This is a genomic window from Paenibacillus sp. J5C2022 (assembly GCF_025567625.1).
In the GTDB taxonomy this organism is placed as follows: Bacteria; Bacillota; Bacilli; order Paenibacillales; family Paenibacillaceae; genus Pristimantibacillus.
The window spans coordinates 1-50,073 of the sequence record NZ_JAOQJC010000054.1 but is presented as its reverse complement, the minus strand read 5'-3'; the positions used below and the strand labels follow the sequence as shown (position 1 = coordinate 50,073).

At 53.6% G+C, this 50,073-nt stretch carries 38 protein-coding genes and 1 rRNA gene; 6 read left to right on the top strand and 33 right to left on the bottom strand.

Annotated elements, in window-relative coordinates:
- Together M6D81_RS28430 and M6D81_RS28425 are read right to left on the bottom strand one after the other, a co-directional pair.
- A 16S ribosomal RNA gene (locus M6D81_RS28430) occupies window positions 1–143 on the bottom strand; the annotation flags it as partial.
- A 420-nt stretch (window positions 144–563) separates the two neighbouring features.
- On the bottom strand, window positions 564–1,439 hold the full coding sequence (locus M6D81_RS28425; RefSeq protein WP_262680682.1) for a nucleotidyltransferase-like protein: 876 nt from the start codon (window positions 1,437–1,439) through the stop codon (window positions 564–566).
- 174 nt (window positions 1,440–1,613) lie between these two features.
- Between M6D81_RS28425 and M6D81_RS28420 the strand changes: the two genes are divergently transcribed.
- Window positions 1,614–1,982 carry a YgzB family protein gene (locus tag M6D81_RS28420; RefSeq protein ID WP_262680685.1) on the top strand — a complete coding sequence of 123 codons (369 nt, stop codon included), beginning with the start codon at window positions 1,614–1,616 and terminating at the stop codon, window positions 1,980–1,982.
- An 84-nt stretch (window positions 1,983–2,066) separates the two neighbouring features.
- Here the strand turns inward: M6D81_RS28420 and M6D81_RS28415 are convergent, their stop codons facing one another.
- The 11 genes from M6D81_RS28415 to M6D81_RS28365 all read right to left on the bottom strand — a co-directional run bounded on the left by M6D81_RS28415 (window position 2,067) and on the right by M6D81_RS28365 (window position 13,923).
- Window positions 2,067–3,800, bottom strand: coding sequence for a glycosyl hydrolase family 18 protein (locus tag M6D81_RS28415; protein WP_262680680.1), 1,734 nt, complete (start codon window positions 3,798–3,800; stop codon window positions 2,067–2,069).
- A 114-nt stretch (window positions 3,801–3,914) separates the two neighbouring features.
- Window positions 3,915–4,346, bottom strand: coding sequence for a peroxide-responsive transcriptional repressor PerR (gene perR / locus M6D81_RS28410; protein WP_262680678.1), 432 nt, complete (start codon window positions 4,344–4,346; stop codon window positions 3,915–3,917).
- Window positions 4,347–4,378: 32 nt separating this feature from the next.
- The gene (locus M6D81_RS28405; protein ID WP_262680676.1) at window positions 4,379–6,151 is read right to left on the bottom strand and encodes a DUF4097 domain-containing protein; all 1,773 of its coding nucleotides are present in this window, start codon (window positions 6,149–6,151) and stop codon (window positions 4,379–4,381) included.
- A 112-nt stretch (window positions 6,152–6,263) separates the two neighbouring features.
- The gene (gene gatB, locus M6D81_RS28400) at window positions 6,264–7,706 is read right to left on the bottom strand and encodes an Asp-tRNA(Asn)/Glu-tRNA(Gln) amidotransferase subunit GatB (RefSeq protein ID WP_262680674.1); all 1,443 of its coding nucleotides are present in this window, start codon (window positions 7,704–7,706) and stop codon (window positions 6,264–6,266) included.
- Between the two features lie 34 nt (window positions 7,707–7,740).
- On the bottom strand, window positions 7,741–9,198 hold the full coding sequence (gatA, locus tag M6D81_RS28395) for an Asp-tRNA(Asn)/Glu-tRNA(Gln) amidotransferase subunit GatA (RefSeq protein WP_262680673.1): 1,458 nt from the start codon (window positions 9,196–9,198) through the stop codon (window positions 7,741–7,743).
- Window positions 9,199–9,232: 34 nt separating this feature from the next.
- Window positions 9,233–9,520 (bottom strand): Asp-tRNA(Asn)/Glu-tRNA(Gln) amidotransferase subunit GatC, encoded by a 288-nt coding sequence (gatC, locus tag M6D81_RS28390; protein ID WP_317259172.1) that lies wholly within the window; start codon window positions 9,518–9,520, stop codon window positions 9,233–9,235.
- Window positions 9,521–9,646: 126 nt separating this feature from the next.
- Window positions 9,647–10,024: an ATPase gene (locus tag M6D81_RS28385; protein ID WP_262680671.1), complete on the bottom strand. Its 378-nt coding sequence runs from the start codon at window positions 10,022–10,024 to the stop codon at window positions 9,647–9,649.
- A 604-nt stretch (window positions 10,025–10,628) separates the two neighbouring features.
- Window positions 10,629–10,940, bottom strand: a complete 312-nt coding sequence (locus M6D81_RS28380; protein ID WP_262680669.1) for a nitroreductase family protein — start codon at window positions 10,938–10,940, stop codon at window positions 10,629–10,631.
- 81 nt (window positions 10,941–11,021) lie between these two features.
- Window positions 11,022–11,969 carry a DMT family transporter gene (locus M6D81_RS28375; protein ID WP_262680667.1) on the bottom strand — a complete coding sequence of 316 codons (948 nt, stop codon included), beginning with the start codon at window positions 11,967–11,969 and terminating at the stop codon, window positions 11,022–11,024.
- A 297-nt stretch (window positions 11,970–12,266) separates the two neighbouring features.
- Window positions 12,267–13,016, bottom strand: a complete 750-nt coding sequence (locus tag M6D81_RS28370) for a GTP pyrophosphokinase (protein WP_262680666.1) — start codon at window positions 13,014–13,016, stop codon at window positions 12,267–12,269.
- Between the two features lie 97 nt (window positions 13,017–13,113).
- The gene (locus tag M6D81_RS28365; protein WP_262680665.1) at window positions 13,114–13,923 is read right to left on the bottom strand and encodes a phytanoyl-CoA dioxygenase family protein; all 810 of its coding nucleotides are present in this window, start codon (window positions 13,921–13,923) and stop codon (window positions 13,114–13,116) included.
- A 220-nt stretch (window positions 13,924–14,143) separates the two neighbouring features.
- Between M6D81_RS28365 and M6D81_RS28360 the strand changes: the two genes are divergently transcribed.
- Entirely contained in the window at window positions 14,144–14,914 is a 771-nt protein-coding gene (locus tag M6D81_RS28360) for a helix-turn-helix domain-containing protein (protein ID WP_262680664.1), read from the top strand.
- A gap of 16 nt (window positions 14,915–14,930) precedes the next feature.
- On the opposite strand, the gene M6D81_RS28355 is transcribed toward M6D81_RS28360, so the two are convergent.
- From M6D81_RS28355 to M6D81_RS28345, 3 genes are read right to left on the bottom strand one after another with little or no spacing between them, the layout of a single operon-like run.
- Window positions 14,931–15,941: a Gfo/Idh/MocA family protein gene (locus M6D81_RS28355; protein WP_262680662.1), complete on the bottom strand. Its 1,011-nt coding sequence runs from the start codon at window positions 15,939–15,941 to the stop codon at window positions 14,931–14,933.
- A 58-nt stretch (window positions 15,942–15,999) separates the two neighbouring features.
- Window positions 16,000–16,848 carry a sugar phosphate isomerase/epimerase family protein gene (locus tag M6D81_RS28350; protein ID WP_262680661.1) on the bottom strand — a complete coding sequence of 283 codons (849 nt, stop codon included), beginning with the start codon at window positions 16,846–16,848 and terminating at the stop codon, window positions 16,000–16,002.
- A 49-nt stretch (window positions 16,849–16,897) separates the two neighbouring features.
- Entirely contained in the window at window positions 16,898–17,536 is a 639-nt protein-coding gene (locus M6D81_RS28345; protein ID WP_262680659.1) for a carbohydrate-binding family 9-like protein, read from the bottom strand.
- 193 nt (window positions 17,537–17,729) lie between these two features.
- Between M6D81_RS28345 and M6D81_RS28340 the strand changes: the two genes are divergently transcribed.
- From M6D81_RS28340 to M6D81_RS28330, 3 genes are all read left to right on the top strand, one after another.
- Window positions 17,730–18,635, top strand: a complete 906-nt coding sequence (locus M6D81_RS28340; protein ID WP_262680657.1) for an AraC family transcriptional regulator — start codon at window positions 17,730–17,732, stop codon at window positions 18,633–18,635.
- A 28-nt stretch (window positions 18,636–18,663) separates the two neighbouring features.
- Entirely contained in the window at window positions 18,664–20,265 is a 1,602-nt protein-coding gene (locus tag M6D81_RS28335) for a type 2 periplasmic-binding domain-containing protein (RefSeq protein WP_262680655.1), read from the top strand.
- Between the two features lie 72 nt (window positions 20,266–20,337).
- Window positions 20,338–21,054 carry a cupin domain-containing protein gene (locus M6D81_RS28330; protein ID WP_262680654.1) on the top strand — a complete coding sequence of 239 codons (717 nt, stop codon included), beginning with the start codon at window positions 20,338–20,340 and terminating at the stop codon, window positions 21,052–21,054.
- A gap of 13 nt (window positions 21,055–21,067) precedes the next feature.
- On the opposite strand, the gene M6D81_RS28325 is transcribed toward M6D81_RS28330, so the two are convergent.
- From M6D81_RS28325 to M6D81_RS28245, 17 genes are all read right to left on the bottom strand, one after another.
- On the bottom strand, window positions 21,068–22,030 hold the full coding sequence (locus tag M6D81_RS28325; RefSeq protein WP_262680652.1) for a carbohydrate ABC transporter permease: 963 nt from the start codon (window positions 22,028–22,030) through the stop codon (window positions 21,068–21,070).
- A gap of 16 nt (window positions 22,031–22,046) precedes the next feature.
- Window positions 22,047–22,943: a carbohydrate ABC transporter permease gene (locus M6D81_RS28320; RefSeq protein ID WP_262680649.1), complete on the bottom strand. Its 897-nt coding sequence runs from the start codon at window positions 22,941–22,943 to the stop codon at window positions 22,047–22,049.
- Window positions 22,940–25,573, bottom strand: a complete 2,634-nt coding sequence (locus M6D81_RS28315) for a DUF5696 domain-containing protein (protein WP_262680648.1) — start codon at window positions 25,571–25,573, stop codon at window positions 22,940–22,942. The genes M6D81_RS28320 and M6D81_RS28315 overlap by 4 nt, the downstream gene beginning before the upstream one ends.
- Before the next feature lie 11 nt (window positions 25,574–25,584).
- Window positions 25,585–27,678 (bottom strand): YIP1 family protein, encoded by a 2,094-nt coding sequence (locus M6D81_RS28310; protein WP_262680647.1) that lies wholly within the window; start codon window positions 27,676–27,678, stop codon window positions 25,585–25,587.
- Between the two features lie 11 nt (window positions 27,679–27,689).
- Window positions 27,690–28,571, bottom strand: coding sequence for a carbohydrate ABC transporter permease (locus tag M6D81_RS28305; RefSeq protein WP_262680646.1), 882 nt, complete (start codon window positions 28,569–28,571; stop codon window positions 27,690–27,692).
- A gap of 1 nt (window position 28,572) precedes the next feature.
- Window positions 28,573–29,547, bottom strand: a complete 975-nt coding sequence (locus M6D81_RS28300) for a carbohydrate ABC transporter permease (RefSeq protein WP_262680645.1) — start codon at window positions 29,545–29,547, stop codon at window positions 28,573–28,575.
- Window positions 29,548–29,583: 36 nt separating this feature from the next.
- Complete coding sequence (locus M6D81_RS28295; protein ID WP_262680644.1) at window positions 29,584–32,523, bottom strand: extracellular solute-binding protein; 2,940 nt, start codon at window positions 32,521–32,523, stop codon at window positions 29,584–29,586.
- Window positions 32,524–32,615: 92 nt separating this feature from the next.
- Window positions 32,616–33,938, bottom strand: a complete 1,323-nt coding sequence (locus tag M6D81_RS28290; protein WP_262680643.1) for an ABC transporter substrate-binding protein — start codon at window positions 33,936–33,938, stop codon at window positions 32,616–32,618.
- 174 nt (window positions 33,939–34,112) lie between these two features.
- On the bottom strand, window positions 34,113–35,552 hold the full coding sequence (locus M6D81_RS28285) for a response regulator transcription factor (RefSeq protein WP_262680642.1): 1,440 nt from the start codon (window positions 35,550–35,552) through the stop codon (window positions 34,113–34,115).
- Window positions 35,549–37,390 (bottom strand): sensor histidine kinase, encoded by a 1,842-nt coding sequence (locus M6D81_RS28280; RefSeq protein ID WP_262680641.1) that lies wholly within the window; start codon window positions 37,388–37,390, stop codon window positions 35,549–35,551. The genes M6D81_RS28285 and M6D81_RS28280 overlap by 4 nt, the downstream gene beginning before the upstream one ends.
- 63 nt (window positions 37,391–37,453) lie before the next feature.
- Window positions 37,454–39,154: a DUF4091 domain-containing protein gene (locus tag M6D81_RS28275; protein WP_262680640.1), complete on the bottom strand. Its 1,701-nt coding sequence runs from the start codon at window positions 39,152–39,154 to the stop codon at window positions 37,454–37,456.
- Window positions 39,155–39,289: 135 nt separating this feature from the next.
- Complete coding sequence (locus M6D81_RS28270) at window positions 39,290–40,174, bottom strand: carbohydrate ABC transporter permease (RefSeq protein WP_262680639.1); 885 nt, start codon at window positions 40,172–40,174, stop codon at window positions 39,290–39,292.
- A gap of 18 nt (window positions 40,175–40,192) precedes the next feature.
- Window positions 40,193–41,092 (bottom strand): ABC transporter permease, encoded by a 900-nt coding sequence (locus M6D81_RS28265; RefSeq protein WP_262680638.1) that lies wholly within the window; start codon window positions 41,090–41,092, stop codon window positions 40,193–40,195.
- Window positions 41,093–41,153: 61 nt separating this feature from the next.
- Complete coding sequence (locus tag M6D81_RS28260; protein WP_262680637.1) at window positions 41,154–42,845, bottom strand: extracellular solute-binding protein; 1,692 nt, start codon at window positions 42,843–42,845, stop codon at window positions 41,154–41,156.
- Window positions 42,846–42,956: 111 nt separating this feature from the next.
- Window positions 42,957–44,261, bottom strand: coding sequence for a response regulator transcription factor (locus tag M6D81_RS28255; protein ID WP_262680635.1), 1,305 nt, complete (start codon window positions 44,259–44,261; stop codon window positions 42,957–42,959).
- Window positions 44,262–44,278: 17 nt separating this feature from the next.
- Window positions 44,279–45,991: a sensor histidine kinase gene (locus M6D81_RS28250; RefSeq protein ID WP_262680634.1), complete on the bottom strand. Its 1,713-nt coding sequence runs from the start codon at window positions 45,989–45,991 to the stop codon at window positions 44,279–44,281.
- A 103-nt stretch (window positions 45,992–46,094) separates the two neighbouring features.
- Window positions 46,095–47,864: a glycoside hydrolase family 35 protein gene (locus M6D81_RS28245; RefSeq protein ID WP_262680633.1), complete on the bottom strand. Its 1,770-nt coding sequence runs from the start codon at window positions 47,862–47,864 to the stop codon at window positions 46,095–46,097.
- 1,118 nt (window positions 47,865–48,982) lie between these two features.
- Here M6D81_RS28245 and M6D81_RS28240 point away from each other — a divergent pair.
- A complete protein-coding gene (locus M6D81_RS28240; RefSeq protein ID WP_262680632.1) occupies window positions 48,983–49,879 on the top strand; it encodes an AraC family transcriptional regulator in 897 nt (298 codons plus the stop codon).
- The last annotated feature ends 194 nt before the right edge of the window (window positions 49,880–50,073 follow it).

Sequence of the window (50,073 nt, the reverse complement as noted above, 5' to 3'; positions counted from 1 at the left end):
CTTAGGGGCAGGTTACCTACGTGTTACTCACCCGTCCGCCGCTAACCTTCAGGAGTGCAAGCACCCCCGAAAGTCCGCTCGACTTGCATGTATTAGGCACGCCGCCAGCGTTCGTCCTGAGCCAGGATCAAACTCTCCATAAAGGGTTTTTCGCAATCGACGCTTGCCGATAAGAAAATACCCAGAAGTTTGACTTGCTCATTACTTATATTGCTTTTCCATTAATCCGTTAGGACCAACGGGGCAGTTTCGCTCGTTGTTCAGTTTTCAAGGAACAATCTCTTTTCTTTCGTGCCGCCCATGTCTCAGCGGCGACTTTTATAATATATCACAGGCGCCTATCCATTTGCAAGCACTTTTTTTCATCCTTCGACATTTTTCGTCGTGGTTCGAATGATTAGTCCTGCTCGAAGCGGCGAAAACTAATATAGCACATTTGTTTACATGCGGTCAATAAGTTTGATGATAACGACAACAAAAAAGCGCAAAAGCATTCATGCAGCTTCCGCGCGTCTGTATGTTTTCCGGTCAAGTGTCATATATGAAATGCCACGTTGATCTTTCTATTGTACCACTACATAACGAAGTTCCAATTCGCCGCTCGCGGAATTGTCATGCATAACAGCCACTTCCTTCAAATAAGAGCGCTTCACAAGCTTATGAATCACTAATGTGAGATCTACACCCAATCGTTCAATGTCAGGGCAAGCCTGAAGCTCCGCAATGCTCCACGGCTCTTCTTTCCCTTGCATAATTTTGAACAGCATGTTGCAGCACGACTTCATCTTGTTCATGACCGAGAACTCACATGCCAGCATGACTAGCTGCACACGCTGCTCCAGCGTCTCAGGACTTGCAGTCAATTCTTCGAATAGCTTGTATACACCAGGGTGTATACGCTTTATTTGTTTCCATACGGTCAGCTCCGGGTGTTTTCCCTCTTCGACCAGTACGATATGTGCCCAATGCTGAAGCGCAGTAAGCACATGACCATATGCATCCAGCAGATGCCCGTCAAGCAAGTCTTGCTTGGCATGCAAGTACGTTCTAAGAAATCCAATGAACTCCACCAGTTGTTTCTGCTCGCGCATGGATTCAGGAAATGACAGCAGCCGTTCACGAATGTCTGCCAAATAACCGTCGCGATCCAACACAATCTCCCCCCGGACCAACCACTCGATAATATTGCGGTTTTCCCCGCTGGCAATCCACCTCTGCAAATGCGCTTCGTGAATCGTTCGAATTAATGCTCTTTCACCATTATATTGAATGTGCTCTGTGCTTTCTTTCGCAGCCTCTCCCGTTGCTATGAGAAGAACCAGCAAATCAAGTCCGTCAATTAATGGATTGTAAGGATAAGGATTTTCGACAACGGTTAAAGCAAGCAAGTCGGACCGCTGCCCGAACATATCGATGAAATAAGAATTATGCTGTTCCACTGGCGCCTCCGTATAGCTAATAGCTCATATTTAGGCTATAATATTAAAGACAGTACTTTCTTTTTCGACAGATCGGTGATACATTCCTGCTTTTCCATGTAGAAATTTCTGTATTTTTGATTTATTTATCAATTGAAGGTTATGATTACGGGAAGGATATGAACAATGAAGCGAATTTTTTTCAAGTCAGCCAAAATTAATGAATTTCGCCTATGGGGCCTTGTATTTACAATGGTCGGTATGGGAATTATGATACTTGGCACCGCGGGAATCGTATTGTGGGGACAGGCAGGCAAGATTGTCGCCGGAATATTCATGGTATTCGGCATGATTTCCCTGCTCGTCAGCGTAGCCGTCTATTTTTGGGCCGGCATGCTATCTACCAGCGCCACAATGCTGACCTGTCCGGAATGCAATCGACAGACGAAGATGCTTGGCACGACAGACCGCTGCATGTTTTGCCGCACTATGCTGACGCTCGATCCGTCCCAGGCTACCGCGCATCCCGCCGAGCAGCAGCAAGCCACCTCTATGAGGCCTTAAGAAGAAGTGAGATTTGCCTATAAACAATCGAAGCCCCTTCAGGCAATTGCCTGAAGGGGCTTTCCTTATTCCTATAATTGCAAATTATGGCCTTTTCGTCATTGCTTCGTCAATGGCGCTCCAGATAGAGGGAGTCTGGAACGAACGCGCCCACGTCGCCGCTCCTGCAAGATCGTACTTCCTCACGATATCTACCCTGGCCCGCATGGATACCTCGTCCTCCAGCCAGATCCGCTTCAACGCCCCATCTTCCTCGTATTCCACATAGTTCTGGCCGGCAGCCTCATCGAATACGGGCTTAAGATCCCTCTCCGCGACAATCTCCTTTACACTCTCCATGCCGATCGCCTTCGAAGAGACCTTCAGTTTGCCTTGTTCGTCCTTCTGCTCGGTCCATACACGGGTATAGAGCGGCATGCTTAGAACAAGCTTCTGAGCAGGCACGCCATCCTCCTCCAGTATTCTGGCAACGGAATGATCCGTCCATGGTAGCGAAGCTACGGAGCCCGCCTTCGGACTAGCCGCCCAATGCTCGTCGTACGCCATCACCATCATATAATCGACAACTCGTCCAAGCGACTCCCGATCCAGGAACGCCGACCACATCTCGCTGTTGGATTTGGGTGACACGTCGATGGATACGACCAGCCCTTGCTCATGCAGCAATGGAGTGAGCTCCTTCACGAATTGAACAAGATTCTCCTTATCCTTCGTATATACATTTTCAAAATCAATATTGATGCCTTGCAGATCATATAGTTCAGCGAAAGCGATCAACTGCTGAATCATGGAGAAGCGCGTTTCCACCTTCGACAGCGCCTCCGTCGTCTGATCCGGTTCAAAGCCGTTGCTGAACAGCGCCCATACTTGATACCCGCGTTCATGGGCCCATTTCACATAGCCGGGGTCCGCTTTGCCCTTGATCGTCCCTTGGCTGTCGACCAGTTCGAACCAGGTCGGGCTAACCACATTTACGCCGGGCATGTCGCCGATTTTCGTATAATCGATTTTTCGGTTGTAGACGGCTTCCCACGTCATATTGATTTTATGGCCCATTACTTTCCAAGGTACGAACGCCGGCTCCCGCTCCGCCTCTGGTACTCGTTCAATGGCTGTCAGCTTAGCATGCTTCTTGTTGAGGTAGCCGATATGACCGGCACTGTCCTGAACGAGCAGCCATCCGTCCTGTTCGCTCCATATTCGCACCGTCTCCCCGTGCGGGATACGTAGCAGATACGGCTCGCGAATGGAAGGCGCCGATCGAAGCGGCGCGTATTCGTCCGAAGATATGTCGGCTTGCTGTATGACATTGCCCTCTCTCAGAAGAGTGACGATGCCGCTCCCTTCATCATACTCCGCCTTGAATCCATACAGTTCTTCTAGCGGCTCCATCGGGATGTAGACGATATCTTCCGCAACCTCCGCAGCGATCGACAGCTTATACGGCTTCTGATTAATCATTCCCGTTAGCGCATCCGTCTTGAGGCGCAGCACTTTGTCAAGCGTCGTCATCACCAGCGTACCCGTCTCCTGCTCGTAATGAATAGGCTTGTCCGCCGCGAGAATCTGATCCAGCAGCGGAAGCGGAAGCAACACATTGCCGTTCTGGATCAATGCGCCGTGCTTCTGCTCTACGCCCTGCATAATAATGGGATGCTCCGACGAATAGCTTGGATCGATTTTTTCCTTGCTCGGAATATATTTCATATAACCCAGCCATCCTATCGTAGCCAGTGCAGCTGCGATAAAAATAACAAAGAATAACCCTAACCCGCCTCTTCTCCTCTGTCGCGGCGGCCGGTGATATACAGTTTCCAACCTTCTCTCCTCCCATGTCCAACCCGATATCTCTTCCTATAAGCAAACAAAAACGTGCAGTGTAGCGCACATCGCTTACCGGCACGTTCTTGAGCCATGCATATTCAAATACGCTTAATTGTGCTTGGTGTTGCAAGCAGCACAAATTCCATAAATCTCCATTCTATGTCCCTGAACGACAAAGCCCGTCTCGCGAGACGCCACTCTCTCCACTTCAAGCAATGGCGGATATCCAAAGTCAACAATTTGCCCGCAACCCTTGCATATCGCGTGATAATGATCGGACAAATCAGCATCGAACCGACTGGAATCATCGCCATAAGTCAGCTCGCGAATCAAGCCCGCTTCCACAAATAGCCTCAAATTATTATATATCGTTGCTACACTCATGCTCGGATAAGCAGGTGAGAGCGCCTTATAAATCTCATCCGCTGTGGGATGCGACTTGGTATCCATCAGATAGCTTAAGATGGCGTGTCGCTGCGGGGTCATGCGAACGCCATTCATCTTCAGTTGCTCCAATGCCAAATGCACGTTGGCTGCCATTCCCCTCACGCCTTTCTTTAGAGTAATTATTATTATTGTACGTTCATCGTTCCGAATTTGTCAATGAAAGCGCCCTGCAAGTTCTCGCTCAACGGCAATAACGTTATGCTGTTTGTCGCGTTGATCTGAATCCTGTACGTCCCTTCTCCAATCATTCCCCGCACAGTTTTTCGGCTTTTTCTAAGCGGCAATTCCGACTTGATTTTACCGAAAGTTACCGATCCGTACACACTGTAATCGCCATCCTCGGGAAGCATCAGCACGATTTCTCCTACCGAGCTGTCCAGATCCCAGTCGGCTCCCACTACCGGACTGGACACATGTATGCCGCCATTCAACGTATCCGCCTTTATAGAGGCAGCCGCATCGATAATCATAATCTCCCCGTTCTTCGTTTCCGCTTCGATATCACCCTCGATCATCGACAGCTCCAGACTTCCATTGGAGGAATTCGCATTCAGCAATCCTCCTCTAATGTCATGCGCTTCGATAACGCCATTTTTCGTACTTAGCCTCGTAATCCCGGAGATGGATTCCGCTTCAATATTGCCATGCTTGCTCTGCACCGTCAACGGACCCGCTAGATTGGACACTTCTACAAGCCCGCTGTTGCTTTTTATGAGCGCCCCTCTCTCCAAGGCCATCCCTCCGAGGGATACAGATCCGTTGTCAGCCTGAATTTCCAGTTTTTTAATCCCTCTCGGCACAACCAGCTCCATGTTCAGTCTCGGTTTGCGGCTGCCGCTGGCGCCATAAGTTTGGCCATCGCTTTGGAAGACCACCTCCGCTCCCGTCGAAGCCTTCACAGTTGTTCGCTCAGCTACAGCGTCCGCTTCCGCTTGATCGGTTACATCTATCCATACTGCGGTATGCAGCTCGATATCACGCGCATCGCCGCTTCGCACGACAACATCTCCGTTATCGTTTTTTAATTTAATAGTAGAAACACTGTCGTCCGCAGGCACCTTCATGACAGGGCGTTCATAATGGAAGCCTCTCTCTTCGCCATATTCCACATATCCGTTCACATCGACATTGAATTGATGGAGCAGCCTGGCGGGATAATCGGCATACTGCGTAACGGAGTAAGCGACGACAGCAACGACCAGCGCCACGGGAAGACCGACGGCATCAATCCGCACTCCTTCGGAACGTCTCCGCCATATTGTACTGTAAAGTACCATCTCCAAACCCAGCAAAATAAATAAAACCGGCCACCATTCCAACAGCTTGATAATGGCATTCCGGTCTTGCAACTGATCCCATATGAGCAGCGCGCCTACTGCTGTCATGATCAGCACTGCGGTAATGCGGCCGAATTTGAACATTGGACGAATTCCTCCCTTACTCCGAACCGCCAACCAGACGGCAGACAATATGAGCAGCGGGCCAACACTCAGCTCCGCCAGTTCGTTCATCCACGGAATCAGCGCTTCCGGAGGCTTCAGCAGGAACATGGCAAGCGCCCCAGTACCAAGCAGCATGAGGCCTCCGCCCAGCGTAATCGCCCGCTTCCCCGTTCTCTCGCCGGTTCGCCCGGAATCCATGCACGTCAATGCGTCGTACACGCTGTAGAAGTAGAAGCAGGGGAGCAGAAGGCCCAAATAAACAATGAACAGCAGATGCCTTCCGCCATCGGAATAGGCAAGCCGGAAGATCGCTGTGAAATTGAGAAGCAAGCCTGACATGATGAGCAAGCCCTTCGCATAATAGCCGTTATAGACATGACCGAGTCCCGGCATCAGGAAAGCGAGCAGAGCGGTAAGCCAACTTCTCTTGCCCTTGCCTTGCACAAGCTCTTCCACGCACTCCCTCCTCCTGATGTATTCACTTGTCAATCGCCTGTATGCCTATTGTAGCAGCAAAAATGCAAAAACGCGATTTATTCACCATGGAATAAATCGCGTTTTATAGCCGTTAGCCGTTCAGACGATCGACGAGCATCTTGTTGACCATCCCCGGATTGGCCTTGCCTTTCGTTTCTTTCATAATCTGGCCGACGAGGAAGCCGATCGCCTTCTGTTTCCCAGCTTTGAAGTCTTCCACGGACTGCGGATTGCGCTCAATAACCGCATCCACGATGCCCAGCAATGCGCCTTCATCGCTAATCTGGACAAGACCTTGCTCCTCGACGATCTGTCCCGGCAGCTTGCCGCTCTCCAGCATAGCCTTGAACACCGTCTTGGCAATCTTGCCGCTGATCGTGCCCTTCTCCAGCAGCCCGATCATCTCGCCAAGTCCTTGACCCGTCAGGCTAATGTCCGACAGCTCCTTGCCGTTGCCGTTCATGTAAGCCAGCAGATCGCCCATGATCCAGTTGGCAACCGCCTTGGCATCCTTCGTATAGGAGAGGCTGTCTTCGAACAGGTCGGCAAGCCCCATGGAAGCCGTAATCACGTCCGCATCGTAGGAGGACAGTCCATAATCCGCCTCATAGCGCGCCTTGCGCGCGTCCGGCAGCTCAGGGATGCTCTTGCGCACCTCATCCTTCCACTCCTGGCTAATATGCAGGCGAACAAGATCAGGGTCCGGGAAGTAGCGATAGTCATGCGCCTCTTCCTTGCCGCGCATGGAGAACGACTTGCCTGCAGCATCGTCGTAGCGTCTCGTCTCCTGTACGACTTCGCCGCCGCTGTCCAGAATTTCCGCTTGGCGGAACTGCTCGTACTCCAATCCGCGCTGGACGCTGCGGAACGAGTTCATATTCTTAAGCTCTGCGCGCGTACCGAACTCCTTCTGTCCGTAAGGGCGCAAGCTGATGTTGGCATCGCAGCGCAAGCTGCCCTGCTCCATCTTCACATCCGATACGTCGCAGTACTGCATGATAGCTCGCAGCTTCTCAAGATACGCTTTCGCTTCCTCCGGCGTACGGATATCCGGCTCCGATACGATCTCGATGAGCGGCGTTCCTACCCGGTTGAAGTCGACCAGCGATGCATAGCCGCCGTCCACATGCGTCAGCTTGCCCGCATCCTCCTCCAGATGCACACGGGTAATGCCGATCCGCTTCGTCTCGCCGTTCACTTCAATGTCGATCCAGCCATGCTCGCCGACGGGCTGATCGTATTGCGAGATCTGATAAGCTTTCGGCGAATCGGGATAGAAGTAGTTTTTTCTGTCGAACTTGCTTACGTCGGCAATCTGGCAATTCAATGCCATCGACGCTTTCATCGCGTATTCTACCGCTTGATGGTTAAGCACCGGCAGCACGCCGGGATGGCCCAGACATACCGGACATGTATGAGTATTAGGCGGAGCGCCGAAAGCCGTAGAGCAGCCGCAGAAGATTTTGCTCTTCGTATGCAACTCCACATGCACTTCCAATCCGACGACCGTCTCGTATTTATTCGCAACAGTCATTCTTATCGATCCTTTCGTATCCATTCGCTTATTATTACAGACTTGGACGCAGCTTGTGATGCTCCGTATTGGCTTCATAGGCATGAGCCGCGCGCAGCACCGTCGATTCCTGGAACGCCTGCCCGATAATTTGCAGCCCGATCGGCAATCCGTCCGCCATGCCGCACGGCACGCTAATAGCCGGAATGCCCGCAAGGCTGACAGGAATGGTACAAATATCGTTCAAGTACATCGTCAGCGGATTGTTCACCTGCTCCCCGATCCGGAATGCCGGAGTCGGTGCCGTTGGTCCTACGATTACGTCGTACTGCTTGAACACTTCATCGAAGTCGTTCTTAATCAGCGTACGAACCTTCTGCGCCTTCAAATAATAAGCATCATAATAGCCGGAACTGAGCGAATACGTTCCCAGCATGATGCGGCGCTTCACTTCCGGTCCGAATCCCTGGCTGCGTGACTTGCGGTACAAGTCGATCAGATTGTCAGGATTATCCGCACGCACGCCATAGCGCACCCCGTCGAAGCGCGCCAGATTGGAGGACGCTTCGGACGAGGCAAGCAGATAATACGCGGCAATGGCATATTCCGTATGCGGCAGCGATACTTCCTCCCAGGTGGCGCCCATCGATTCGTATACGCGGAGCGCATCCATAACGGCTTGCTTGACGCGAGGATCGATTCCTTCGCCCAGATATTCCTTAGGCACGCCGATGCGCAGCCCCTTCACGTCGCCGGACAAGGCGGAGGCATAATCCGGAATGTCCACATTCGCCGAAGTGGAATCGCACTTGTCATAACCTGCGATCGCCTGCAGCACGTAAGCGGCGTCCTCGACGTTTTTCGTCAGCGGCCCGATGCTGTCGAGCGATGACGCGAAGGCGACAAGGCCGAACCGGGATACCAGTCCATAGGTTGGCTTCAAGCCGACGATGCCGCAATAAGCGGCTGGCTGCCGGATGGAGCCCCCTGTATCGGAGCCCAGTGAGAAGTAGACTTGTCCAGCTGCAACGGAGGCAGCAGAGCCGCCGCTGGAGCCACCGGGCACATGATCCCGGTTCCATGGATTGCGCGTCGGGTGGAAGCTGGAATTCTCATTGGAGCCGCCCATGGCGAATTCGTCCAGATTCAGCTTGCCGATCGTAATCGCTCCCGCTTCCTTCAGCTTGCGCGATGCGGTAGCATCATAGATGGGATCGTAATTTTCAAGAAAGCGGCTGGCGCATGTCGTGCGAAGCCCTTCCGTTACGATATTGTCCTTGACGCCGGCAGGCAAGCCGAACAGGAGCCCCCGCTCCCCGGCCTTCGCCAACTGCTCGTCCATCCCGGCAGCTGCGGAACGGGCGTTCTCTTCGTTTAATGTCAGGAACGCTCCTATCGCTTCCTCGGTTTCTTTAATTCTTGCATATGATGCGTCAACAAGCTCCGTCACGGAGAGTTGTCCATCCTTCAGCTTGTTATGTACATCCTGCAGGCGCAGATCAAACAGTGCCAACTGCAGTTCCTCCCTTCAAAAATAACCTTCTGTATTATTCCAGCACCGCCGGCACTTTAATTTGTCCGTCTTCTTCATCAGGCGCGTTCTGCAGCACCTTCTCAATCGGCAATGACGGCTTGACGACATCCTCGCGCATCACATTGGTTACGTTCAGCACATGGCTTGTCGGCTCCACACCGTCCGTATCCAGCTCATTCAGCTTCTCCGCGTATTTCAAGATCGCATTAAGCTGCCCGGTGAACTGCTCCTTCTCCGCGTCGGACAGCTCAAGACGCGCCAAATTTGCAACATGTTCGACATCCTTCAACGTTATGCTCATCAGAGTCTCCCCCTCTATACAGGTCATTCTTCCTATTATAGCCTACAATGATGGCGCTCAGCAACGCAGGACAAGCAGCGCAGCGAAGAAAGAGGGACCAAGAGCGCAAGCACTCTTCATCCCTCTTCAAATCCAAGCCTTCAAATTCACCTGGCGAATGAAATCCTCCCGGCTCGTCGGCTGCGTCTCGCTTTCCTCTTCCGCTTCTTCCTTATCCCCGTTCATTATACGATAAAATAATTGCTCGTTATGAGTGGCCAGCGCATAATCGATAAGCGCTTCACGCTCAATCCTCTCTACTTCAAGCTCAATCAGCGTCTCTTCCAGCTCCACGTCTTCAGCGGGAACGAGAACGTTGCGATTGGCCTTCGGCACACGTACAACATAGTTGAATACATTGTCGGCGTTCCGGTCGTATGCGATGATGTAACCGTATTCGCCGATTGGCAGCTTCTGTTCGAATTGGTCAGCCACGATGACGACTTTGGCTCCAAGCTCTAGCATTCATTCAACCCCTATATTCTCTACTTGACTATCGATATGAAACATCGCTTTCTATTATCCTACTAAAAATTGACTCTGGTGTCCATGCAGCCGGGAAATTGCAATTCGCGAATCGGGTACTTGCAAAAGCGCTTAGCGACACAGAAAGAGCGGTCTCCTTCAAAGGGAGAGCCGCTCTTATTTGCATGTGCATGATTCGTTCCAAGGACATTCTCAATGAACTGTCCATAAGCGATTAATCTTTCCCTAAAGCCCAGGAATGTCATCTTACCCACCTCTGACTTTTAAGAATATTCCGGTCTCCACACTCGTGCTTTATATATAGAGGCGCCAGGAAGCCTAAGCCTTTGGTTCGGTAAAAACAGATCAACGGTGTCCGTCCCCCAGGCGTACATCGCTCCGTCTTTCGGCGCCGTTAGGACGATAGCTCCCGAAGGCTGATTGCCTACGCTTTTTACAAAAGCAAGGTTCGTCCTTTCCGCATGTGCGCCGGGAAAAGCGAATTCTCCGTACTTTTCGGAATTTGCCCCTTGCGAAGCGGTATAGACCCGGACCCATCCTCCGTCGCTCGCCGCAATCTCGGCCGTTCCGGAATAAGCTTGAATCAGAAGCTGTTCCAGATGACCGTCTCATCGATCGAGAATCTTTCGGACGGCCGGGCAGGAACAGCCGCCTTGCCGATTGCAATCAGTATGACCGGAATGTACCGCTCCGGAACGCTGAACGCTTCCACAAATTGATCGGCGTCGTATCCGCCCATGGGGCAAGAGTCGAGCCCTTTCGCCTTCGCAGCGAGCATGAGCTGCATCGCAGCCAGAGAAGCATTGCGAATCGCCTCGTCGCGCGGGACGGTCGGCACGTTCGCGTAAGCGGATTCGATCTGGTCGATTAGGCTCGTCACGACTTCCTCTGGCATCAGTCCGGCTTGCAAGGCCGGTCTACAGACGGCATCAGCGTTCAGATTCGCTTGAAGATCTCCAAGTATCCATTAAACTTTTCATGCTTCCGCGCGATTCGTTGTTACGATTTGCTCCTTCGCTCTTTTCCGCCCGAATCGATTGGCTCCTATAACGCCCGCTATAATTAGGGCCGAGCCGACTAGTTGATACATCGTTACCTCTTCCCCGAGAAAGAACGCCCCCGCCGCCATGGATACGATTGTCGAGAGATTAGCGAACACGCTCATCTTCGAAGCTTCCATTTTGGACAAAATGTAATTGGCGGTTAGCGCCGTGACGAGCGAGGATACGATACCCAAGAAAAGGATTGAGCCGATAAAGGGACCGCTGAAGAGCGGTTTGAAAAAGTTAGTTAGCGTTCCGGTGGCCGTATGACTGACGAGCGACAATGCAAGGAAGACGGTGAACCCGATACCAAGCATGAGAAATGTGATTTCCGCTGGGCTGAACTGCTTCGATAACGAACGGGCCAACACGCTGTATCCGGCAAAAGCGAAGCAGGTCAACAAAAGCAGTGAAATTCCTGTTACATTTGACCAATTTATACTGCTGCCTTTCGTTGCAAATATGAATACGACGCCGAACACCGAGAGAAAGATCGACAGCTTCTGAAAAAGTGTGGTCGTTTCTTTCAGAAATACGGAGGCGAGTACCATCGTTACAACCGGGGTAAACGCGTATAAGATGCCCCCCTCGGCCGAGGTAGAATGCTGTAACCCGTACGCTTGAAGCGTAAAAAATCCTAGTGGGTACATGGATGCCAGCAGAAATGCCTTATACAGCGGTTTGCCTCGGTACGATAGCTTGATCCAACCGAACGCGGCCGGGACAGATATGGCCAGGAACGAAGCGGCAAAACGGAATGTGAGCGTATCGAGCGGATTGGCGTAGGCGAGCGCCGTTTTGGCAAATAAAAATGAAAATCCGATAATTGTTGCGTTAAGCACAGCCAACATATAAGCTAGCTTCAATCCTTGCTGTTTCAAAAATGGTATCCTCCTTTTTTCAATCCGGAGAGGGTTCGCGAACATCTCAGCCTCTACTTAGAAGATTAGAACAGAAGGAAGATACCAACAACAGCATTTTCACCTAACTGTATCGATACAGTTGAACGTAGTCTAACTCTCATTCCACTGTACAACGCTAAATACTTATTAAGGAAGATGGCCTTCAAAAGGGGCTAATAATTGTTTCGCTGATTGACATGGAGAACTTGGGTACGTTTGATATCCAACCGGGTCGTCCAAAGCAAAAAAACCCCTCCGAATGGAAGGGGCCGTGAGCTACACATTTCTGTTGTCGTCGCTTGCAGCGGGAAGACTGAACTGAGGGCTGTTAATCAGCAGCTTAGTCAGCTTCTCGCCATAATCTTCCTCCTGATTTTCCTTAATGACCGAAATCTCTCGGTTAAGGCGTTCCATCTGCTTATCCAGGCGATTGGCGGCATCGGCTGCCTGCTTCAGCTCCTGCAGCAGACTGGCCGGAACAGACTGTGCATATTTATAGAAGATTTTATGCTCAAGACTTGCCCAGAAATCCATTGCAATCGTTCGAATCTGGATTTCAACGCATACGTTCTCTTTGCCGTCGGACATGATGACCGGCACTTCCACGATCAGATGCAAGCTGCGATAGCCGTTAGGCTTCGGACTAGCGATATAATCTTTCTCCTCTAGTATTTTCAGCTCGAACTGATTCTGCAGCATATCCCGTATGCGGTAAATGTCGGGAATGAACGAACAAGTAATTCGCAAGCCTGCAATATCTTTAATATGACTCTTGATGCTGTCCAGAGAGATCGGAATGCCCTTCCGGCTAATCTTGCTCATCATGCTCTCCAGCGACTTCACACGGGACTTCGTATGCTCAATAGGATTGTAGTCATGCAGGAAATGAAATTCTTCCTTAAGAATTTCAATCTTCGTCTCCAGCTCATTCAATGCGAACTGATACATCATCATGAATCGGGTGACTTCCGTCTTCAGCTTCTTGAATTGCTCCATCTGAAATTGGGTAACCGGTAAGTTGTTCATACACCTGCTCCTTCACGCTGAGAATCCAGCCTTACTCTCGTGCCATCGGATTCTTCCATCATAGTATGAACGCAGGCGCATTGCAAATTTTCGCTAATCAGTGAGGGTACACGTTCTGGAATTCCACGCCGCACGGACCGCTGTCCATATTCGCTTCCACTTCGGCTACCGATCCGTCGGCATAATACAGCGGTCTGTAGTATTGACCGATCTTCGTCGCTGAACCGTTCGCGTAGTGGCAGATGAACGCACGGCGGAAGCGATCCTTCGTCTTATTCCGATAGGAACCATGAATCAGGTTGCCGTTGAAGAAGAGCACATCCCCTCTTTCCATCACCGCAGGAACCGCTTTCTTGTCTTTGGGGGGCTTCACGAAGTGCGTCGTGAACGACTCCTTCGCATCCGCCAGATCGGGACAGACAATGTCGTATTCGTTCGTCTGCGGCACGACCAGCAGCCCGCCGTTCTCTTCGTCTGCGGAATCGATCGCCGTCCAGGCCGCAATGCAATTGCCATCCTCCACCTTCAAGTAGAAGTTGTCCTGATGCAGCGCCTGTCCCCTGGAGCCCGGCGGCTTGAAGTAGAACATGCTCTGCGCGGCAATGGCCGGTTCGCCGTACAAGTCCTCCAGAATGCGCATTACTGGCTTATGAAGCATATATTTCATTGCGGTATCGTTGAAGCGATGCGGATGCATGACGCGCGGATAACGCTTCAGCGGGTCTGTCGTCTCGCTATCCAGCTCCGGCTCGAAGTGTCCCGGAACGAGGCGTTCGCTAATCTCCTCGAAGGTCGCGTCAATCTCCTCCAGCTGATCCTTGGTGAACAACCCTTTCACAATGATATATCCCTGCTCCTCAAATTCGCGCTTCTGCTCTGCTGTCAGCCCCATGAATTCTGCTGTCATTCATTATGCCTCCCTATCGCATTCCCCGTTCAATCACGAGTGATTCCGCGGAATTGGTATAGTACCAGCATACTTCCTCGCCCGCAGTCCGTGAAGCAACAATCCTGCTCATCTCTCTCACTATTCTGCTGCACCTTCTTCCACAGCAGGATGAAATCGGCTATAGTGGAGGGAGCGAATCCATCTCATTATCCTGAACTTGAACCTGGAGGTAAGCAGCATGAATCATTCCCTTATTATTACAGGACACTTCCATGAGACGGAGAGCTATTCCGTTACGCGAGCTGTGGGAAGAGACGACTGGCTCATCGTATACACTGTCGAGGGCAAAGGCGAGTTCCATATGCCGGGCGAATCGATAGACTGCCAAGCCGGGGATGTCACTATGCTGAAAGCCGGAACCCCTCATCGATACGGGACTTGCAGGGGGGAGACATGGCAGTTGCAATGGGCTCACTTCGTCCCGTTGCCGCAGCATCAGCACCTGCTGCCCTCCGGCAGCCTTGTGAACCAGCGAGTAATGGGAGAAGCCGATCGCGAACGGATTCATCAGGCGTTCAACAGGCTGCTGGACGATGCCAGGAAGCGGGGAGATTACTGGAATGAACTGTGCATGAATGCCTTGCAGGAGGTGCTGCTGCTGCTTGCGGAGCAGAGAAAGCAGCGCATGGACGGGAGAATTGCCGAAGTGATGCATACGCTCGCCCAGCGGATGCATGAATCCATAACCATTCCGGAGCTGGCGAGGCAGGTAGCGCTCTCTCCGTCCCGCCTGTCCCATCTGTTCAAAGAAAATACGGGGACGTCCATTATCGAAACGTTAAACACAATGAGAATACGGGAGGCCGTCTTGCTCATGGAGCATACGGACCTCAGTCTGACGGATATTAGCTACCGTGTCGGCTACCGCAATTACAACCACTTTGCGGGCCAATTCCAGCAACAGCTCGGCATGCCGCCCCGCGCATACAGACGAAAGAGGGAGCGCTAGCGCTCCCTCTCACTGATTATACCGGCTCTATTACACCTTTGCGGTCTGCGGAACGAATCTCCGCTTCCACGATGTCCATCGTCTCGGCCACGCTCTCCGGAGAGCATACCGCGACGGCTTCGTTGTTCTTCACAGCGTTCAGGAAGTAGGACAGCTCGCGGTAGTAACCCGTGTCCTCGGACAACTCGGCTACGAAGCCTGCGCCTTCGTTCGGATTCACCTTCACTTGGCCGTTCTCAAATACGAGATTGGCCCCTTCGAAGTTGACGCGGTATACCATGGAGAAGCCGAAGTCGCCTTGCAGCGTCCAGTCCGACTGCGCGTTGACGACCTTGCCGTCAGGATACACATAGTTGGTGGACACAATGTCGTATGCGCCTTCTGTCAGCACGGTGCGCGCCAATGTGGATACCCCATCCGGCTTGCCGAACAGCCAGTTGATCATGTCTACATCGTGCACATGCATATCCATCAGGTTGCCGCCGCTCTGGCTCCCGTCTCTATACCATCCAAGCGGCGTGGAGCTGCCGCGGAAGAAGTAGCCCGCCGTAACTGCGCCGTAGCGGCCGTCCTCGATGCAAGCCTTCAGATACTCATAAGCCGGCCAGAAACGCAGGCATTGTCCGATCATCAGCTTCTTGCCGGTACGCTCGGACGCTTCTACCATACGGCGGGCGTCCTCTGCCGTTCTGGCCATCGGCTTCTCGCAGAATACATGGATGCCGCTCTCCATCAGACGAATGGCAAGATCCGCATGATGAGGCGTAGGCAGCGCAATATCCACGATATCGAATTGCTCGCCGGCAAGCATGGCGTCAATATTGTCGTAGAGGCTGTATGTGCTCAGATCGTACACGTCGCGGCCCGTATCCAGATTCGTCCATACTTTGCTGTTCTTCAATTCCTCGATTCTAATGTCGCAGATAGCCGTGAGCTTGATATCGGCGCCTTCCTTCATCAAGCGCTCGTAATTGTCCAGATGCATGCGCCCCATGAACCCGAATCCGATCAGTCCTACTTTCAGCATGTGAGGTCACTCCTTCAGTTTTGTCGATATTGATCAATTGCTGACAGCAATAGTCGTCTTAGCGCTCCGTGCGGCCAAGGATGGCATCCATCGCACCGGAAGTGTTATAGATGATTTGATCCGTATAGGTTTTGTAGGATGGAATCATCTCAGCCGTTACATAGTTGTCGTAACCGATCTCCTTGAGCGCGGCGACAACTGCCGGATAATCCACGTCGCCTGCCAGCAGATCGACGAAGCCGTGCAAGCCGCCCGCCTCGCGGCGATAGTCTTTGAAGTGCACCCGCTTGATGCGCTCGCCCAGAATACGGACCCAATGCTCGGGATAGCCGGAGTACAGCACATTGCCCACGTCGAAGTATGCGCCTACGCGGTCGGATTGATGAGCGTCGATGAACGAACGCATCTCAAGCGGCGACAGCAAGAACTTGTTCCATACGTTCTCGATTGCAATAGATACGCCGGCGCTCTCGGCATGCGGCACCAGACTTCCAATCGCTTCCAGGGCACGCTCATAAGCGCGCTCGTAATCGATGACTGCAGCGCCTGGAATGAAGTCCACGCCTACTGCGCCAGGGATGACAAGAATCGCGTCGACGCCCAGTCCTTGCGCGACCTCGATCTGCTTCTTGCACACGTCGACCGCCTTCGCGCGTACGGACGCGTCGTCGCTGGTCATCGGATACGACCAGTACAGGCCGGTCGCAAGCGATGTGAGCGCAATGCCGGAATCGTCAATCATGGAACGAACGGCATTGATCTCCTTCTCAGTCGCATCAAGCCCCAGCTCGCCCGATTCGTTCAGGGACAGCTCGATGCCTTCGAAGCCGGCCTTCTCTGCCAGCTCGACACACTGCTTAATCGTGCTGCCCTCTCTGAACGACCAGATGTTAATCCCTTTCTTCATATCAATCGCCTCCTGAATATTGTGTAATAAGTATGCCGCGCGGGCATGGTCAAGTTGTCAGTTCAAACGTTCCAAAGCTGGAGGGCGTATGAAAGTTCACCGCGCCCGTAGGACGCCAGGCCTGGTATTCCCGATTGCCCTCGGTATCTTCGTCGATCCGGTAGAAATTCACCTTCCAGCGGGTGCCTTGCTTCAGCCCGTCCTTGAAAGCAGTCGCGGGGAAGCAGATAACATAGCGCAGCAGTTCGTCGGACTCCCACACCACCGTCGTACGCAAGTCTTCGCAATCCCACTCCAGATCCAGCTTGGCGACGGAATTGGCTCCCGAATTCTCCACCTTCGCATCGAAGATCACATTATGGGGACTGAATTCGTATTCCATATAACGAATGCCGTCTCCCTCTTCGTCGATGAAGACTTCTACAACGTCCTGCTCGTAGAGCGGCTCGTCCCGCTTCGTGTAGTCCGAGACGACATGACGGTCCTGACACAGGAAGGAGACATATACCCATTCCGGGCTCCAGCAGGCCTTGACCTCCGTCCACTCCTTGGTTGCGGCGCCTGTTACCGTGTCTCGCAGGATAACGGCGTCGCAGCCGCTCCAATCGATGATCCTGTCCGCATCGCCATCCCGGGACAGATAGCTTGCGGGCTTGCAGCGGTATTCCGTGTTAGGCTCGTTTTCCACGCCTGACGCCTCCTTCTTTCGAAAGAATCTTTTTAACGTATTCCGTCATTATTGATAACAGCTCAAAAGTAAGCGATAATAGTTTTATATTAACCCTTGTACGGCATGCTTTTCTTTAGCGAGATAAGATAATATTTGCACAATTCAGTTGTATGGTAATGAAAAGCTTGGAAGAAGGAGCGTATAGGCCGAAATGTTCGAAACGGATCTGCAATTTCCAAAACAACGGCAAGCGCCGTTCCGGGATTGGTCGCCCAGCATTCATTATGCCCAGTATCAGAGAATGCCTACGGGCTCGCTTGCCGAGCGGAGAATATACGACTTCGAGCTGCTCTATGTATGCCAGGGGGAAGCGCTCACGATTATGCAGGGCAAGGAGTATGCGCTGACGACGGGACAGCTCATCTTCCTGCCGTCCGGCGTATGGCATCGCAATGAGGTGTTGTCCGGGCCCGATGCGCGCTTCCTTGGCATTCACTTCGACTTCTTCGACGAGTTGGATATTCAGCGGGAATCCGATATTATCGCCGACGGGGATGAGGCGGAATGGGAACGCTTCGCTACGGAAGCGGTATGCGACAGCTTCCCGCCGCTCTCCCACCAGCCGGTCTACACCCCGACGCTGGCATGCGTTCAATTGATGGATCAGTTGGTCCATGAATTCACGATGCGTCCGTTAGGCTATGAGCTGGCCTGCAAAGCCATCATGCTGAATATTCTTACTCATCTGCTGCGCTTGCCGGTGTCGCGTTCGCGATCTTATTCCTCCCAGCATGCCCAGAAGCTGAAGGAGATCATCGAGCAGATTGAACACACTCCATCCACGCCATGGTCCAACAAAATGATCGCGCAGCAAATGAAGCTGAGCATCGACCATACAGCCAAGCTGTTCAAAGAGATTGCCGGGCTTCCGCCCAATGAATTCATCCATACAATCCGTCATCGCGAAGCAAGAAGACTGCTCCGGGAGACGGACTTGTCCGTAGAGCAGATCGGCGAGCGGGTAGGATACTCCGGCATCCACTACTTCAGCAGATTATTCCGGCGCCACGAAGGAATATCGGCAACGGAGTACCGGAAGCTGTCCAAAGTGTTATAACGACGACCTACCAGGGGGAGGAACATGCATGCCGCGTTCCAGGCTTGTCTTTTTTATTGTGATTGCTGTGCTCGCCATCGCCGTGTTGACGCTGCAGCGCGACCGCGCTCCGGTCGCCGACAACGAAGCTGCTTCTCTGCCCCCGAGCGATCATATGGACATTTCCGTCGCTTTCTGGGATATTGGAAACGCTTTCGAGCCGAAGGACGCTGTCTTGCGCCATGTGGAGCGGAGATTCAACATGACGATCGAGCCCGTTCAGATTACGATGTCCGACTACAATCAGAAGCTGCTTATGTGGGCGACGTCGGACAAGCTGCCGGATGTATTCGCACACTCCATCGCCAGCGATTCCCCTGGCATCTACAATGAGTGGATCAAGCACGGCCTGATCAGGCCGCTGCCGGAGGATCTGTCTCCCTATCCCCATGTAGACAATATCGCCCAGATTCCGGATATTCGACTTCTGAAGAAAGACAATAAGCTGTATATGCTGCCAAGGATCGGCTATCCGACGAATAGACTTTGGATGCTGGAGAGAGTCGTGTTCGTTCGCAGCGACTGGATGAAGGACGCCCTGATCCGGGATATCCGCAACTTCCAGGAGTTCTCCAACATGCTGATCACCTTCGGCAACCGCAAATCCAGCGACGCGAATCATGAGACGGTCGGCTTGACGGCGGCCGGTATGAGCTACCTGTCATGGGCGCTGAGTCCGACCTTTCCCCAATTCGCGGCGGGTCAATGGGTGCTGGAGGATGCACAGTGGATTCCGTTCTACGCCTCCCGCAAGATGGACGATGTAGTCATTCAGCTAAGACAGCTATACAGCGAGGGCGCGTTGGACCAGGAATTCTACTATATGAAGGAAGACGATGCGGTAACCAAATTCGCGCAAGGGCTCGCCGGAGCGCTCGTCTATCGTGCCACCCCGAACAGCTTGCGCGAGCTGGAGGACAGGTGGAGTCAATATCAGGCGGATACGAGCTTCCATGACGCGGTGGATATTCTGCATCTATGGCCTGACGAGGAGGGGAATCGCCATTACTACGTTGCGCAGACGTATTGGTCGGAGAGCTTCTTCAATGCCCGCGTTAGCGACGGGAAGATGGACCGCATTCTTAGGCTGTACGATTACTTGCTGTCGCCGGCAGGACAGCGGCTGACAAGCTACGGGCTGGAAGGCATCGATTACGAGATGGACGGCGACCGCATCGTCATCACCCGTCCGATCGATGAAGCGACAGGCAGGCCAGTACCGCTGCACGATACTTATCCTTCCGTGCCGATTCTCCGTTCATTGGCTTCATGGGGGAAGGAGACTTACTTCCGGCTGAACGAGTCCAACAAGATGAATCTGGGCGAGAACAATATCCGGAAGAGTCTGGCCGAGATGGAATGGCAGTTCAAGCATGCTGTCGCAACGCCAGCCTATCACAAGATCAATTCGCTGTCCACGCCGGCTAAGGATAAGATCAGCACGCTCATCAACCCGCTGGAGGACTTGATCAAGGTAACGATCGGCGACGGCGATCCGCTGCAGCTATGGCACAGTTACTTGGAGCAATACCGGGCGATGGGCTTGAACGACGCTATCGCCGAAGTGAACGAAGCACTCCGGCAGCGGTAAGCTTAGGCACATCCCTATGGGCTCTATCATATATTATCCTGACCTTATTTCACGGAAAGGCAGGAAGCCCCTATGAGCACGACGCCATTGAATTATGCTTCGCCTTCTATTCAGTACGCTTACAACTTGGCCAACAATCCGGTTGTGCAGAAGGATAGCCATAACTACTACACCGGTCTTACCGTCAACGAGCTGAACTCGCTGGGCAATACGTCCTTGCTGGACATCTATATGACGGCGGGCAATGTCATCGAACCGCATTACCATCAGAACGCTTCGGAGCTGGTATACGGCATTATCGGAACGGCGACGGTATCGCTGATCAACCCCTTCACCAATCAGCTGCTTAGCTTCAGAGTGCATCCCGGCACCGTCGTTAACATTCCGCAGGGCTGGTGGCACTACATTATCGCAGAAAGCGCGCATACGCATATGCTGGCCATCTTCGACGCCCCCGTCATTGACGTTATTTTCGGCTCCGACATTTTGCGACTGACGCCGCCGGGCGTGCTGGCGCATACGTATTGTCTGAATGAAGCCGCGCTGAAGGAAGTACTCGCGCCGCTGCAATCGACTGTCGCTATCGGTCCGCCGGAAGGTTGCATGCAGCGACAAGAGCAGCCATCATCTTATCGGCAGGAAGAGGCCGGGCATCCCGACTATGCGCCTGTCGGCGGAGTGGCCGTCGGCCACGATGTCGAGTATGGTCATCATCACCGACCGCAGCACGTCCCGACGGCGGAGTATCCCTTCCATCCCATCCCGTTTCTGTACCGGCGATGGGTCTGATTATCGGACAACGTCAGCCGATCAAGCCGCTGCGTTCCACACTTTCCACGAAGTAGCGCTGCGCGAACATATAGAGCAGGATGATCGGTACGATGAACAGCAGCTCGCCCGCATTTTTGACCAGATAGGCATACAGCGGATCGTTCAGCGAGAACGAGGCCCACATGACCGGCAGCTTCGTGGAGAGCACGTCTGTAGAGGTAAGGAACAGCGAGACGAAGTAGCTGTCATTCCACTGCCAGACGAAGGAGAATAGAACAACTGTGACGATCGCCGGTACGGCATTCGGCAGCATGATGCGGTAGAAGGAGCGGAATACCGAGCACCCGTCGATGTAGGAAGCTTCCTCCAGCTCGGTTGGAATGCCCCTGAAGAACTGTCTGAATATAAAGATGAACAATCCGCTCTTAATGCCCATTCCCGTAATGGATTGCAGGATAAATGGCCAGTAGCTGTCCAGCAGATTGACCCCCTTCTCCCCCGTAAACAGGCTGATGAGACCGAAAATATCGAAGTAGCGGTAATTCAAATAAGTGGTAATCATGATGGTCTGAACCGGCACAATGATGGTGAAGACGACGCAGCCGAACAAGAGGCCGCTCCCCTTGAACTTCAGTCTGGCGAAAGCGAAAGCGGCCAGCGCACAGGAGAACACTTGCAGCAGCGTCGTCATGCCGGCGATCGTGAAGGAATGCAAGGCCGTCTTGGGGTAATTCAGCGCCTCGTAAGCGATTCGGATCGTCTCCAGCGTAAAGTGCTTCGGTATCCATAATACCGACGTATCGTATACGTCCATGCGATCCTTGAAGGAGACCGAGAGCTTGAAGAAGAGCGGATATAGAATGACGAAGCAAAATCCGATGATCAATATTGTGCGCAGCGCAACCCAGCTCCAATGCTTCGTCCAATGAAGCGGATGGAGCCTTTTGACCCGATTAATCAAGCCTTCGGCGCGCAAAGTCATTGCCGGCTTCATAGGCGTCTCCCCCTCCTTAATCGTAGTAGAATACTTTGCGGGATATCAGCGAGGTCGTGACAACGAGAATGAGCGTGACGACCAGGAAGTATACCCATGCCATTGCCGCGCTGAGACTGAAATTCAAGTTTTGGAAAGCCGTGTCCCTGATCATCTCGCTAAGCTCGTTGCGGCTATAGGCGTCTACAACCGTATACACGACATTCGTCAACAGAATGGGACTGATCATCGGCAGCGTAATTTTCCAGAAGGCTTCGTACCCGGTCGTCCCCTCAATCTTGGCGGCTTCGTACAGAGAAGGGGAGATGGATTGCAGCGCAGCCAGGAAGATGAGAATCTGTACGCCGGACGAGCTGATCACTTCATAGATCCGATCCACCGAGCCTGTAATATATTCAACGATGATGCTCGACACGCCGGACTCCAGCAGCAGTCTCTCCAGCTCGAAGCTTGTGAAGGCGAAGCCGCCTTCGTCCGAAGCGCCCGTCACCGAAGTAGCGATCGAGGCCATCTCGGCGCTGCTCTCCAGAGACAATACCGGAGCGGCCAGCAGGACGGGCAGGAAGAAGATTGCTCGCGCAAAGACGCGGCCGCGAAACTTCTGGTTGATCAAGGTGGCAACGAATAGACTGAATATCGTAATCGAAGGAACGTTGATGACAATGTCCGATATCGCCTCCACCAGCGTCCGATTGAAGGTAGGGTGAGACAAGAACAGCTCCCGGTAGAAGCCGAGTCCTTGAAAGTCGGTGTCGAAGCCGTTCTTGCCAAGCTTCAAGTCGTTCATGCTGTAAAGAAACGATTGAATAAGCGGCACAAGAAACAGGAAGATAAATCCCAATAACCAGGGCGTTACAAAAAGCATGCCCAGAGCGGCCTTCTTATGTCTTAGCGGCAAATTGCCCAGCTTCATCGCTCACCACCGCCTATCACCCGATAATCCTTGCCCTCTATCGTCAGGCCTTCCACACTGACCGGAGATTCATTGTAATTCACCACGATCGATAGCCCTTCCTCGTAAGTCGTCATATAGACATTCTCGTCCAGCTTCCGATGATCGGCGATCGTCTGATGGCGCACCTGCTTCAGGATGCGATTGCTCTCCCCGTACAGTTGAACGGCTTCGTCCAGCCAATGGGTGTAATCGGAGGCGTACATCGCATTCAGCTTCGTATCGCGAATCGCGGACGGATTGTCGTGCATCCATTGATAATAGAGGAGCGAACCCGTCTCCAGCGTCCGCAGCAACGCATCCCGGGCATCCTGATCTTGCCCGTGATTAAGCGGCATGCCGGCCAGATCGACGTAGCCGTGCAGCACGATGGAGTAGAATGGAATCTCCTCGCGGGCGATATTGAACTTGCTGCTGGACAGCGGCGCGTTCACGATCGTATCCGCATACGGGATCGCATAAGCGTTGCCCCCATCCACCATCACTCCGTTCACTTCGTCGGCGATCCGCTTCAAGTTGTCCACCGCTGCCGCCATGGCATCCTGCCGATCCGTCGTCGCGCCCCTCCCGTCCACTTCGCTGTGCAGCTCATTGCCCAGATCGCGCAAGGACAAGCCCTTGCCGCCGTAGGTGGCGTACTGATTCAGGAAGTCGTTCACCACCCCCGTCAGCTTGCGGGGGGACAGCAGATAATACTCCCTGTCTTCGGGATTCGTTGTAACGGGATCGCGGGCGAAGCTGAGTATCGCCTTACGGTTCAGGAAGCGAGCCGCATCCCGCGACGGTCGGAACCCGTCTCCCCTGTCATATACCTGCAGGAATGCCACGTCGGGGTAAAGCGCCACATGTCGTTCCTCCACATATTCCAGCAGCCGCCGGAATTCCGCTCTCCCTCCCAGCTCGGAATCCAGTCTGATCGTTCTCGGCAGCGTATGGCGGTACCCTTCATTGAACCATCCGGCATACTTCAGCTGAATGTTGTACACGCCTTCCCGCTGCAGCCGATCCAGAATATCCACTGCCTCCGCATACGTCGTCATCGGCTCCACCGCATCGTAAGGAATGCCCAGGAACGTATCGCGTACCGACACCGCTCCGATCAATTCCAGTACGAACGGCATATCCGCGCCGCTCTGCAGCCGCTCCACCTGGAAGCGGTCGATCAGTTCCTGGCGGTAAGCGGCCGCCATGCCAACATAATTGGCGTCCTTCCCCGTCAGGAAGCGGTAGGAGATGCCGATGCCGTCATCGTACAGCTCCGAGAACTTCGGCACGCGCCTCGTCATGGAGCCAGCCCGGAATTCCACCGGCTCCATCTCCCTCACCCTGAACGATGCGCCGACCCGATTATAACTGTTCAGCTTGCCGCTCGTATCCGCCGTAATCGTCGCTTGGGCGTCGCCTTGCTCGATAATCGCGAGCATCGCATGCTCGCCTCTCTTCATGCCGAAGACAGGCAATCTGGAGACGGCGACACTCTGAAGCACGACGCCTTCCTCCCGCTTCGGCGTGCCGTCCTTTCCGTATAGGGGCACCTCGTAAGCGCGCGCTCCCTTGTTCGTGTCGTTCAAGCCGATAAGCGCGCCGGAGCCGTCCGGTACAAGCATATAGCCTTCCTCCTCCATGCCCGCAGCTGCGAAGAACGGCAGCAGTTGAATTTGATGGAGCGGGAACGCCTCCGTATCTGTCACAGCTGTCGTATCGACGGCAACGTACAGGCTGCTGTCGCGCAGCTCGTAGCGGATCGGGATCGTGAATCGGGGGGCAAGCTCCTCGAGCTCCGGCGCGTCAGCGGCGGCCGCATTGTCCTGCTTTGCCTCTTCCGCCGTGTAACCGATACTTTCCAGCAGCGCGACCACATCCTTCACGATGTAATCCTGCATGTCCTTCCGCTCATACTGCTCCTTCTCTTCATTGTAGAAGAAGCGGGTACGAAGCCGATTCCTCGCCTGTTCGTCTTCGATCCGGCCCAGAATCCGCTCTTCGAACCGTTCCTTGGACACTACCTTAGGAACGGCGCTCATCCCCTTCTCGGAGCTGCCGATTTCATATGTGACGGTAAGCCCCTCATCTTCCTGAACAATTTCGAACTGCTTCTTCTGTACGCTCTCTGTCGCGTTATTCATATACGACAGATGCCCCCGATCATTGTAATAGGATACGATCAACTGCGAGTCCAGATCTGTCCTGTTCATCGCCGTGGCGATGCCGTCCTTGTCCCGATCCAGCGGATTCGTCGCCCATTCCCGTCCGGTAGCCTTCTCCCGGACGACGACCTCCGTCGTCCCGGGATGGAACAGCAGCAGCAGATGCTCATTCTCTGCCGCCGCCTGGAAGCCGGGAGGAATGGGGGCCGCCGCGTAAGCCGCATTAGACGACAGCACTTGCAGAGCTGCTGCGGCGGCCGGTGCTGCATCCTGTCCGGCTCCCGGCTTCTGACCAGCGATATATTCGGCCTTCGGCCCGACATACCCGGATGCGGCCGGCACGCCGTCGTTGTCCGCGGCGCCGCTTAGCAGAGCCGTTCCCCCCAGACATATGCTCGCGAGACAAGCCGCCATGATGTACAAGCGTTTCTTCCTTCCTCTCATGTCAGCACCTCCTAAGCTCTAGCCGATATTTCGGTAAACAGGGATATGACGAACGCAATCATCTGCTGCAGCAGACTGAAGCACAGAATGCCGATGAATACGATGAACAGCATAACGACAACAGTCAGCAGCAGTGTGGCGATCGTCTTTATAATGGAATACTGGTGTACCGTCATCATGCCGACGAACAGCAGCCACAGGAACCAGATTACCGCGATCGTCTCGAACAGGTAGTAGAAGGCGGCCTCCTCGCGCGTAATGATATTGCTGAACAGAATCTGCGGCAAGTAGAGCGCGACAAGCGGTAGCATGGCGTAACCGACCGCTATCACGATCTCGCGGAATTTCCCCTCGCCGTCCATCAGCGTCGTCAGCGACCAGTTCGCCACACAGAATAGAAGGAACGGGAGCACAATGTAGATCAGTTCGTCTACGCTGTTCAATTCGCTTAGTTTATTGTAATTGACAATAAACCCGGAATACTGCCGCTTCATCACCATCGTAACGACGAGGGCCAGTAGAATGGACAAGGCAATGGCTACTCGTCCCTTCCCCTCGTACTTCAGCTCCCAGAACCCGTTGAACGGACGGAACAGCGTATAGAACGGAACGCGCAGCACGCGTGTCTCCACGAAGTAAGCATGTGCCCGTCTTCGCACCCAATAGATGCGGGCTGCGGCCGCGAGAACGGCTATCGAGATGAGTACGGTCATGATCGTACCGAAGTGATTCCACATATATTCCTTGCGGTATCGCTTGAACGCCTCGGAATAATATTTGCGATTGTTGCCGTTCTGGAAGTACTCCATCGCCAGCTTGTTCTCATCCTGCTTCAAGAGCGCCTTGCCCATGCCGATATACGCGATGTCGAAGTTGGCATTCATCTGCAGTACTTCGTTCCATGCCTTCGCCGCCTCATCCGCCCTTCCTGCATCATGCGCCTTGACGGCTTCCCTGATATAGCTGCCGTATCGCGTCGGCGCGAACAGCGTCAGCCGGTTCATCTCGTTGTCCAGCACCGCCAGGCGGTCGCCGACCATCTCGATGGCGACAGGCTTCTGGAAGTTGTTCCACTGCGTGCCTATTCCGCCCAGCTGATAGAGCAGATTGCCGTCCCGGTCATAGGTGAAGATCCGGTTGCGGGTGGAATCCAGGCCGCTGTACATGCCGCTGACGTCCGATACGACGTCAATGAACCGGGAGCTGCCCGTATTCATAAGCCCGACGTCTTCGCCGGCAGCCGCCTCGACCCGGATGACGTCAACGTCCCCAATCGGCGGAAAGTAGCCCTCGCGGCGAAGAATATCCTCGCCGCTGGGATTGAAGCGCTTGATCGGCGCATTGGAATTGGCCTCCGAGGAGACGGCATATATGAATCCCCGCTCATCCAGATCGATATTGCTGAATTCAATCGGAAGGAACAGTTCCATCTGCTCCGCTTGCTCCTTCGTCGACAGCCGCTTCCACAGCAGATCGGCAGGACTGAAGCGAACCTTGTTCGTGCCTACATATCCCTTGAAGCCGCCGAAGCCGTCGAGCTCCATAATGCCCTCGTATGCGCCTTGGGCTACTACATACATGCGATTCGCCTTGTCGACCTGAAGCTTAAGCGGGAAGTATTGAAAGTTCTCCGGCAGAATGCTGGAGTCCGGCGATTCGAATATCCCGACGAGAGATCCGTCATTCGTAAGCTGCACAATCCGGTTATGATGCGTATCCGCAATATAGATCTCGTTCTTGTCATCGACGAAAACGCCGTAAGGCTTGTTGAAATCATCATTCTCGCCGTTGTGAAGAAACCCGTCAATCGTCCGAATCAGATTGCCGTACTCATCCAGACAGACGATGCGGTTGTTGCCCGTATCCGCAATGTAGATGCGGCGATCCGCCGCCACGAATACGTCCTGCGGCGTATTGAAGTGGCCGATGCCGAGCTCCTTCCCGTACACATGCTTCTCCGCCCGGTATGGATAAGGCGCAGGCTCGGCGTCTCCCCAATACGAATAGTTGTAGCTGTAATCCGGAAGCGCGTAGCCCGGAGCGGCGAAGCCGACGATGCCGCACAATGCGAGCAAGAGACATACCGTTCGCTTTATTGCTGCCACCTGGCTCCCCCCTATTCCTTCAGTCCGGATGACGACATCGTCTGAATCACGCTCTTCTGCGTGAAGAGGAAGATCGTCACCGGCACCAGCATCATGATAAGCGCGGCGGCGGCCAGCGGTCCCGATCGCATGAAGCCGCCCGACAGAATCTGACTGAACGCATAGTCCATCGTCTTCAGCTGTTCGCTGTATACGAAGGCCGCCCCCTGACCGCCGCTGCCCGTTCCCCATAACCCCTTGAAGGAAAAAATGATAAGCGTTAGCCAGGCAGGTCTGACCATCGGCATAATAATCGTCCAGAAAATCCGGTATTCGCTCGCTCCGTCGATCTTCGCCGCTTCAATGACCGCATCCGGAATGCCCTCCATGAACTGCTTCATCAGGAACAGTCCCAGCGATGTGGCGAAGGCGGGGAATATAAGCGCGCCATACGAGTCCAGCAGCCCCACCCACGTTACGGTCAAATAGTTCGGAATCTCCGTAATCTGGGGAGCGAACATAAGCGACAGCACGACAACGGTGAACAGCAGCTTATTGCCCGGCAGCCTCAGCTTGGCAAGGGGATAGGCCGCCATGGAGGCGAGCACGACATGCCCGGCCGTTCCCGTCACCGCCACGAATATCGTATTGAATACATAGCGGGACAGAGGCACCCACGAATTGGAGAATATGAGCGACAAGTCGTAGAAGTTGTCCAGCGTCGGGGAGCGGACAAAGAAGGTCGGCGGGAACAGAAACATCTCGTCCAGCGGCTTCAGCGCCGTGCTGATCATGAAGACGAACGGAATCGCCATAAAAGCCCCTGCGCCGCTCAATATAAGAAACAAAATAAAGTCCATGGCAAAGGAACGGTTCAGCTTCTTCCTTCTGCGCAGCCGAAGTACAACGTTCATACTAATCGCCCACCTTCCGCAGCAATTTCTGCACGATCAGATTGGAGCCCAGCATCATCACGAACAGCACGGTGGCGATTGCACTGGCATAGCCCATCTCGAAGCGAATCGAGCCGAAATCCTTCAAGTGGGTAACGATCGTATGACCGGCATACTGCGGGCTCGGAAAGCCCACCATGTAAGTGGCGACGTCCGCAACTGCGAAGGATGATGTAATCTGCATAACGGCTCCGAACATCAGCATCGGGCGCATCGATGGCAGCGTAATGAACCACAGCTCCTGCCACCGATTGCGGATGCCGTCAATCGCTCCCGCTTCGATAAGCGTCGCGTCCAGCCCCTGCAACCCCGCGATAAAGGCGAGAAAGGCCGTGCCCAGGCTTAGCCACAGCTGGACAAGCATGACGATCGCGAGCATATACTTGGGGTCCTGCAGCCATTGGACGGGCTCCAGAATGAAGCCCCACTTCATGAGAAAGGCGTTGACATAGCCGAAGGAATCGCCCGAGAAGGCCACTTGCCATATCAAGTAAGCATTGCCGGATATAGACGGTGCATAGAACAATAACGTCACGACCGCCCGAATGCCCGGAGACAGCTCGTTAATAAGCCAAGCCAGGAAGAAGCAGGCGATATAGCTGACCGGCCCTGTAATCGCCGCGAACAGCAGCGTATTTTTCAAGGCGATCAGGAACACTTCATCCTTGACGAACAGATTGGCGTAATTGTCCCAACCGATCCATACCGGCGCTTCCAGCACATTGAAATAAGTGAAGCTGAGTCCGAACGCCATCAGGACAGGAAAGGCGGTAAATACGAAAAACAGGATGAAATATGGAGCCAGCAGCACGTAGCCTTGCCTCTGCCGCTTCATCTCGCCGCGCAGCTGAACCAGCCTGCCGCGCAGCGTCGCGATCCGGCTCGCCGGCGCTTCGTTCTCTCTTACGGCGACACCGGCAAGATGATCGTTCCCCATGTCGGTCCCCTCCCTCTTCGAAGATGTCTGCCTCCGTTACTCAACCGGCAGGCCGAATTCCTTGCGTTTCTTCTTGATTTCATCGTTGATGTATCGGGTATAGAGATCGATGGCCTCGCGCGGATCTTCATTGGAGATAACCACGCTGCGGAATGCATTGTCCAGATGCCGCCCCGTGAAGTAACCTCCCGCCACCTCCGGTATGCCCCTGGCCCACTCCCATTGCTCCATCAGCGTATTGTAGTCCTTCACCTGCCACGGAATGCGGGCGACGGCCTCGATCGTCGCGGCGGGATTGCGGCCGGCAGGTCCGAACAGTCCCTCCAACTCCAGGCTGTACTTGGCCTGGACCTCCGCGCTGGTCCACCAGTCGAGGAAAGCCCAAGACGCTTCCTTCTGCTTGCTGTCGCTCAGCATGACCGCAGCGGCGCCCGATGATGGCACGTCCCTTCGGATTGAGCCGTCAGGCTGCCGCGTGCCGGGCACCGGCACGAAATCCCATAACCCCTTCAGCTCCGGCGCCGCGATGCTAATAATGTTGAACCTCTCGTAATCGTCAATGCCGATCGGCATCTCGCCGCTGCGGAACCGGTTCGTAAAGTCCGTCGCCAGCGGAAGCTTATAGGTGGTGTACAGCTCCGTCCAATCCATGAACGTCTTGATCGCTTTCTCTGTATCCAGTGCGCTGCGCATTCCGTCGTCGCGATACAGCTCCCCGTCGTTCTGGAACAGCATCATGCCGAATGCGGGATTGACGGGCAGCGCAGCATTGTCCTGCACATTGGAGCCCAGCTTGATCAAGATCTGGATCGGGAAGCCGAACAGCAGATTCTGCTTCTGAAGCTCCGGAATCATCTGGAATACGTCATCCCAAGTCTCCGGCACTTGCAGATTCAGTTCCTCCAGAATATCCTTCCGGTAGAACAGCACCGGGAACGATTGTCGGACGGGCAGACCATACGTTCCCCCGTTGAACGCATAAGGAACGACCGCGCTTTCATGGAAGCGCGACTTCACCTCTTGATAGCCCGGGAACTTCGACAGATCCTCTACGCCGCCGCGCAGGGCATAGTTGACCGGCTTGTCGTCCGGCAGGGCGAATGAGACGTCCGGCCCGCGGCCGGCAAGCATCGCTTGAAGCAGCACCGGCTCGTTCACCACTTGAATATCGACGCCGATTCCCGTATTCGGCGTGAACGATTCATCGATCAACCGCTTTACGATTTTCGCCTGATCCAGCCCTTGCGTCATCCATAGCGTAATCTTCTTGTCCCCTTCCTTCGCGGCCGACAATTGATTGAAGTCGGTGACGAACGACAGGAAGAAGGCTCCAGTACTGTGCTTCATCCGCTGCCATAACGTCGCGCGGGCCTTCGGCATGCTGCGATCGGGAGAAGCAACGACGAGATAGTCGACCGACAACGGCATATAGTTGATGGAATAGATCCAGTCGCCCAGCGAGCTTGTATTGGACTTGAACGTCTCCAGCCGGCGAGCGATCGTATCGGGATGTCCCGCCATATCCCGAAGCTGATAGAGGAGTCGCTTCAAGGTAGCCGTACGATCGCTGTTGCCGCCGGCGATCAGCTCCACCTGCCGGATAACGGACTCCAGCACCTTCGCTTGCTCCTCCAGCACGTTGACCAGCTCCGGTATTTTCTCATCCAGCTGGTAATCGCGGTACTCATCGGGAACCGTACCCGTCACCATAATGATCCGGCGATAGATCCGGTTCAGCTCCAGCACGCTGGATTCTACCGTTCTTAACAACAGTGCCATATCGCCAAGCGTGACCTCCAGCTTGATCTCATGCCGCCCCTTGCTCAGATAGAACTTGTACGCACCTTCTTCGTCGCCCAGCCGATTCATACTCCAATTGCTGGAGAAAGGGAAAGCGATGCTGTCCATTTCCCGGAATGGCAGCTTGCCGTCAATGTACAGCCGTCTATAGGATGTCATTCCTCTTTGAAAGCTTTGCAAATATTTGATGCCGATATGATATAGCCCGTCTTCCGGGACTTCGATTTCCCAAGTCAGCCATTGCCCCGCTTCCGCCCAATTGTAGCCGCCAATCGTATTCAGCCGGATTTGGGACATATGGTAAGGCTCCGTTGCAGGACTGCTTCGATCCATCATGGGATAGATCACCTGGCTCGACTTCAGCTTGGCGTCCTCCCCCTGCACTTTGACGAACACATCCGATGCGTCCTTATAGCCGTTCCCTTCATAGCTTGCGGCTACCGAATCATACTCTACCGCTTCCTCCCATTGCTTCAGTGCAATATAATCGATCAGCAGTCCTTCTCTTGCGGATACCAGCGATATTGTATTGATCCCTTCCCGGAAGTGGAACAGATATGGGGTATTATGCCTGCCGTCGGAGCTCTGCAAGAACGCTTCCTGCCAGATGGGAGATTCCTTCTGGCTGAGATGCATGTCGTTGCCCCGGTCGTCTCGCTCCATCTCCCCGTCGCTCGCCCATACTCTGCGGAACGTGAGATTGCGGCTCTCCGAGAACGGAGACCTCCCGTTAATGAGCAGTTCCCTGTCAATATCCGAGCCTTTGCCCGCAACGGGGTAATAGCGAATCGCGATTCCGTACAGCCCTTCTTGCTTCACTTCAACCGTCCACGTTATGGAACCCGTCTCTCCTGTCTCTACCGCGCCTCCGCTTGCCCCGTCCATATGCGCGACGATTCGCGGCTCCATCGCTTCCGAACCGGAGAAGTCCTCGCCTTGCAGTATCGTCTCCCGATCCGGCCTGGGCATATCCTGGTATTGACGCAAGTAATGGTCATAGCCGCCCTTGGCATAATTGCCCAAGCTGCCCGCTTCCGCCTCCCATGCCGCAGCCGCGTAGACTTCCTTGTCAGACTCCCCTTCGGTATGGGGGGACTGGGCGAGGAGGCTGGCGCTGCACATGGCCGCCAGCAATATTATTTTCATTCCTTTGAACGTCTGCTTCCCGCTCCCCATAGGGCACCCCTCTCCCGCTTATGAGAGACACCCCAACCGTCGGACTATTGCAGCCGATTGGGGTGCCTGCCGAATATCTATCGTCCAGCCGCTTACTTCTTCAAGGTGACATCGATCGCCGCTTGCGCCAGCGGCTTGATTCTGGCCATCTCGCTTGCCGGAGTGCCGTTGCCGGACGTCATATTGTTGATCGCTTCATTGAAGTAGGTCGCGAACCCTTCATAAGCGTAGAATTGCAGCACAGTACCGTTCCCCAGCATTTTACGCAGTGTATTCAAGCCTTCCTGATTCCTGAAGTTGGCCTCCTCGGCGCGAATGACCGCATCGAAGCCCTTCTCCTGATCGCGCTCGTACAATTCCTTCCATACAGCCATGACTTCCTTCGGATTCTCCACATCGCTCATCAGATGCCACATATTGATCGGCGTCGGCACGACGTAGTTATCCGCTTTCGGGCCTTTCGGGAAGAAGACGTAGCCCCAGTCGTCCGCCATATTATTGTTGAAGTCGTAAGCCGCCCAGCGGTAATTGGGATAGAACAGCGCCGTTCCTTCCGGCCAGCTCCCGCCGACTACCTTATGCACATTGTACAGGTCGGATACGAACTGCAGCGCCTCCATCGCTTCGGGAGAATCGAATGTAATCTGGTCGTCCTTGGTTACATACGCATTGTTGGCGTAGATGAATGGAATCGCGATATCGGAAGGAGTCGAAGGCGCCACGACGCCGAATGTGCCGTCCTTTGTCACCGCCTTGGCCATCTCAAGGAATTTATCCCATGTCCACTCGCCGCGTTCCTGCAGCTCATACGGATCTTCCAGACCGTTCCTCTGAATGAGCGTCTTGTTATAATAGAAGCCGTGACCGTTATTGTCCTTGTCGGTGAAGCTGTACTGCTTGCCATTGTACTTGCCGTAATTGAGCATAATCTGATTCCAGTTGGGATCGTTCATATCCACCAGATCGTCGATCGGCTGAATGTACCCCTCGCTCACCATCTTCGGAATCGACCATTCCAGCGGAATCATAATAATGTCGGCGAATGGCTGGCCCGCTACGGACGTCGTAATAATGCGAGATTGAATTTCACCGAACGGCACCGTTACGTATTCAATTTTCACGTTGAACTTCTCTTCCGCCTTGCGCTGCAGCTCCTTCTCTTCCTCCGACAAGTAGTTTTCCATGCCCCACCACTGGCCGATCCGAATCGTTCTGCCCTTCAAGTCGATCACTTCGTTCTCGGGAGCTTTGGACGGCGGAGCTTCCGTTTGCGTCGCTTCCGTCGCTTTGGGCGCTTCCGTCGGCTTGGGAGCTTCCCCGTTGTTATTGCCTCCCGACGATCCGCCTGACGAGCAGCCCGCGAATAGAAATACCATCACCATGACAAGAAATAACGACAACCATTTTGATTTCATTGCCTCTTCCCCCTGTATCATCGATTTTAATGAAGCGCTTTCATAGGTTGTACGATTCATTGTAATGGATGTAAGCGGATGTTAGTATTTATGGAATTGCTTATTTATTGTACATAAAAAGCCCCTAACGACAGGGGCCGGCCGATAAATGCCTAAATATTGTACATATGGAATTCAAGCCATCTCCATACGGAATTGCGAAGGCGTCTTGCCGATGATCTTCTTGAATATCTTCGTGAAATAGAAGTAGTCCGCATAGCCCGCCTTCTCTGCTATCTCTCCCACCATCAGCTCTGTATCCGCCAACAGCTCGCAGGCATAGCCGATCCGCAGCTTGGCGATATAGGAGGTGAACGTCTCCCCCACCTCCTTCTTGAACAACTGACTAATATAGCTGGGACTCGTATAAAACATGCGGGACAAGCTCTGTATAGACAATTCTTCAAGGAAATGACCATTGACATAGTGCAGGATGGTCCGGAACGTCTCATTGCCCGACTCCGAGGAACTGTATTCGGGCGCTTCAAGAATGTGCCGGCTGACGAATTGCTTCAGCTCCTGAAGCATATCCCCGGCATTCCCGTAATGGCTTAGCAGCAGCTCGTGACTGTACAGCATATTGTCGGCGGCATCCGCCTTGTAGCGATACATGAACGAATGCACGATATTGTACAGCTGAAGCGCGTGCTGGACGGTCAAGCGGTGCTCGCGGCATTGCTGCGCAAGCGTATCGAAGGTCCGGCCTGCGGCCGCCACGTCGGCGCTCCGGATCGCTTGATCCAGCTGCTTCAGGCTTTCCTTGAACGACTCGTACGGCGATGTCTCATATTGCCTGTATACCGCAGCCCGGCCCGTCATAAAGTAGCCGTCCGACAGATGGCTGGCGCTTTCAATCGCCTTTCGCAGCATGCCCAGCTCCGTCACTTTCCCGCTTACGCCGATTCCCTTCACATCGGCGGGCAATCGTTCTCCCGCCCCCGCAATCTCCTCATCCAGTTGCTCCCAATGTACGATGATCGCATACTTGTTTTTGCCGATCTTCGCATGGTGACTTCGTTCCGGAGCGCGGGCGGCTGTCTCCGCAGCAGTCGCAGTCGTATATACGATCACCCCAACCTCCAGCCCGCTGCCCGACAGGAGTCCGCGCACTTTCCATTCCTCCAGCAGACGGCTCCCGTGTTCGACGCCGGGGTCCTCCAGATACAGATGCAAGGCGCTCTCTTCCGTCCGGCGCTTCGTCTCTCTGCCCTTCTTGATCTTCCCGAGAATCGAGACAATCTCGTCCTCGTCGAACGGCTTCAGGCAATAAGCCATCGCGCCATAAGCCAGCGCCTTCTGGGCATAAGCGAATTCCGCATACCCGCTGACTACGATGAACCGGGTGTGCGCATGCAGCTCGCTGCCGCGCTTAATGAGCTCCAGACCGCTCATTCCCGGCATTCGGATGTCGGTGAATACGACGTCCGGACGAATGCTCTCCATCATCGCCAGCGCTTCCGGGCCGCTCAGCGCCATGCCTGCCACCTCGAAGCCAAGCTGTCCCCAGTCGACACTGGCCTTCAGACTTTCCACCACCCAAGCTTCATCGTCTACCAGCAGCACTTTGCAGCTCATCTGAGCATATCCCCTTTCGTCGGAAGCTTCATCGTAACAGTCGTTCCTTGCATTAACGCGCTCGTTACCCGCAAGCCGTAGCCTTGTCCGTATGTCAGCTTCAGCCTGGCATCCACGTTGGAGAAGCCGATGCTGTTGTTGCTGTCCTCCCTCGGCCAATATCCCGATTCCGAAGCCGTCAGTTCCTGCAGTCTCCTTAGCCGCCGCTCATCCATCCCGACCCCGTCGTCTTCTATCGTCAGGATGAAATCTCCCGCCTCGTCGATTGTACCGGACAGACGAAGCGTCCCATGCTCCTCCTTCGGCTCCAGCCCGTGATAGACGGCGTTCTCCACTAGCGGCTGCAAGATCATCTTCGGCACCAGAATGTCCAGACAGTCCTCGTCGATCGACAGCTCCACGCTGAATCTGGACCCGAATCGCAATCGCTGAATTTGAAGATAGGACTCCACGATCGACAGCTCGGTATGCAGCGGCACAATTCCGTCTCCCTTGATCGTATAGCGGAAGATACTGCCCAGAGAAGCGGCGGCGTCCCTAATCTCCTTCGCCCCCTTCACGGCTGCCATCCCCTTGAGCATTTCCAGTGTATTGTACAGAAAGTGAGGATTGATCTGGCTTCGCAAAAAAGCGAGTTCCGCCTTCTTCTTCTCCAGCTCCGTCCCATAGAGGACAGCGTGCGTATCCAGCAGCTCTCTGGTCAAGGAATCGATCTTGTTCAGCATGTCGTTGAATTGATTGGCCATCAGGCTCATCTCGACATACCCGTCCAGATCGATTCTGTTGCGCAGCTTGCCGAGATCGCCTCGCCTTACCGTGTTCATGAACGTCATCAGTTTCTTCAGCGGCGTCAATATATTGTTCGTGACGACCTTGAACATCAGCCCCATGACAATCGCGCCGACTATGAAAATGAGGATAAAAAAGAGACGGATCGCATTCATATCGCGCATGAGCTCATCCTTCGGAATCATGCTGACGACGGAGGTTTTAATTTCCGGCAAATATTCCGTATGCGTAATGTACCGCTTATTGTCCCATTCCATCTCCCGCATGACGGAGCCGGAGCGGAAATTGCCAAGCGTCTGAAGCTCGCTTTCCACATGGAGCGCATCGTTGCCGGACACGACCTTGCGCTGCCAGTCCACAAAAAATGTAATCGCATTCATTTCCTCTGACAATTGATCGATTTCGCCGATAAGCGCTTGGGGGGATACCACGAAGAACAACGTCCCGATCGACTGGTTGAACAGTTCTCCGGGCTGCGAGTATTTGATTCTGCTGCCGATCAGGAATGCATTCTCATGCGCATACCTGTCGCCGAAATGCTGCAAGCCGTAATAATAAAAGGACTCGTCTGGCGGGATCGCTCCCTGATAGGATTCCGTCGCCCTTCTGCCTTCCGCAATATCCATCCAGCGGCCGTCCGCGCCAAGAATGACAATGTCCAATATGCCCTCCTTCAGCGTGCTGGTGTTAATGAGCAGACTGTCAATCCGCTTCGCCAGCAGGAAGGCTTGCACCTTGTCTTCCTCCACGAGGAAATTTTGAACATCCATATTGAAGGCGATATTCATCATCAGCCGCTCCAGCACGTCCTTGTTGGCATACACCGTTCCCTTCATCTGCCCGATCAGATCGCTGGTGAATTTGTCATTGTTCAGGCCGATGATCTTCGCCATCTGAAGATAGCTTGCAGACAAAATAAACATGACGACCAGTGCCATTAGCAGGGAGATGACAAAAATCTGCGATCGTATCGTAAGCTTGCGCATCAGGGCCATGCTTATCGCTCCATTCCGCTTCATTCCCGCGCGTATTGCCAATTCCGCCCGCATGGCGGACAGGCCTCTGCCAGGAACGAATAATCGCTGTTGCCGGCAGAGGCCCCATTGTTAACGCTATTGACTGGCGCTTGCCGTCAATGCCTCGGCAATGGCGGCATTGATGCGCTCCCTGACGCCCAGCAGCCACGCCATATCGCTCGGATAGCGCTTGAAGTGCAGCGGCTCCGTCAAGCCTTGCTCAATCAGCTCCAGCGCCTTGTCTCGTCCGGCCAGCGACTCCAGCAGCTCCAGCGCCCGCTGATCCTGCTGCGCTTCGCGGAACACTTCCCAGCGCAAGGAATCGATCGGACCGTCATCGCCGGGATAGACGACGAACGCATCGCCCGACGGGAAGGCGCATACGGCATCGGTTACGCAGAACGGGTCGATGACACGCGTGGAATACTGGCTGTACCAGAAGTTATAGCCCCAGTGAAGGAAGCCCTCCACGTCGAACTTGTACAGCTGCAAGCCCAGCACCCGATTCCTCGCGGAAGGCATGCTGAAGAAGCGATTGGACACCTCACGGAATTGCCCGCAGCAATAATACGTCCACAGCGGATTGGTGTTGCCTTCCAGGAAGGGATCGATATGATCGTTGGACGGGACGGGAATCTCTACCAGTCCGTGCTCATAGAAGGAATAGTCCGACAAGGCGTCAATGAATTTGAAGCCGTCCAGATGGCGGCGCAGCAATTCGCTTGCCCGCTTGTATTGTTCCAGGTGATCGATATGCGGCTCATCCGACACGTGGAAGTATACGGCATCCTGCAGCCCTCTGTCCTTGATGAAGGTGACGAGCTGCGGCAGGAACTGATTCAGGAAGCCGGCATATTCCTCGCCGGCCGCATCCGTCTCCCAGCCGAATATGCGCTGCTCGCTTCCGTTCACCGTCGCCACAATCTTGGGTGCATGCTTCGCTCCCCACTGCGTGAACAGATGCGACATTTCGAAATAGCGGATGCCTGCGGAGCGGCACATGCCGATCCATCTGTCCAGCTTCTCGAAGCTGAAGCGGTATTCCCCATCGCCTGTCTTCTCCACTCCGACAAGCTGCACAGTAGGCCGCTCGCCTCCGATAGCCGTGTCCAGCGGCGGGGTGAACAGCGGTGTCAACAGCAAGTTCACACCATGGTCCGCCGCATTGCGAACATACTGCTCCAGCAGCGCCCAATGCGCTTCGCTGAAGATGTCCACGCCGTACCGGCTCGCAATGCAATCGCTGTGGAACCACTCCGTATGAATCAGCTTCTGCTCCGGCAGCTCTGCCGGGACGATATCCAGCCGGAACTCTTCCTGCCCGAGCACCTCTCCGGCAGGCTCCTTGAACGTCAGCTTGATGGGATATGCGGAGGCCGTCTTGCTCTTGCCCGCCAATCCCGCCTCCATCGTCGGCAGCTTCACCGTTACCCAGACGGCGCGCCAGCTATTCGGCAGCGCGCGCACCCCTTCGCTCTCTATAACGGGATACAGGACGTCGGGGAACAAGCCCGGCTCCGTCGTTATGTAATTTGAATCCGTCTCCGCGTAGGCAGGCATCTCCGCCGGGGACAAGCCGACGGCGCGTATCGTCGCATATGGGGCCAGCTCGGATTCCAGTTCCACTGTTATGCCTTTGATCAGCCGATCTGAGCGATAAGCGACCTGGAAGGAATAGACCTCGTTCCATAGCGCTGTTCCGGTCTGGAACGGAGTGTCGTGAAGCTCCGCTTGCGGGAATACTTTGCTTAATGAACTAAGACAACGTGTTTCGAAGCTTTGCGTTTGCTGTGACATTTTTTTGGCTCCTTCTTCTCGATCATTATGGTGTGCAGGTCAGTCATGGTGTAAGGATTCGCCATTGCGGGCCGGCATTCCTTCCTAGCAAGCGATGTGAAAAACGAAGGCCTGTTGCGACCTCCGCTTTGTTGGCTAGCCTTTCACGCTGCCCACCGTAATTCCTTTTACGAAATATTGCTGAAGGAACGGATAGACGGCCATAATGGGCAATGCACCCAGGAAAATTTGCGCGGTCCGCAGCGTTTTCTCGCCATAGCTCTGCATGGAAGCCAAATCGTCCACGGATATGCTCTCCTTGTTGGAGGACGTAATCAACGTCGACAGATACGTCTGGAGCGGATAGTTGTCCGGCGAGTTCATATAAATAACGCCGTCGAACCAAGCATTCCAATGACCGATCATCGTGAATAACAGGATCGTTGCGATTGCGGGCAGAGAGACGGGCAAGTAAATCTTGAACAGCAAGGAAACGTGCCCAGCTCCGTCCATAATTGCCGCCTCGTCAAGCTCCTTGGGAATATTGCGGAAGAAATTAAGCAGCATGACCATATTCCACACGTTCAACGCCCCCGGAATAACAAGCGCCCATATCGTGTCCAGCAGCCCCGTGTCCTTGACGATCATATAGGTGGGGATCAAGCCGCCGCCGAAAAACATGGTGATGACAAAAAACCACACATATACGGTTCTGGACGAAAAATCGCTCTGCTCCCTGGATAACGGATATGCCGATATGATGCAGAGAAGCATGCTGACAATCGTCCCGATGACGACCCTCTGCAAGGAAACCCACAAGGAACGGAAAAACTCAGCCTTCTGACTTAGGTATACGTAAGCGTCCCAAGTAAAATCTACCGGCCATAGCTTGACCTGTCCCGCTACCGCGGAAGCGTTGGAGCTTAGCGATACGGCCAGCAGATGAATGAATGGAATGATGCCGAGCAGCGTGACGCCGAGCAGAAGCGTGACGTTAACCGCATTGAAGACGGCTCTTGAAGCCGATGGTTTGTAATGCATGCCGAGCCCGTCCTTTCACTAAAAAATACGGTAATTCGTAAAGCGGTAGGCCAAATAGTAGGACACCGACACAAGCAATACGGATACAACCGATTTGAACAGCCCGAACGCCGCCGCCGGCGAGAACTGCATATCGATTAAGCCCATGCGATAGACAAGCGTGTCGATGACGTCCGCGCTTTCGTATACAAGCGGGTTGTACAGCAGCAGGATTTGCTCGAAACCCGCATTGAGCACCGAGCCCAGGCTTAACGTAGCAAGCAGCACGATAATCGGCACAATGCCGGGAAGCGTAATATGAACAACCTGCTTCCATCTGCTTGCGCCGTCAATCTCCGCCGCCTCGTACAGATTGGGATTAATGGCCAGAATCGCCGCCAGATAAATAATCATATTGTAGCCCATGCCCTTCCAGACGTCGGACCCGATTAATATGCCCCGGAACCATTCCTTGTCTCCCATGAACATGATCGGCTCCAGGCCGAGATAGGCGAAGATCGCGTTAAGCGGGCCTTGCAGGGAAAAAACCTCGAATATGACGCCGGCCAGCACGGTCCATGACAGGAAAAACGGGAGAAATACGCTCGTCTGGATGGTGCGTATAAACCACTTTTTGCGAATCTCCTGCAAGAGCAATGCCAGCGCCAGCGGCACAAGCAAGGAAAACACAATTTTCAGCAGCGCAATAATAACCGTATTCCACAGCACTTGATAAAAATCGGGCATATTGAAAATGTACTGAAAGTTTTTCATGCCGACCCACTTGGAGTCAAAAAAACCTCTGGCCGGCGAATATTTCTGAAACGCCATTACGATGCCGAACATCGGACCGTATGCGTAAATCAAGGTAAGGATGACGGCTGGTATCAACATTAAATGAAGCGGCAGCGTCGGCACCCGACTTTTCCGATGCAACATTGCTATTCCTCCCATCGCTGCAAGGGGAGAGACCGCCTGCGGCTCCTCTCCCCGCTATCTCTTATCGGTTGCTATACCACTCGTTGACCTCGTTCGTAATATCCCCGCCGCCGAGCTTCTTCCAGCTCTCCACATATTTGTCGAATTCGTCAATCGGTGAAGAGCCCATAATGATTTTCGTGAACGTCTCGTCCGTCATTTTGTGAAGGGAAGTGAGCTTCTCCGTCATCGTCGGCGTTGCCGTGCCGTAAAATTCGTTCACGACATACGGCTTGTCCCGCAGTGTGCGGGTAATTCCCCAGCCTCCGTCTACCGCAGCCCGGCTGACATACATGCCCCACATCGTTTCGTCTCCGGCCAAATATTTCTTGGCTGCATCGAACACTTTAATCGAAGTGGCATTCATGGAGTCGATTTCATCTTGCTTGTTCTCGATCGCGGCATTGACTTCGGTATAAGCCGTTTCGAAATCGTACGGATTGTAGAATCGCGGCTGGTACCAATTGTATACGTATCCGTTCTCCGCCTTCACCTCGTCTTTGTACGCTTCCTTCTCCAGCTCCAGGTAGAAGTTGGCCATCTTGATAACCGCTTCCGGATGCTCGAAGCCTTTGCGCACGCCATAGATGCGGGATAAGCGCTGGCTCGGCACGAGCGTCTCACCCGGCTTGCCGTTATAGGAAGGCAGCTCTATCGCAACCCACTCCGCCCCGGGATTCTGATCCCGATTCATATTCAGCGGCCAGTTCGGATACCACCACTCGCCGAACGATATGCCCACTTTGCCCGCCACAATATCCTCTACAACCTTGTCCGTATCCTTGAAAGCGAATTCCTTGTCGATCAGCCCATTCCCGTACCATTGGTTCATCCGCTCCAAGGCGACCTTCGTCTCCGGTTGAATTTCGCCGGGAACGAGCTTGCCCTCAGCGTCTTTGATCCACGCCTTCGGATAAGCGCCCATCGTATAGAAAAATCCGCGCGTGTCAAAGCCCCAGGATATCAGCTCTTTATTGAAGGCAATGCCGTACGTGTCATTCTGGCCGTTGCCGTCCGGATCGCCGGTTACGAATGCCTCGGCTACTTTCTCCAATTCATCCAGCGTTTGCGGAGCGTCAAGCTGCAGCTTATCCAGCCAATCTTTGCGCAGCCACAATATTTGAGCGGACATGAAGGGGTCCTCGAAGTTAGGAAGTCCCAGTATTTTCCCTTCGCTCTTGTACATATCCAATGTTTTGCCGCCATCGGCTTCCACGAACGCCTTGAGCTCGGGAGATGCGTACTTCTCATACACTTCTGTCAAATCTTCCAGCAGGCCGTCTTCCTTGAACTTCTCGTAATCTGTAATTCCGATTTCGAACATGTCGGGCAGATCGCCGGAGGCAATCGCAAGCGAGAACTTCTGCTGCGCTTGATCGCTTGGCACTTGCCACAAGTACTCCACTTCGATGTTGAGCATATCTTTCAATTTGGAGAGATAAGCGTTCGTTTCTGGAGTGAGGCCCTTAGGTGTCTTGGGGTCCTCCGGATCGCCGTAGCCGATAACTTGCGTAACCTTGATCGTCTCCGGGTATTTCCATAGCGGATCGACCGATATTTCATTGCTCTCCGCTTGGCTTGCCATCGCTTCGTTGCCGCCATTGGCCGTCGGCTTCGGCTCTTCGGCATTGCCGGAGCAGCCTGCCAGAGCGGCAGCGGCGAACGATAGTACAAGTCCTCCGGCAAGAGCTTGTTTCAATGGAAATCTGTTCATGTTCTTCCCCCTCTTCGTTTATCGAAACCGATAGTTTGCCTATTTATCGTACCCCCTTGCTGTATACGCTTTCAATTTCGTTCTGTTGACTTCGGTTTCGATTGGTTTACCTCATTCCGTTACATGGGCATCCCGATACTCCTGAGGGGTCTGTCCCGTCAATTTTTTGAAGAATGTAGTGAAATAGGAAGGAGAATTGAAGCCCAGCCGGAACGCGACTTCATTGCCCTTCACCCCCTCCTCAACCATCCAGCGCTTCGCCGCTTGAAGTCTGGTCTCGGTAATGAACTCCGACAGATTCCTTCCCGTCGCCTGCTTGTAGTATCTGGACAGGTAGCTGGGATTGAGATGAACCTGCTCCGCAATTCTGACGAGAGACAGATCGTCGCCAAGATGACCTTCAATATAATCATGCACGGCTTGCACGCAGCGGTCCATGTCGTTGCCGCCATGAGGGGCTTCGGCATCCACGATGGCAAGATGCACACTGCCGGCCATCAAGCGCTGAACGCTTAGAAGCAGACGTTGATACTCCCCTTTCCATGAAGCAAGCATGAGCGGCTGTCTGTTGAATACGAAGGACATCTCCAGCTCCTGAAGATGCAGCAATTCATTCTGAATTTCCTCCAGACTGCCACGCAAGTAATCCGCTATTCCCGTCCAGTCGATGTCCCCCTCCCGGCCCGTGAACGCCGAATCCTCGGCGCGGGGCTGAATGAGCCATACGAATACGGAATCGTCCGTGACGAAGCCGTTCGACAAGAGCAGCCTTGGCAGCAGCTCCTCGAATACGTTCAGCACCAGCCCATAGGTCTGAACCTTCTTCTCCCAGAAAACATGCTCGTCCTGACGGACATAACCGGCGAGCAGCATGAATGGCTTGCCTGCATCGATGTTCCACTTGTCATTCACTTCCGTAGACAAGGACCGCTCCATCTCCGGCTGCTCCAGCAGCGCTTGCAGCCACTCTCTTGTCAGCAGCGGACGCAAGTATTGCAGCTCGCTGTGCGCATGGCGCATCATATCCTGATTTTTTCTTTCCTCTTTCAGCTCGTCAAGCACGCTTTGGATAATAGCCAGCAGATGCTCGTCGTTCTCCGTTTTCAGGACGAAGTGATCCGCGCGTTTCTTCATCGCGGTGTAGATATAGTTGAAATCGCTGAAGCCGGTCAGGAAGACGATGCGGCACTTCGGCCAGTAACGCGTAATTTCGTCAGCCATGTCCAGACCGTTCCTGCCCGGCATATCGATATCGCTTATGACTAGATCAAGCTTTGTTTTCCTTATCATTTCCGTCGCCTCATCCGAGCCGAACGCTTTGCACAGATCCACTTCTTCGCCGTAATGCGCGGATAGCAGTTGAACGAGTCCTTCTACAACGATCGCATCGTCATCGACCACCAATATTCTGTACATATTCGTTCCCCTCCCCTTTATTGCATGGGCAAGCTTAGCGCGATCCGCAGTCCGCCCAATTCGCTTCGGCTCGCCGACAAGCAGCCGCTATCGCCGTAATGGAGCTGCAGACGATAGCTGACATTGACCAGCCCTGTTTTCTCCGTTATAGCTGCGGGTCTGCGAAGCCGCCTGTTCAAATCCTCGATCATACTGTCGCTCAAGTCCTTCCCGCTGTCTTCCACCGTGACCGTCAGCCTGCCTGCCTCTTGAACGGCCTTGATACTGCATGTCTCCGGCTGCCTCTCTCTCTTGAAGGCGTGCTTGAATACATTCTCCACAATCGGCTGGACAATAAGCCTCGGCACAGAGATCGTTCCGCTTCCCTCAGGCAATGCTCCAATCTCTATGCTCACATACCTCGCGAAGCGAATGCTCTGAATGTCGCAATATACTTTGGCATGCTCATATTCCTGTGTGAAGGGCAGCTCATCGTGACCGCTGCGGGTAATGAATTCATAATAAGCGGCCAGCTTCAGGGACAGCTCCCCTGCGCCCGAGCTATCCTCCGCCTTGCACATGCGGTAAATGTTATAAAATCCGTTATAGAGAAAGTGCGGATTGATCTGGGATTGCAACTGGCGCAGCTCCGATTGCTGCAGAAGCAGCTTCTGTTCAAAATTCAATTGAATCGAAGCTCTCCACTCGTTGCGCATATTCTCAAAGCTGTCGTTCAAGTACTTGAATTCATTGTTCGGAACGGATGTCGATGCCGTTAATAGCTGCGGGTCCGTCTCGATCTTGCGGAACGCACGTATCAACTGGTTCAACGGCTTATGAATCATGCGGTTGACGGATAACGCGAACAGAATAATAAGGAGCAGAGATGCCGCTGTCAGCGCTCCAATGATCCAGCTGTATCGGGAAATGACTCTCGTCACTTCCTTCTCGTCAATATATGTGAACAATGTGCTCCCAAGCGCATTGACGCGATTGTAGATGACCAGATAGCTGTCGTCGCCGTTCGTTAGCCGGAAGCTATCCTGCTGGTCCCGACCGATCGCCTGCGCGCTGACATGCTCGGCGATGCCCGTCTCGATCTCCGGCCGGCGGCTGGATGCAATTACGGCTTGGAAGCTGTTGTCGGCCAGGAAAAAACCGTTGCCCCCTTCGTCCGACACCATACCGGATAGGAACTGAATCAACTTGTGCTGGTTGATCTCGATAAAAACTGTAATGGTGGCATTGTTGGCCGTCTCCGAGAAAAACATTTGATCCCCGTACGTATAGAAGGAACGCTGCCGCTCGATCGCCATCCTTCGCAATTGCCCCCACTTGCTTGCTTTCTCCATCCTGCCTATTCCGTCGCTGAGCGATACGAGACGGTCGAGCGGCTCAATATATACGGCCATATCGTTGATAAGCTCGCTTGAATCCCTGATCGACAGCATCGCATCCGTCAGCCGGTTAAGCAAGGTTAATTCTTCGTATGTGGACAGATCCTCGGCTCTGAAATTCAATTCTTCCATATTGGCATCTCTCATGAACACGTAGTGCTGGTTGCGAATGAACGTTATCTGGTTGTTCAGCTGATCTCTGGAGTAGTTCACTTTATTGCGCGTCGATTCCATAATGCTGGACTTCAGATAAGCGACGACGTTCACATTCACGGCAATCGTCGTAACCGTAATGGGAACGACCAGAATGGCGAATACGATTATGATCTTCTGATATACCGGCAGATTCCGCATCTCTCGCAAGCCCCCTCGACGATCGTTCTATACAAGCCGTTTATCATGAAAAGAAAAACTGAGCAACGGCGCATTCCGTTGCTCAGCACATGTAAATCTCATTCTATTCGGCAGAACTACGATCCAATACCGGGTAGTCCTGCAGCGCCACTTCATGCTTCGCGCTGCCGTGCAGCTCGAACAGGATGAGCTCGTTAACGCCTTGCTTCAGCAGCGGTCCCGGAATGTACAAGGTCTCCTGCGGACCTGCTTCCCAGTAGCGGCCCAGATTGAAGCCGTTAATATAAGCGACGCCCTTCGTCCAGCCCTTCACATTCAGGAAGGTGTCGGCCGGCTCGTCCACTTGGAATTCGCCCTTGAAGAAAGCAGGCTGGTTCGCTTGCACCTGCGACTGCCCGATGGGCTGGAAGCTCAGGCTGGCGAGATCGTCCAGCGGCAGCGACTCGATAGCCCAGTCATACAGGAACTGCTGGCCGAAGCGAATGCCTTCCGTTACGCCTTTCGGGTCCTTCAGCAGCGGCCCGTAATTGACGCGTCCCATGTTCTCCACCAGCACGCTGACCGTGACACCCTCTGCGGGAACAGCGAATTCCACTTCCGAATCCGGATTCCAGCGCTCGATTACGCCCTTGTATTCGCCGTCGACGAATACCATCGCACGGTCGCGCACTTCCTGAATGTTCAGCTTGCTGGATTCACGCGGTCCGCTCAGCTTCGTCGTATAGCGGATGAAGCCGTAGTTCTGTCCCACCAGCTCCATAGGCTCCGGGCAGGTGCTTTGAACGACAGTGGCCAGTCCTTCCGCGGAGTCGTTCAGTGAAGCGTAAGCTGTCATCGCTACCGTGCCGTAGCTCTTCTTGGGAATGGCCGGCGGCAGCTCCAGTTCGCCGATATCCTCATAACGGGCGATGACTTCGCGCACCGCATGGAATTTCTCCGTGATGTCACCGCTCTCGCCGACCGGCACGTCGTAATCGTAGCTCGTAATCGTCGGCTCGTATTTCCCGCCATGATTGGCTCCGCTATAGAAGCCGAAGTTCGTGCCGCCATGGAACATATAGAAGTTGACGGAGGCGCCGGCCGCCAGCATATCGTCGAGCACTTGCGCGACGTCGGCCGCATCTCTCGTGTGATGCTCTTCGCCCCAATGGTCGAACCATCCGTTCCAGTACTCCATGCACATAAGCGGCTGGTCGGGCTGATATTCCTGCAGCTTGGCGAACGCTTCCTCGGAGCGAGAGCCGAAGTTCGCGGTCGCCCATACGCCGGGCACCATGCCGCCTTGCAGCATGAAGTCCGTCGGACCGTCCGAGGTGAACAGCGGCACGTCGATACCGCGCTCCAGCAGCGCATCCTTCAGGTAAGTCAAGTACTTGATATCATTGCCGTAGCTGCCGTATTCATTCTCGATCTGAACTGCGATGACCGGTCCGCCCTTCGTCGATTGCAGCGGCGCAATCCTCGGAATAAGCTCATCGTAATAAGCGTCGATCTTGTCCATGAATGGCTTGTTGTAGCAGCGCAGGCGCATGCCGGGATCGGCCAGCAGCCATGCGGGAAGGCCGCCGAACTCCCACTCCGCGCATATATAAGGGCTTGGGCGAACGATGACATACAAGCCAAGCTCGCCTGCCGTTCTGATAAAGCCCTCCAGATCGGCCATCCCTTCGAATTGGAACTGCCCTTCCTTCGGCTCGTGGAAGTTCCATGGCACATACGTCTCCACCGTGTTGAAGCCGCATGCCTTCAGCTTCCGCAGCCGGTCCTCCCAATACTCCGGCACCACTCTGAAATAATGAATCGCTCCGGCGATAAGACGAATCGGCTTGCCGTCCAGCATCATTTGCTTGCCATCCAAAGATAATATGCTCATAGGGGATTCCTCCTAATGTAATTGCTTTTTGGCTATATGGCTATATGGCTATATGGCTATATGGCTATATGGCTATATGGCTATATGGCTATATGGCTATAGCTTTATAGTAGCGAGAATAAGGGGGCGCTCACAATGCACAAAATACGCATAAAGTTAACCTTTTGTGCCGAAAGTTGAGCTTATGCCATGTTATAATGCTAGTGCGGTGAAAGTTGATCCCGATTGCTCTCCATCCCTGGATTGCTCCATTCCGAAGATGGGGATATATTGGGGCGATACATTGGGATGTTATGCAGGAATGTTATATTAGGATGTTATATTAGGATGTTATATTAGGATGTAGTATTGGGTAGATACATCTAGTAGATACATTAGGATGATACATTGTGATGATACCTCGAGAAGATTGGGAAGATACAATGATACATTGGGACAATACATTGTTTAGATACATTAGCAAGTTACATTAACAAGATACATTAACAAGATACATTGAGTAGACACATTAGGATGATACTTTAGGACAACAATTTAATGTGACGATAGATCGGGTTTATTATGATCCCGCTCCTTCCTTTGCAACTGTTAAATGGATTTTGTGCACTTAATTATCTAAAAATCATTGTTCGCACTCATTTTACATGGAAAAAGTACAGTTAAAATTGGTCAAATAGCGACACATCTCCTTTCAGGGACAAAATAGTATCAACAATTCCAATTCATTGAGATTTGAAGGGTGAATCTGGAAAATTAACAACATAAAATCCAGTTAGTTTAATTGTAAAGTGGCTGCGTTCTACGTTGGCTGAGTTTCAGTTGGTTGAGTTTTAGTCGACCGGGTTCTACATTAGCTAAGTTCCAGTTGGATGCGTTCAATGTTGGTTGCGTTCTATGTTGGATGCGTTCTGTATTGGATGCGTTCTGTATTGGATACGTTCTACGTTAGCTGCTTTCAATGTTGGCTGGGTTCTATGTTGGATACGTTCTGACTTGGTTCTACATTAGCTAAGTTCCAGTTGGCTGGGTTCTATGTTGGATACACGTTCAATGTTACGGAAGAGGGGAAAGTCAATCTTAGTTAGTCAAACATTCTGCTGCAGCGAAGGAGGAGGACCGTGGACGCCTTATTTCAATTCCACAACGCTACAAGTACATTCCAGCTTGTCGGCTGCCACTTTGGCATTAAGCCGCAAGCTTGGTCTTATCCGAAGCATCACCATCATCTGTATGAGCTGAGCTGCTGTATGGAAGGAAATATCGGGCAGGATATTAATGGTACGGATGTGTCCGTCGGGGCCGGAGACTGGCTGCTGCTCAAGCCTGGCGTGAAGCACTCCCTTCATAACGTTTCCCCATCCCATTACGCCTTCTTCAACTTCCACTTCGATATCGACGATCTCGGCGTGCGCAACCGGCTTGGCGCTGCACCGTTCCTCATTATTCCCGCCTCTCTTGCAGGTGAGAGCAAGCTGCCAGGGCTGCTCCAGCAATGCGAGGCCATGATGCACAAGGGCTCCTGGAAGGATGGAGAGGCGACGCCGGAATCCAGAATTATCGAGCTTGCCGCACACGAGCATCTGGCGCTTCAAGGCTATATCATGCTTATCATTCATGAAGTGATCGTGTTGGCCAATTCTCTTGACAGCCACCTTGAGGGAATCGGCCAACAAGTGTCCGCCTATGAATTGGACATTGCCCATGCGGTTGAGCACAGGCTGTCGCAGAGCTTGTCCGAAGTACCCAGCATCAACGAGCTTGCGAAGCAGCTGAACCTCAGCCGCAGCCAGCTGTCGAAGATTTTCTCGAAAGTATACGGCCTCTCGCCGCGTCAATACTTAAGCAGAAGGAAGTGGAACCACGCGAAGGAACTGCTGACGACGACGAATCTGACCGTCTACTCGATCGCCGAGCAGCTCGGCTTCCGTTCCGTCAACCACTTCTCGCGTCAATTCCGGCGCTGGGTGGGCGTCTCGCCGAACCAATACCGCAGATCGAAGACTGAAGGGCCTTGACCTCCCGGAGCGGATTGTCCACAAGTATGTACAAACGCTGCAGCATTGACTCGCGGGGAGAGCCTCCAGACGCACACTTTGTACGATTTTTCGTACAAACGCTGCAGTACTGACCCTCCAGACGCACACTTTGTACGATTTTTCGTACAAACGCTGCAGTACTGACCCTCTGGGCGCGAACTTTGTATGATTTT

Coding starts and splice junctions, on each gene's coding strand:
- perR (WP_262680678.1), bottom strand. CDS start 4,346: ATGGCAGCCAACGTGCATTTGGCATTGGAGCAACTGAAGATGAATGGC.
- gatB (WP_262680674.1), bottom strand. CDS start 7,706: ATGACTGTTGCGAATAAATACGAGACGGTCGTCGGATTGGAAGTGCAT.
- gatC (WP_317259172.1), bottom strand. CDS start 9,520: ATGAGCATAACGTTGAAGGATGTCGAACATGTTGCAAATTTGGCGCGT.
- M6D81_RS28385 (WP_262680671.1), bottom strand. CDS start 10,024: ATGCTAGAGCTTGGAGCCAAAGTCGTCATCGTGGCTGACCAATTCGAA.
- M6D81_RS28380 (WP_262680669.1), bottom strand. CDS start 10,940: ATGCCAGAGGAAGTCGTGACGAGCCTAATCGACCAGATCGAATCCGCT.
- M6D81_RS28370 (WP_262680666.1), bottom strand. CDS start 13,016: ATGAACAACTTACCGGTTACCCAATTTCAGATGGAGCAATTCAAGAAG.
- M6D81_RS28365 (WP_262680665.1), bottom strand. CDS start 13,923: ATGACAGCAGAATTCATGGGGCTGACAGCAGAGCAGAAGCGCGAATTT.
- M6D81_RS28360 (WP_262680664.1), top strand. CDS start 14,144: ATGAATCATTCCCTTATTATTACAGGACACTTCCATGAGACGGAGAGC.
- M6D81_RS28355 (WP_262680662.1), bottom strand. CDS start 15,941: ATGCTGAAAGTAGGACTGATCGGATTCGGGTTCATGGGGCGCATGCAT.
- M6D81_RS28350 (WP_262680661.1), bottom strand. CDS start 16,848: ATGAAGAAAGGGATTAACATCTGGTCGTTCAGAGAGGGCAGCACGATT.
- M6D81_RS28340 (WP_262680657.1), top strand. CDS start 17,730: ATGTTCGAAACGGATCTGCAATTTCCAAAACAACGGCAAGCGCCGTTC.
- M6D81_RS28335 (WP_262680655.1), top strand. CDS start 18,664: ATGCCGCGTTCCAGGCTTGTCTTTTTTATTGTGATTGCTGTGCTCGCC.
- M6D81_RS28330 (WP_262680654.1), top strand. CDS start 20,338: ATGAGCACGACGCCATTGAATTATGCTTCGCCTTCTATTCAGTACGCT.
- M6D81_RS28325 (WP_262680652.1), bottom strand. CDS start 22,030: ATGAAGCCGGCAATGACTTTGCGCGCCGAAGGCTTGATTAATCGGGTC.
- M6D81_RS28320 (WP_262680649.1), bottom strand. CDS start 22,943: ATGAAGCTGGGCAATTTGCCGCTAAGACATAAGAAGGCCGCTCTGGGC.
- M6D81_RS28315 (WP_262680648.1), bottom strand. CDS start 25,573: ATGAGAGGAAGGAAGAAACGCTTGTACATCATGGCGGCTTGTCTCGCG.
- M6D81_RS28305 (WP_262680646.1), bottom strand. CDS start 28,571: ATGAACGTTGTACTTCGGCTGCGCAGAAGGAAGAAGCTGAACCGTTCC.
- M6D81_RS28300 (WP_262680645.1), bottom strand. CDS start 29,547: ATGGGGAACGATCATCTTGCCGGTGTCGCCGTAAGAGAGAACGAAGCG.
- M6D81_RS28295 (WP_262680644.1), bottom strand. CDS start 32,523: ATGGGGAGCGGGAAGCAGACGTTCAAAGGAATGAAAATAATATTGCTG.
- M6D81_RS28290 (WP_262680643.1), bottom strand. CDS start 33,938: ATGAAATCAAAATGGTTGTCGTTATTTCTTGTCATGGTGATGGTATTT.
- M6D81_RS28285 (WP_262680642.1), bottom strand. CDS start 35,552: ATGAGCTGCAAAGTGCTGCTGGTAGACGATGAAGCTTGGGTGGTGGAA.
- M6D81_RS28280 (WP_262680641.1), bottom strand. CDS start 37,390: ATGCGGGCGGAATTGGCAATACGCGCGGGAATGAAGCGGAATGGAGCG.
- M6D81_RS28275 (WP_262680640.1), bottom strand. CDS start 39,154: ATGTCACAGCAAACGCAAAGCTTCGAAACACGTTGTCTTAGTTCATTA.
- M6D81_RS28270 (WP_262680639.1), bottom strand. CDS start 40,174: ATGCATTACAAACCATCGGCTTCAAGAGCCGTCTTCAATGCGGTTAAC.
- M6D81_RS28265 (WP_262680638.1), bottom strand. CDS start 41,092: ATGTTGCATCGGAAAAGTCGGGTGCCGACGCTGCCGCTTCATTTAATG.
- M6D81_RS28260 (WP_262680637.1), bottom strand. CDS start 42,845: ATGAACAGATTTCCATTGAAACAAGCTCTTGCCGGAGGACTTGTACTA.
- M6D81_RS28255 (WP_262680635.1), bottom strand. CDS start 44,261: ATGTACAGAATATTGGTGGTCGATGACGATGCGATCGTTGTAGAAGGA.
- M6D81_RS28250 (WP_262680634.1), bottom strand. CDS start 45,991: ATGCGGAATCTGCCGGTATATCAGAAGATCATAATCGTATTCGCCATT.
- M6D81_RS28245 (WP_262680633.1), bottom strand. CDS start 47,864: ATGAGCATATTATCTTTGGATGGCAAGCAAATGATGCTGGACGGCAAG.